The organism is Tabrizicola sp. (assembly GCF_016792905.1).
Lineage (GTDB): Bacteria > Pseudomonadota > Alphaproteobacteria > Rhodobacterales > Rhodobacteraceae > Tabrizicola.
Window position 1 is genome coordinate 54647 of the sequence record NZ_JAEULP010000017.1, and the last position, 55705, is coordinate 110351.

Consider the following 55705-nt stretch of genomic DNA (forward strand, 5'->3'; position numbering starts at 1 on the left):
GGTAGGCGGTACCCACAGGGACCAGAACCTGCCGCGTGCCGCCGCCGGGGTCTTCCAGCAACATGTGGCAATCGGTGATCGCGGTGATCACATAGTCATGCCCGTGGCGGTGCCAGCCGGTTTCCGCCCCCGGCGCGAAGTCGAACCGGGTGACGCGCACCCTTTCGTCATCGACCAGCACCGTCGCCGTGCAGGATGCGCGCATCAGCTGTGCCCCGCGCCAGTCAAGGACGTTCGGTCTGCGGCCATTGCTCCCTCCCGCTGTTGTCCGGGTCGTTGCGCGTAAGCGCATGACGGCGAATGATTTGACCTAGCATTGCGGCCCGCGCTATCCAAGGGGTCCGGCAATCTGACCAGGTTCCATGTCGCCCACCGCCCGCCCACGTTCCCGCATCCAGCAGCGCAACCGCGAGCTTATCCTTGACGCGGCGCTGAAGGTGTTCTCGCAGCAGGGCTTTCGCGGCGCGACGCTGGACGAGATCGCCGAGGGCGCGGGCCTGTCGAAGCCGAACCTCCTCTACTACTTCCCCTCGAAGGAGGAGGTGCACAAGGCGCTGCTGACCGGGCTCCTTGACACCTGGCTTGACCCCTTGCGCGCAATGAACCCCGGTGGCGAGCCCTTGGCCGAGATCATGGGATATGTCCGCCGCAAGCTGGACCTCGCGCGCGACTATCCGCGCGAAAGCCGCCTGTTCGCCAACGAGATCCTGCAAGGCGCCCCCCGGATGCGCGACGCGATCGAGGGCGACCTGCGGCACCTGGTGGCCGACAAGGCGCAGGTCCTGACCCGCTGGATGGACGAGGGCCGCATCGCGCGGGTCGATCCGGTGCACCTGATCTTCTCGATCTGGGCCCTGACCCAGCATTACGCCGATTTCGACGTGCAGGTCCGGGCCGTCCTGGGGCCGGGGCATGACCCGTTCATCGAGGCCGGGCGCTTCCTGGAAACCCTGTTCGCGCGGCTTCTGGACCCAAAACGCTAGAATCTTACACAAACTTCGGCTGAGAACCCGTTGCTTTTGCGTTAAGATATGTCCGAGCGGAGCTTGGATCAGGAGGGCGACACCATGGGCATGATCACCGGCATCCGGGCGGCTCTTCCGGTGGCGGAGGCGCCCGCAGCGGCACCGGCCGAACCACCGCAAAAGGGTGCAGTTGACGCGACCGCGCCGGTTGCGGCGCCGGTCGTCGAGCGGGCCCTGCGGGAGGCAGGGGCGAGATCGGCCACCAGTGACCCGCAGCTCATGGAGGCGCGGATGACGGCCGAAATCAGCGCCGCCGCAGCCGCCGAGGCCGCACGTCTCGCCTATATCAGGGCAAGTATCGTGGCCGGACTCAACCCCCTGCCGCTGGGCTGACGGCCCCGCGTGCCGCGCGCGAGGGGATGCGCCCCGCGCGCGGGCCTTTTCGCGAACCGGACCCTTCCCGCCTAACCCACCGGGTTCAGATCGCCCACGAAGTTCAGCAGGTCGACCATGGTGAACTCACCTGCCACGGCGCCCGGCAACTCGGGCTTCCAGTTCGCCGTCTTCCACATGAAGGACTTCTGGTCGCCATGCACGAGGCCAAGGAAAACCTCGGCCACGATCGTCGATCCGACCGGCCCGAGGCGCGTGCCGTTGTGCACCACTTCCGCCTCTTTCAGGATGTAGTACCACAACGGCGTCTTCTTGTGCATGCCGTGCGCCTTCGCGATGGCGCCATCCGCCCCCTTGGACAGATCCTGTTCGCTCAGGGGTGCGATGCTCATCGCCTTCGCCACATCCTGCCCCGAGGGCAGCCCCAGGATCACGCCCCGGCGCAGGTTGCGGAAGGCCAGCACGGCCGAACGGTCCGTCTCGCCCGGCAACAGGCTCAGCGTCGGCACCAGCTTGGGATCGAGCTTCCTTGAAAGGTTCAGTGGCACGCCGGCGATGTTGAATTCATACCACCGGCGCCAGTCGATCGCCCAGTTCGAGGGCAACTCCTTCATCGGGCCGATCGGCAGCATCGGCCCGAGCTGCGGCCCGAGCACCGGATGGCCCAGCATGTCGCCGACGATCGAGCCCGACTTGCCGGTGAAGGCGAAGAGCAGGCCCAGATTGGCGGGCGCGAACGTGCCCGGCCCGAAACCGAACAGCCGGTTGTGACTGTAAGCCTCGCGGATCATCGAATGGCCCAGCCTGTAGGCCGCCGCCGAAAACTCGGCGGGGATATAGGGGCGCGTCTTGAACCGATAGAACCGCCGCCCGTCACGCTTGATCTTCGCAATCAGACCCTTTTCCGTCAGGCGCTCGACAAAATCGAACAGCACAATCCACTGGTAATGCCAGGTCGTGATCCGCCGTGCCTCGTCGAACAGGGCGCCGCCTTCCAGGCCGGGTTTCGTGGTCTGGAGATGTTCGACGACCTTGTTGTGGAACTTCAGGAAGGCGAGGTGGGTCTGCGCCACCAGAAGGTTCTCGTCGTTCCTCTCGTCGCCAATGGAGGCGCGGCCGAAACGGGTCCGCGGCAGGTCGTTCTCGATCCGCGGAATCTTGGTGCCGTCGGGCGGCGACCTTCCCTCGGATTCGGCGGTTGTCCCGACCAGCAGCTTTGCGTTGATCTTTCCGGTCGCGGGATTGCGCTGGTAGAGGTAGGGCGCCAGGGACGGCCCCGGCCCGTACAGCGCATCGAGGTCGAGGCCCGGCGTTCGGAAATTCTGGGTGGCAAGCGGATCGGCTTCGGCCTGTTCAAGCGGCGTCAGATCAAGGGTGATGTCATGGTCGACGAACTGGCCGAGGTAGGTGAATCCCGCCGGGATGCCGGGGTTGTTGCCCGAAGGATCGCCAGGGGTTGCGTCGACCATGGCCTGCGCAAGCTCGAAAAGCGCGTCGTCACCAACGACAAGCGGATCGAGCATCGGGAACATCCGCCCGAATTTTCCGGGGTCGCCATGTCCGCTCAGGGCATTCAGGGAAGCACGGCTCATTTCGCGCGGCACGTCGCCGTGGCGCACATCCAACTTCGTGGTCATGTGACTATCCTCGTGAATGAATTCGTTCTGAAAGCAGTCGGGGCAAATGAAGAATCTAAATTTCGGGCAACCCCGACAGGCGCGCAGGGTACCACAGATCCTGCGGGTGTTTCAGGTCAGGGATTCCCCTTGCGGTCAACCTTTGCCAAAAGTCGCGTGTGAGACCAGGACCAGTGCAGGCTGTCGCCAACCGGCCGGATCCTCATGAAGCCAGGTGAGGCCGGGCTATCAGTGCCCTTGCCTCGCCAGGGCAGCAGATTTGCTTACTCCGCCGCTACGCTGGGGTTGTTCGGATGCGTGGTCCAGTTGGCATAATCGCCAACCTTGCGCCCCGTGCGTGGATCGACCGCGCCTTTCGCCATCGGCACCATCGTGATGCAGTCGTCGACCGGGCAGACATTGACGCAGAGGTTGCAGGCCACGCATTCCTCGTCCTTCACCGTGAACACCCGATCCGGCGACATGGCGATGGCCTGATGGCTGGTGTCCTCGCAGGCCGCATAGCAGCGCCCGCATTTGATGCAGTCATCCTGGTTGATATGCGCCTTGGCGACATAGTTCAGGTTCAGGTACTGCCAGTCGGTCACGTTCGGCACCGCACGGCCCACCAGATCGTTAAGGCCGATCTGCTTGTCGTCCAGGTACTGCGAGAGCCCTGAGATCATCTCGTGCACGATCTTGAAGCCGTAGGTCATCGCGGCCGTGCAGACCTGCACGTTGCCAGCACCAAGCGCCATGAACTCGGCCGCGTCGCGCCATGTCGTGATGCCGCCGATCCCGGAAATCGGCAAGCCGCGGGTATCCGCGCTGCGCGCAATCTCCGCCACCATGTTCATCGCGATCGGCTTCACTGCCGGGCCGCAATAGCCGCCATGCGTGCCCTTGCCGTCGATCATCGGCTCGGGCGAGTAGTCGTCCAGGTTGACGCTCGTGATCGAGTTGATCGTGTTGATCAACGACACCGCATCCGCCCCGCCGCGCTTGGCGGCCTCGGCAGGCTTCCTGACATCGGTGATGTTCGGCGTCAGCTTGACGATGCAGGGCATGCGGGAGTGTTTCTTCACCCAGCGCGTGACCATCTCGATGTACTCCGGCACCTGGCCCACGGCCGAGCCCATGCCGCGTTCCGCCATGCCGTGCGGACAACCGAAGTTCAGCTCCACCCCGTCGGCTTCCGTATCCTCGATCCGGGACAGGATGTCTTTCCACGAGTCCTCGTCGCAGGGCACCATCAGGCTGATCACCAGCGCCCGGTCCTTCCACTTGCGCTTGACCTCCTTGATCTCCTGCAGGTTCACCTCCAGCGGGCGGTCGGTGATCAGTTCGATGTTGTTCAGCCCCAGAAGCCGCCGGTCCGCCCCCCAGATCGCGCCGTAGCGCGGGCCGTTGACGTTGACGACCGGCGGCCCCTCGCTGCCGAGCGTCTTCCACACCACGCCGCCCCAGCCCGCCTCGAAGGCGCGCTCCACATTGTATTTCTTGTCGGTCGGCGGGGCCGAGGCCAGCCAGAAAGGGTTCGGGGATTTGATGCCGATGAAGTTCGAGGAAAGGTTAGCCATGGGAAACCTCCTTGGCGAAAGCTGAGAGAGGATGCGGTGGGCGGGGTTTCACCCCACCAAGCGTCAGAACAGCGACCAGATCCAGCCGATGAGGTCGCCGCCGACCTGGCCGAGTTTCGGCACGATGAAGGCCCAGGCCACGCAGCCCAGACCGTTCCAGAAGGCGAAGCGGGGCACGGTCATCCCGCTCATCCCGGCCATCAGGAAGACCACCGGGCGGAAGATCGTGGTGAAGTGTCCGATCAGGATCGTCACCGGCCCGTATCTGTCGAAGGCTCCTTGCGCCTTCTCGACCCATTCGGGATGGTCGCGCAGGGGGCGCATCTTCAGGACGGTCGTGCCGTAGCGCCAGCCGAGCCAGTAGCTGAAACTCGACCCGATCAGCGCGCCGATGGTCGCGCCGACCCAAAGCTGCCAGAAGGACAGCGCTCCGGTCGCCGCAAGCGCGCCCACTGCCGCGAGAACGGGAGTCGAGGGAATCAGGATGGACAGGAAGGCCGTGGTTTCGGCCGCCGCGAACAGCACCATGATCACCGGGAACCAGCCCTGGTGCGCCTCGATGAAGGCGATGATGCTTTCGGCGAACGCTTCCAAGAGGGGCCCCTTCCGGCGCCCCTTCTGGCTCGGGTGCCCGGACAAGGCAAGGGGAATGCGCCCGCATCACGCGCCCGTCAGCGCAGCGTGGATCGCCTCGGCGGCATCGCGCCCTTCGGCCACTGCCGTCACCGTCAGGTCCTCGCCGCCCGCCGCGCAGTCGCCCCCGACCCAGACCTTGCCGGAATGACCCGCAAGCTTGCCGCCCTCGACCGCCAGCCCGGCGGGCGTTCCGGACAGCGTCTGGCCGATGGCCTTGAACACCTGGTCGGCCTTCAGGGTGAAGGTCTCGGCCGACAGCTTCAGCCCGCCCGGCCCGTCCGAAGTATAGGCAAACTCCACGCCCTCGGCATGGCCATTGCCGATCACCCGGACCGGGGCGGCATTGTGGATGATCCTGACGCCGGTCTGCACCGCATGGTCCTGCTCGTAGCCCGAAGCCGACATCTTCTCCTGCCCGCGCCGGTAGACGATGGTCACCGTCTCGGCCCCCAGAAGCTTGGATTGCACCGCCGCATCGACCGCCGTCATCCCGCCGCCGATGACCACCACATCGCGGCCCACCGGCAGCTTCGACAGGTCCGCCGCCTGGCGCAGCTCGGCGATGAAATCCACTGCGTCGCGGACGCCCGCCTTGTCCTCGCCCTCAGCCCGCAGCGCGTTGACGCCCGCAAGACCCACGCCGATGAAGACTGCGTCATAATCGGCTTTCAACTGGTCCAGCGTCACATCGCGGCCCAATTCCATCCCGGTCCGGATCTCGATCCCGCCGATCTGCAACAGCCAGTCGACTTCCCTCTGCGCAAAACCGCCGGTCGCCTTGTAGCTGGCAATGCCGTATTCGTTCAGGCCCCCCGCCTTCGGGCGCCGCTCGAAGACCACGACGTCATGGCCATGCAGCGCCAGCCGGTGCGCACAGGCGAGGCCCGCCGGCCCCGCCCCGACCACCGCCACCCGCTTGCCCGTGCGGGCCGCGCGTTCGAAGGGGTGCAGCCCCTTGGCCATCGCCGTATCGGTGGCAAAGCGCTGCAACTGGCCGATCTCGACAGGCTTGCCCTCGGCCGCCTCGCGCACACAGGCCTCTTCGCAGAGCGTCTCTGTCGGGCAGACCCGCGCGCACATGCCGCCCAGGATGTTCTGGCTCCAGATCGTCGCCGCCGCCGCCTCGGGGGTGCCGGTCGCGATCTGACGGATGAAGAGCGGGATGTCGATCGAGGTCGGGCAGGCGGTGATGCAGGGCGCATCATGGCAGAAATAGCAGCGGTCCGCCGCAACCTGCGCCTCGTGCCGATCAAGTGCGGGCGTGTGGTCGGCGAAGTTCCGGGCATAGCTTGCCTCTGACAAACGCGCCGGGACAATTCCGGGGGTAAGCGGGCTGTTCGACATGGGCTGGGGGCCTCCCTGGCTTATCGTTGCAGACAGGCTGGCACAGGTCCATTTTTTTATCAAACGGTAAATTTTCCTCGGGACAACTTTTCCACCCCTTTTCAGGGCCAGAATCCCGCCCGATCTCGGCGCTAGCCGCTGAGGCCCTGCCGCCCGATCCGGCCGCCGCGGCGGCGCGGGGTGTCCGGCTGGGCCAGGGCCTGAACCAGCACGGCGGACATCGGATGGCCGGGCTCGGCCGCCGCATAGGTCGCGATCAGGACCCGCACCGCATCCGCCACTGACCGACCGACCGGGATCGACAGGGCCCAGTCCATGAAGATCGACCGGCATTCACCGGGGGTGATCCCCTCGATCCGGTAGCTTTCCCGCACAAGTCCCTTCGGGTCGGCCTCAGCCAGTTCCATCGCCCGTCTCCCCATCGGCCTTCCCCACCAGCCGCGTCACCGCGGCCCCTGCCCCTGTCACCGCCCGCGCCAGATCGGCCGCAAGCGCGCTTTCATCCGCGGCGCCGGTCTCGCGCAGGATGAAGGCACGACCGCCCTCGCCCAGGCTCTCCCAGTCCAGCGCGCGCTCGCTGAGGAGCCGCGCCGCCGCATGCAGCCGCCACATCAGCCTGTAGGCGGAGGCGAGGGTCTGCGCGTCGGAATCCGGCATTATCCGGCCTGCTCCCGCCGCGATCTGCCGTTCGACGCTGCGCGCGGGGCTGGCTGCGATCAGCGCCATGGTCTGGGCGGCAAGTTCGATGTCCATGATCCTGCCGGGGCCGTTCTTTGCGTCCCAGTCGCCCTGCGCCGGTTTTGCGGATTGTAGGCGGGCGCGCATCTCGGCCACGTCGGGCTTGACCCGTGCGCCCTGCCCTTTCGCCGCAAGCAGCGCGCGGCGGAAGGCTTCGACCTCTCCGGCCAGCGTGGCCTCACCCGCCAGCACCCGGGCGCGGGTCAGGGCAAGGTGTTCCCAGGTCCAGGCTTCGTTTTCCTGATAGGTGGTGAAGCTCGGCAGGCTGGTCGCCACCGGCCCGGCCCGGCCCGACGGGCGAAGCCGCATGTCGACCTCGTAAAGCCGCCCCTCCGGCATCTGGGCGGTCAGCGCGGTGACAAGCGCCTGGGTCAGGCGCGAGTAGTAGGGGCGCGTGGCAAGCGGGCGCGGGCCGTCGGATCCTTCGACGCCCTGATCGTCGTAGATCACGATCAGATCGAGGTCCGAGCCCGCGTTCAATCGCGCGGCTCCCATGCTGCCCATGCCGATGACCACAGCCCCGCGCCCCGGCATGGCCCCGTGCTTGCGGATGAAATCGGCGGAGACCTCGGCCCAGATCACCTGCACCACGGCTTCGGCAAGGTCGGCATATTGCTTGCCGGCCTCGAACCCGTCGATCAGCCCGCGCAGATGGTGGACGCCGATACGGAAATGCCATTCCTTCATCCAGCGCCGGGCCATGTCGAGCCGCCCCTCGTAGTCCGGCGCCGGGGCGAGGCGGGTCGCGAGTTCCGACCGCAGGGCAGCGGTGCCCGGCCAGTCGCCCCAGAAGCTGCCGCCGATCACCCCGTCCAGCACGCTGGCATTGCGCGAGAGGTAGCGGGCGAGCGCAGGGGCCGATCCTGCAATGTCGACGATCAGTTCGACCAGCGTCGGGTTGGCCTCGAAGAGCGCGAAGATCTGCACCCCTGCCGGAAGCCCCGCAAGGAAGCCATCCAGCGCCACCAGCGCCTCGTCCGGGTTGGCGGCCCTGGCGAGTTCCTTGAGGAGCCTCGGGCGAAGGCGGCGGAAGATCGACTGCGCCCGGTCGGAGCGGAGCGCGGGATAGCTTTCCCAGCCCTTGGTGATCTCGCGCGCCATGTCGGAGAGTTGCGGACCGTCCTCCACGTCGCCCGGGGCGAAGAAGCCCTCGGTCAGTCGGTCGGTGCGGGCGAGGCGATCCAGCAAGTCGCGGCGGAAATCGGCCTCGCTCTGGCCGCAGAAGGCGGCGATGCGGGCGACGCCTTCGGGGGTCGTCGGCATCGAATGGGTCTGGGCGTCGTTGACCATCTGGAGCCGGTGTTCCACCTCGCGGTGGGCGCGGTAGAGGGTGGTCAGATCCCTCGCCACCTCGGGCGGGACCCAGCCCTTGTCGGCCAGCGCCGCCAATCCGCCGACGGTGGTCCGGTCGCGCAGCGAGGGGTCGCGGCCCCCGGCGATGAGCTGGCGGGTCTGGGTGAAGAACTCGATCTCGCGGATGCCCCCGGCGCCGAGTTTCATGTTGTGGCCCTCAACCGTGATCGGCCCGTGCAGGCCCCGGTGGTCGCGGATGCGGAGCCGCATGTCGTGGGCGTCCTGGATCGCGACGAAATCCAGGTGCTTGCGCCAGACGAAGGGGGTGAGGGCCTTCAGGAACCGCTCGCCTGCCTGAAGGTCGCCGCCGCAGGGGCGGGCCTTGATATAGGCCCCGCGTTCCCAGGTGCGGCCTTCCGCCTCGTAATAGGCCTCGGCGGCGGCCATCGACAGGCAGACGGGCGTGACGGAGGCATCGGGCCGCAGGCGCAGGTCGGAGCGGAAGACATAGCCGTCGGTCGTGTCGGAGAGGATTGCGGTCATCCGGCGCGTGACCTTGATGAAGCTGGCGCGGGCCTCCTGCTCCTCGCCCGGATAGCGGGTTTCGTCGAAGAGGCAGATCAGGTCGATGTCGGAGGAGTAGTTAAGTTCGCCCGCCCCCATCTTGCCCATGGCAAGCGCGACCATGCCGCCCGCAGTGGCGGCGTCGCCCTCGGTGGTACCGGGCAGCTTGCCGCGACGGATCTCCTCGGCGACAAGGGTGGTGAGCGACAGGTGGACCGCGCGGTCGGCGAGGCGCGTCAGCGCGCCCGTCACCTGCTCCAGCGGCCAGACCCCGCCCAGGTCGCAGAGCGCGGCGAGAAGGGCTGTACGGCGCTTGGCCTCGCGCAGGGCCAGCGGCAGGGCCTCGGCGGTGGCGCCTTCGGGGGCGGCGAGGGTGGATTCCAGGGCGGTTTCCGGGGCAAGGGCGGCCTCGCGGAGCCAGTCGGCCTCGCGCAGCATGAGCCCGCGCAGGTAGGGGCTGCATCCAGCCGTGGCGGCCATCAGGTCCATGACCTCGGGTGCGAAGCCTGGCAGATCGGCGCGCAGGTCGGCGGCGGCGGCGGGGTCGAAGGCGATGGGTGTGCGGGTGATGCGGGCGGCAAGGGTCATGGTGCGACCTTGCTGCGGCAGGGCCGAAGGGTCAACCGCTTCAACGGATTGACCCGATTGGGCCGGGGTGGTTGGCTCGGCTGAGCAATTGGGAGGCGAGATGTCGAAATCATTGGCCCGAGTGGCGGCGGCGCTGCAGGCCGCGGGGATTCCCTCTGCTCCGGTGGAGGCCAAGGGGGAAATCCGGACGGCAGAAGCGGCTGCGGAGCAGGCGGGGGTCGGGGTCGACCAGATCGTCAAGTCCATCCTGTTCCAGGGCGAAAGCGGGCGGCTTTACCTGTTCCTGACCGCTGGGGGAAACCGGGTGGACCCAGGCAAGGCGGCTGCAGTGGCGGGGGAACCCCTGTCGCGGGCGGAGGTCGAGGTGGTGCGGCAGGTCACGGGTTTTGCCATCGGCGGGGTCGCGCCTTTGGGCCACCTGACACCGGCGCCGACGTTCCTTGACCCGCGGCTGATGGAGTTTGCCGAAGTCTGGGCCGCGGCCGGCACGCCCCGCCACATGTTCCGCGCCACTCCGCAGGACTTGCTTCGGACGACCGGGGCCAAGGTGGCCGACTTCACCGGATAGGCGGAATCTGGCTCAACGCCGATTGATGTAAAAAACTTTCACATCTTCCCTTGCGAGACCGCCGGACATGCTCCATCTTCCGTCATGTGAAAAGACTTCACATCAAATGGAGACCCGCCGATGTACACGACGACCGACACCGCCCGGCCTGGCGGGATCCGCAACGCCTTCCGCCGCTCGGAGGCCTGGCTTGACCAGCGCGGCAAATGGGCCTGGATCGCCGCAATGGTCCTTGGCTTCATCATCTTCTGGCCCGTGGGGCTTGCCCTTCTGGCCTACATGATCTGGGGAAAACACATGTTCGCACGTTCCTGCGGCCACCGCCGCCACCATGACCACCACCACGCCTGGGGCCGCCATGCAATGCGCGCGGGCCAGCCGACCGGCAACCGCGCCTTCGACGACTACAAGGCCGAGGCGCTGCGTCGCCTGGAGGAAGAGCAGGAGGCGTTCGAAACCTTCCTGCAACGCCTGCGGTCGTCGAAGGACAAGTCCGAGTTCGACAGCTTCATGGACGAACGTGCCCGCACCACCGCTGCACAGGACGCCGACGAAGCCGGGGCGGACACCGCGACCAAGCCCGAAACGGGCGCACGGCCGGGCGAATACTGATCCCGCCCGCCGCGAAGCCCCCAGCCCGCCCGTGTCCCCGCACGGGCGGGTTTTCATGTCAGCCGCAGACGACCCTTGGCGGAAGCGCTTTGCCTTGCTAGGCTCCTGCGCATTCCAACCCAGTTTCAAAGCAGATGCGCCACTCCCTTCCCCTGACGCCCCAGTTCTACGTGACGGCGCCGCAGCCCTGCCCCTATCTTCCGGGGCGGATGGAGCGGAAGCTGTTCACCGCGCTTCAGGGTGAGCATGCGCAGAAGCTGAACGACACGCTGTCGAAGCAGGGCTTCCGGCGCAGCCAGAACGTGCTTTACCGCCCCTCCTGCGCCGAATGCTCGGCCTGCCTGTCGGCGCGGATCCGGGTGGCGGATTTCCAGCCCTCGCGCACCCAGCGGCGCGTGCTGAAGCGCGCCACGGCGCTGAAGCGCAACGCCACAAGCCCCTGGGCCACGGAAGACCAGTTCCAGCTGTTCCGCCGCTATCTTGACGACCGCCACGCCGATGGCGGCATGGCCGACATGGACATCTTCGAATTTGCCGCGATGATCGAGGAAACCCCGATCAAGAGCCGGGTCATCGAATACACCCGCCCCGCCGATGAGGGCGAGCGCGGCCGCCAGCTGGCTGCCGTCTGCCTGACCGATGTCTTCGACGACGGGTTGTCGATGGTCTACAGCTTCTACGACCCGGCCCTGACCGACATGAGCCTTGGCACCTATGTCATCCTCGACCATGTCGCCATCGCGCGCGAGGCGGGGCTTCCTTACGTCTACCTCGGCTACTGGGTGCCGGGCAGCCGCAAGATGGGCTACAAGTCCGGTTTCTCGGCGCTGGAGATCTACAAGGGCGGCGAATGGGTGGCGATGGGCGATGCCGCAGCCCATGTCGCCGACCTGCATCCGCTGTCGGTCGACCCGATCGCCGAACAGGTCGCGCGGATCAGCCTGCCCGACACCCGCCTCTGAAATGCCCGCCAGCATCTCTGCCATCGCCCTCGTCGTGCCGGATTATGAGGCCGGGCTCGCATTCTATGTCGGCAAGCTGGGGTTCCGGCTGGTCGATGACATCGACCAGGGCCGCAAGCGCTGGGTCGTGGTCGAGCCACCCGGCGGGGGCACAAGGCTGGTGCTGGCCCGCGCCGAGGGGGCGGAGCAGAAGGCAGCCATCGGCAACCAGGCCGGGGGCCGCGTGTTCCTGTTCCTGGAGACCGACGACTTCGCCCGGGATCATGCCGCGATGCTAGCCGCCGGGGTCAGGTTCGAGGAGGCGCCCCGGCACGAGCCCTATGGCAGCGTCGCGGTCTGGCGCGACCCGTTCGGCAACCGCTGGGACCTGATCGGCCCGGCCACAGCTGCCGCGCAATCGCGCTGAAAAGCCATCGGGTTACTTGCGGTAACGGGTGCGGGACGCTATCTCAGGTCTGTCCACCACTGGCACCGCCATGACCCTGACCCCGCGCAAGAACCGCATGCCGCATCCGCGATGTCCGCTTTCGGACTGCATGGCCTTCATCGGGGGTGCATGGACGCCGAACATCCTGTGGTATCTCTCGACCGGGCCGCGCCGGTTCTCGGAGCTTCGGGGCGACATTCCGCTCGTCTCGGCCAAGGTCTTGACCCAGCGCCTGCGGGAGCTGGAGGATCACGGCCTCTTGTCGCGCCGGGTGCTGGAAAGCGCTGCCCCTTCCGTGGAATACGCACTGACCCCGTTGGGGCAGGAGTTCCTGCCGGTGATCCGGGCCATCGCGCTGGTCGGCCAGAAGCTCAAGGATCGGGCAGTCGCCTGACCTTGCGTCAGGTATTTTCACCTCTGGCGGTTGAGTTCTTGGCGAGCGGCGCCTGATCGCTTAGCCTTTCCCATGGCACGCCGAACCAAGGGCGGCCGACATGGGAGGGGTAACGGGATGCAGGCATTGCTTGCTGTCTCACGCGGGATCGACCGCGTGAACGAGATAGTCGGAAAATCGGTGATGTGGCTGATCCTGCTGGCCGTGCTGGTCAGCTCGGGCAATGCCATCGTCCGAAAACTGTTCAACTGGTCGTCAAATTCGCTGCTGGAATTGCAGTGGTATCTGTTCGGCGCGGCCTTCATGGGGGCGGCGGCCTATACGCTGCAACAGAACGAACATATCCGGATCGACGTGTTCTACGGCACGCTGAAGCGCAGCACGCAGCACTGGATCGACCTTCTGGGCCATCTGTTCTTCACCCTGCCCTTCGTCGTGCTGATGACCTGGCTGCTGGTGCCCTACACGCTGCAGGCCTACCATTCCGGCCAGATCTCCACCAACGCGGGCGGGCTGATCATCTGGCCGGCCCGGGCGATCCTGGCGCTGGGCTTCGCGCTCCTCATCGCGCAGGCCGTCTCGGAGATCATCAAGAAGATTGCCGTCATGCAGGGGCTGATCGAGGACCCCCACCCCTTCGTCTCGGCGCATGAGGCGGCGGAACTGGAAGGCGCGCAACTGGCCGATACGGTCACGAAGCTGGCCGCGGACGACCTGGCCGGGGAGAAGCGCTGATGCTGGAATTCATCGCCATCAACATGGCTCCGATCATGTTCGCGAGCCTGATCGTGTTCCTGCTGCTCGGCTATCCCGTGGCCTTCTCGCTGGCGGCGAATGGCCTGGTGTTCTTTGCCGTCGGCGTCTGGCTGGCGCCCTGGTCGGCCGGGACGATCACGCTCGACTGGTCGCTGATCGGCACCATGCCGCAACGGGTCTGGGGGACGCTGTCGAACGACACGCTTCTGGCCATACCCTTCTTCACCTTCATGGGGATCGTGCTGGAGCGATCCGGCATGGCCGAGGACCTTCTGGACACCGTGGGCCAGCTCTTTGGCCCGATCCGCGGTGGCCTTGCCTATGCGGTGATCATCGTGGGCGCGCTTCTGGCCGCCACAACGGGGGTCGTCGCGGCAAGCGTGATCGCCATGGGGCTGATCTCGCTGCCGATCATGCTGCGCTATGGCTATGACCGGCGGGTGGCGTCCGGCGTCATCGCCGCATCCGGCACGCTGGCCCAGATCATCCCGCCGTCGCTGGTGCTGATCGTGCTGGCCGACCAGCTCGGCCGGTCGGTCGGCGACATGTATGCCGGTGCCATCATCCCGGGCCTCGTCCTGACCGGGCTTTACATGGCCTATATCTTTGCCGTCTCGATCCTGCGGCCCGACTGGGTTCCGGCGCTCCCGCCCGAGGCACGAACGCTGGGCCATGGCGTGACCTCGCTTCTGGTCGCGATCCTGGTCTGCATCGGCATCGGTTACGCCGCGCATGTCCGGCTGTCCCCTACGCAGGGCGCCAATGCCGACATCCTGGGGGCGACCGTGGGCGTCCTGGTGATCTATGCCTATGCGGTTCTCGACAAGTCCCTGAAACTGAACAGCATGTCGCGGCTGGCGCAGCAGTTCATCATCGTGCTGATCCCGCCGCTTGCGCTGGTGTTCCTGGTCCTTGGCACCATCTTCCTTGGCATCGCCACCCCGACCGAAGGCGGCGCGATGGGCGCGCTTGGCGCCATGGTGCTGGCGGCGATGAAGGGGCGGCTCAACTATTCGGTGATCACTCAGGCCCTCGCCTCGACCACCCGACTGTCGGCCTTCGTCATGTTCATCCTGATCGGCGCGCGGATGTTCAGCCTGACCTTCTACGGCGTGAACGGCCATGTCTGGGTCGAACACCTGCTGGTCAGCCTGCCGGGAGGTGAGACCGGGTTCCTGATCTTCGTTTCGGTCCTGGTGTTCTTCCTGGCCTTCTTCCTCGACTTCTTCGAACTCGCGTTCATCATCGTCCCCCTGCTGGTCGCCCCGGCCGAGGCGCTGGGGATCGACCTGATCTGGTTCGGGGTGATCCTGGCGGTGAACATGCAGACCTCGTTCATGCACCCCCCCTTCGGCTTTGCGCTCTTCTACCTGCGCTCGGTGGCACCGCGCGCGCCTTACGTCGACAAGGTCACGGGCGCGCGGCTGGCGGGCGTGTCGACGGGGCAGATCTACTGGGGGGCGGTGCCCTTCGTTGTGATCCAGGTCGTGATGATCGGCATCACCATCGCCTTCCCCTCGATGGTCATGCACTACAAGGGGGCGGTGGTGGACCCGTCGACCATCGAGATCAAGGTGCCAACCCTGACACCTCTTGCCCCGAGCGGCGGAGCAACCCTGGGCGGGCCGACGCTCGGCGCGCCGAAACTGGGCGAGCCGAACCTTGGCGGGGCGCCTGATCCGGCACCGGCCGAGGGCGGCACGGCCCCTGCCCTGCCGAAACTGGGCGCGCCGGTGGTGAACCCCTGACGACACAGCCGAAACGCAAAAGGCCCCGGAGCGATCCGGGGCCTTTCCTTTTCCCGCGACGCGATCAGAGTTTGCCGGCCTGCTGCTGGCTCATCATGAAGACGTCGTAGTTGTATTCGGCGATCTGGGCATTCAGGTAGGCATCGCGGCGGAAGGCGTCCTGGCTGTCCTTGATCTTCTTGAAGGTCGCGTTGGTGGCCGAAACCTCGTCATAGGTCGCCTTGGCCGCGTCGAAGGCCGCCGAAAGCACGTCCTGCGGCAGGGGCCGCAGCTGGGCGCCATTGGCCACCAGCGATTTCAGCGCCGTCGGGTTCTTCCAGTCGTAGTTCGACAGCATGTCGGTGTTCGCCACCACGCAGGCCGCCTTCAGGATCGACTGGTAGGCCGGGGTCAGCTCGCCCCACTTGGCCAGGTTGATCATCGTGGCGATCGCCGGGCCGCCTTCCCACCAGCCGGGATAGTAGTAGTAGGGAGCGACCTTGTAGAAGCCGAGCTTCTCGTCGTCATAGGGGCCGACCCATTCGGCAGCGTCGATGGTGCCCTTCTCCAGCGACGGATAGATGTCGCCGCCCGCGATCTGCTGCGGCACGACGCCCAGCTTCTCGATCACCTTGCCGGCGAAGCCCCCGATCCGCATCTTCAATCCCTGAAGATCGGCGAGGCTGTTGATTTCCTTGCGATACCAGCCCGCCATCTGCACGCCGGTGTTGCCCGCCGGGAAGGCGATCAGGTTTTGCGTCGCGTAGAACTCGTTCATCATGTCGATGCCGCCACCGTGGTAGAACCAGGCGTTCATCATCCGGGCGTTCAGCCCGAAAGGCACAGCCGCGCCAAGCGCAAAGGTCGGGTCCTTGCCCCAGAAGTAGTAGGGCACGGTATGGCAGGCCTCGACCGTGCCGTTCGAGACCGCATCCGCAGCCTCCAGCCCCGGCACCAGTTCACCCGCCGGGAAGACCTGCAGCGTGAACTTGCCGTCGGTGGCTTCCGAGACGTACTTCGACATCGTGTCGGCGGCGCCAAAGATCGTGTCCAGCGACTTCGGGAAGGACGACGTGACCCGCCAGGTCACCGTCGGGGCCTCTTGCGCGATAGCCGGGGCGGCCAGGGCCGTTGCCCCCGCGGCCAGTCCCCCGACCGAAGCCTTGGTCAGAAATGAGCGTCGATCCATGCAGTTCTCCTCCGCTGTTTCCCGCCCCAGGACCGCACTGGCCCTCGGCCGGCTTTAATCGTGGGCAAAGCCTAAAGAGCCTTCTCCGCCTTGAGAACCCAAAACTGACGAAGCTGAGGAAAACCGTAGCCTTCCCTTGGGTCAACCATGCGCGGGCTTGGCCAGGACGCCCGGCTGGCGCTATCCTTTGTGCTGCACATGCCTGCCGCGTCGGCACTGCCTGTTTCCTGGGCGGGCCGATACAACCGCAAACAGAATCGGCCCATCCATGTTCAGCTACGTCTCGCTTGGCACCCGCGACATTGCCCGCGCCACCCTGTTCTATGACGCCGTGCTGGCTCCGCTCGGCCACGCCCGGATTGCCGATTACGACCCCGACGGCACCAGCGCCGCATGGGGCACCGACGATCCCGGCCCGCATCTCTGGGTCACGCAGCCGTTCGACGGCAATCCCGCCAGCGCGGGCAACGGCACGATGGTGTCGTTCCTGGCCGCAACCCGTGCGGCGGTCGACGCTTTCCACGCAGCGGCGCTGGCCCATGGCGGCACTGACGAAGGCGCGCCGGGCCTGCGCCCGCAATACGGGCCGTCCTTCTATGCCGGATATGTCCGCGACCCCGATGGCAACAAGCTGAACGCGGTCTGCTACAGCGAGGAAGACGCGGGTTGAGGCGATGGAGACATGGTTGCAAAAGTTGCGCATCGCGGCATCGTGCCGCAACAAAAGTTCAAAAATCACGCCGCACTGCGACATTTTCGTATTGCAAATCCGGTTGACGCCCGGCATATCCCCCCATACTGTTCCGACCGAACGTCAAGGGATGGGCCAATGGCCAGAATTCTTGTCATCGTAGGAAGGAAGCGCATGGGCCGGTAACGGTTGACCATAGTGGTTCCCATGCGCCCCCGAAGGAAACCTCGGGGGCTTTTTGTTGCGCTAAGGAGACGGACATGACGAAGCAGATGACCGGAGCAAGGATGGTGATCCAGGCCCTGAAGGACCAGGGCGTCGAGGTCGTCTTCGGCTATCCCGGCGGCGCGGTGCTTCCGATCTATGACGAGATCTTCCAGCAGAACGACATCCGCCATGTCCTCGTCCGCCACGAACAGGGCGCGGTCCACATGGCCGAGGGCTATGCCCGTTCCACCGGCAAGCCCGGCGTGGCGCTGGTGACATCGGGTCCGGGAGCCACCAATGCCGTGACCGGCCTGACCGACGCGCTGATGGATTCGATCCCGATCGTTGTGCTGACCGGCCAGGTCCCGACCTTCATGATCGGCACCGACGGCTTCCAGGAGGCCGACACGGTGGGCATCACCCGGCCCTGCACCAAGATGAACTGGCTGGTGAAGGACACCGCCAAGCTTGCCGAGACCATCCACCAGGCCTTCCACGTCGCCACCCACGGCCGCCCCGGCCCGGTGCTGGTCGACATCCCGAAGGACGTGCAGTTCGCCACCGCCGACTATGTCCCGGCGGAAAAGGCCCGCGTCACCCATTACCAGCCGCGCACCGAGGGCGATCCGGATCGCATCGCGCAACTGGTCGAGCTGATGGAACATGCCGAACGCCCGATCTTCTACACCGGCGGAGGGGTGGTGAACTCCGGCCCCCGCGCCAGCCAGCTCTTGCGCGAACTGGTGGCCGAGACGAATTTCCCGATCACTTCCACCCTGATGGGACTGGGGTCCTATCCGGCCTCGGGCAAGAACTGGGTCGGGATGCTGGGGATGCACGGGCTGTACGAGGCCAACCTCGCCATGCACGGCTGCGACCTGATGATCAACATCGGCGCGCGCTTCGACGACCGGATCACCGGGCGGGTGAAGGATTTCTCGCCGAAGTCGAAGAAGGCGCATGTCGACATCGACCCCTCCTCGATCAACAAGGTTATCCATGTCGACGTGCCGATCGTCGGCGACGTGACGAAGGTCCTGGAGGAAGTCCTGCGCCAGTGGCGCGCGCGCGGGTCGAAGACCGACCAGCGCGGGCTGGCCAGCTGGTGGAAGCAGATCGACGATTGGCGGGCCGTGAAGTGCCTGACCTACAAGCCCTCGACCACCACGATCAAGCCGCAGTATGCGCTGGAGCGGCTGGAGGCCCTGACCAAGGGGCGCGACCGCTACATCACCACCGAAGTGGGCCAGCACCAGATGTGGGCGGCGCAGTTCCTGGGCTTCGAGGACCCGAACCGCTGGATGACCTCCGGTGGCCTCGGCACCATGGGCTACGGCCTGCCCGCCAGCATCGGCGTGCAGGTCGCCCACCCCGAGGCGCTGGTGATCAACGTCGCCGGTGAGGCGTCCTGGCTGATGAACATGCAGGAAATGGGCACCGCGATGCAGTTCCGGGCACCTGTGAAGCAGTTCATCCTGAACAACGAACGCCTCGGCATGGTGCGCCAGTGGCAGGAGCTGTTGCACGGCGAGCGCTATTCCTCGTCCTGGTCGGAAAGCCTGCCGGATTTCGTGAAGCTGGCCGAGGCTTTCGGCTGCAAGGGCATCCAGTGCAGCGACCCGAAACACCTGGACGACGCCATCTTGGAGATGCTGGACTACGACGGCCCGGTGATCTTCGACTGCCGGGTGGAAAAGCACGAGAACTGCTTCCCGATGATCCCCTCCGGCAAGCCGCACAACGAGATGCTCTTGTCGGCGGATGCCGAGGCCTTCCGGTCCGGCGCGGTGCTTGTCTGAACCCTTGCGGCGGGGGTTTTGCTCCCCCGCACCCCGCAGGATATTTGTGCAAAGATGAAAGACAGAACATGTCCGCACTGAACATCAAGAAGGGCTCGACCAGCCATTCCGCCTATGACCTCCGCTCGGCCCTCTCCGAGGTCGAGGAATCCCACACCCTCGCGGTGATCGTGGAAAACGAGCCCGGGGTCCTCGCCCGGGTCATCGGCCTCTTCTCCGGGCGCGGCTACAACATCGACAGCCTGACCGTCGCGGAGGTCGACCACACCGGCCACCGGAGCCGCATCACCATCGTCACCCGCGGCACCCCCGCGGTGATCGACCAGATCGAGGCGCAGCTTTCCCGCATGGTCCCGGTCCATGCCGTGCAGGACCTGACGGCCGAGGGCCCCTCGGTCCAGCGCGAACTGGCGCTGGTGAAGGTCGCGGGCCGCGGCGACCACCGGATCGAGGCCCTGCGCCTGGCGGAAATCTTCCGGGCGAACGTGGTCGACTCGACGCTGGAAAGCTTCGTCTTCGAGATGACCGGCACACCGGAAAAGATCGACGCCTTCGCCGAGCTGATGCGCCCGCTGGGCTTGGTGGAAATCGCCCGCACCGGCGTCGCGGGACTGAAGCGCGGGGCCTAGTTCCGCGCCGGATACAGGTAGTCGCGCGTCATCGGCACGGTGCCGCGCGCCTTGGCGAGTTGCAGCTGGTGAATCACCATATGCGCCTCGGAGAAGCTCAGCTCGGCCGATTGCAGGTAGTAGCGCCACATCCGGACGAAACGGTCGTCCTGCAACTGGCGCACCCGGCCGATGTTGCGGTCGAAACGCTTCAGCCATTCCTGCAGGGTGCGCTCGTAGTGGCCGCGCCAGACCTCCAGGTCCGAGAGGATCATCCCAGTCTTCTCCACCACCCGCATCGCCTCGGAAATCGAGGGGCAATAGGCGCCGGGAAAGATGTACTTGTTGAACCAGGGCGAGATCGTGTCGGGGGGCGACCAGCGCCCGATATAGTGGATCAGCGCGACGCCATCCTGCGGCATCAGGTCGGCGACCTTGCGGAAATAGGCCCCGAGATGCGGCAGGCCGACATGTTCCATCATGCCGACCGACACCACCCGGTCATAGCTTTCGCTGACGGCCCGGTAGTCCTGCAAGCGGAACTCCACCTGCCCGTCCAACCCCGCCTCCCAGGCCCGCCGCCGGGCCTCCGCGATCTGCACCTCGGAAAGCGTGATCCCGGTGACATGCACGCCGTGGTCGCGCGCGAGGGTCAGCGCCAGCGTGCCGAAGCCGCAGCCGATGTCGAGCACGCGCATCCCGGGCTTCAGCAGAAGCTTCGTCGCGATATGCGCCATCTTCGCCGCCTGCGCCTCTTCCAGGGTCATGTCCGGACGGCGAAAGTAGGCGCAGGTGTACTGCTTCGTCTCGCCGAGGAAGAGGTCGTACAGCTCGGGCGAGATGTCGTAGTGATGCGCCACGTTGCGCCGCGCGACCCCGATGTGGTTCCAGATCGCCCAGGACTTCGCCCGTTTCCACAGGGCGGCCAGTTGCGGCAGCGGCGGGGGCAGCCTGCGGCCCTTGCCGTTCCGAAGCGCGAAAGTGATGAAGCTGCGGATGTCGTCATCGCGCAGGGTCAGCCGCCCGTCCAAATAGGCCTCGCCCATGGCCAGGTCGGGCCGCATCAGGAATTTGCGCGGCAGGTCGGGGTCGTGCAGCGTGACGCCCACATCCGGCGCGCCTCCGGGCCCGAAATGCTGCACCGTGCCATCGGCCAGCGTCAGTTCCAGTGCACCGGTGCGCACGCCCCGGCGCAGCACAAAGGCAAGAATATCGTTCCAGCTCATTCGTTCCCCCCACCGCCGGACGGCGACCCGGAGACTGCAACTCGGCTGGCGGCGAACGGTTCCTAGAAACCCTGAAATCTGGGAGCCCGCTTCTCCAGAAAGGCCGCCACACCCTCGCCGAAATCCGCGCTGGCGCCACATGCGCCCTGCAGCCGGGCCTCGATGGCGAGTTGCGCCTCCAGCGGCTGTTCAAAGGCCCCGCGCATCGCCTGCTTCAGCGCGGCATAGGCCCCGGTCGGGCCCGCCGCGAGCTTTGTCGCCCGCGCCGACACGACCGAGGCGAACCGGTCGTCCGGCACGGCTTCCCAGATCATACCCCAGCTTTCGGCCTGCCGGGCAGTCACGGGTTCCGCCAGCAGCGCCGCCCCCATCGCCCGCTGCAACCCAACCCGGCGCGGCAGGAAGCTGGTGCCGCCCGCATCCGGGATCAGGCCGATCCGGGTGAAGGCCTGGATGAAGACCGCGCTTTCCGCCGCGATCACCAGATCGCAGGCCAGCGCGAGGTTCGCCCCTGCCCCTGCCGCGACCCCGTTGACCGCCGCGATCACCGGCACCGGCGCTTCAGTGATGGCACGGATCATCGGGACGTATTCGCCGTTCAGCACCGCCTCGAAACCTGCCTCGTCCAGCCCGCCCGCGTCCGACAAGTCCTGCCCGGAACAGAAGCCGCGCCCGGCCCCGGTCAGCACGATCACCCGGGCGGAATGCCCGGCGACGAGGGCGGCGGTCAGATTCCGCCGCAAGTCGCGGTTGAGGGCGTTCATCACCTCCGGTCGGTTCAGCGTGATCCGGTGGATGCCGCCCTCGATGTCGACTTTGACCAGATCACCCATCCGCCACCCTCCCTGCGTTCCGGGCCACCGTAGCGGGAGGAGGGTCCGGCCCAAAGGCGAACGCAGCGTCACGGTCTAGACGGGCTCGCAGGGTGGGTGCCAACCCACCGCTCCGTCACTCCTTCAGGATGTCGCTTACCCGGGCCTCTTCCTCGGCCGTCAGTACCACCTCGGGCGCCGCACGACGCCGCCCTGCCGCCACCGCAACCGCGATCCCGGCAAGGAGAAGCGCCGGACCAGCCAGCCAGAGGACCAGGTTCACCCCCGTGGCGGGCGGGTTGAACAGCACCCCCTCGCCATAGCGGGCAACGATGTAGTCGACGACGGCGGCATCGCTATCGCCCGCCACCAGCCGCTCGCGGATGATGATCCGCAGGTCGCGCGCGATGGGGGCGTTCGAATCGTCGATGGTTTCGCCCTGGCAGACCGGGCAGCGGATGTCATGGCTGATCGTGCGCGCGCGCGCCTCCAGCACCGGGTCTGCCAGCATCTCGTCCGGCTGCACCGCCCAGGCCGGGGCCACGGCAAGGAACAGGGCAACGATGTAGGGTGCCTGCTTGCATGCATTGGCCTTCCGAAACGCCTTCATTCCGCAGGCACTCCCGCTGGCACCCGCCGCGCGCCCGCCGCCACCCGGTAGCGCCGGTCCGAAAGGCTCAGGCCGCCGCCGAAGGCCATCAGCAGCGCCCCGCCCCAAAGCCAGTTGGCGAAGGGCTCGATATAGCTGCGCACCGCCCAGCCCCCGCTCTTCTGCTTGTCGCCCAGCACCAGATACAGGTCGCGGGTGAAGCCGAAGTCGATGGCGGCCTCGGTCGTCGGCATTCCCGCCACCGGGTAGTTCCGCTTCTCCGGGTTCAGGACGGCCACCAGCGCCCCGCCCTTGGTCACCGTCATCGTGCCCATCAGCGAGGTGTAGTTCGGCCCCTGAACCTCCTCAACCTTGTCGAGCCGCACCTCATAGGCGCCAAGGGGGAAACTGTCCCCCTCCTGCACAACGCGGATGTCCTCGACCTTCCAGGAATGCATTGCCGCCACCGCGAAAAGCGTGACGCCAAGCCCCAGATGCGCCGTGGCCTTGCCCCAGTCGGCCCGCGGCAACCGGGTCAGCCGAGACAGCCGGGCGCTTATCCCTTCGCGTCCCGTCCGCGCCCAAAGGTCGGCCAGCGCCCCGAACACCACCCAGGCGCCAAGCGAAAGGCCGATTGGCCCCAGCGCCGAAGTCCCGGTCTGCATCGCGAAGGCCAGAAGCCCAAGCGCAACCGCCAGCACCAGGACCGGCACCAGCCCGCGCAGGGACCGCCCGATCGACCCCCGCTTCCAGGCCAGCATCGCGCCCACCGGCAGGATCAGCGCCAGCGCCACCATGAAGGGGGTGAAGGCCGCGTTGAAGAAAGGCTCGCCCACGCTTAGATCGCGCCCGAGGAGCATCTGCCCGACAAGGGGCCAGATCGTCCCGATGAACACCACCAGCGCCGCGACCGACAGAAGGATGTTGTTCGCCACCAACGCGGTTTCGCGGCTGACCATGCTGAACACGCCCCGCGCCTCCATCACCCCGGCGCGCAGTGCGAACAGCACCAGCGCGCCGCCGATGAAGAGGCCCAGGATCATCAGGATGAACACCCCCCGCTCGGGGTCGTTGGCGAAGGCGTGGACGGAGGTGATCACCCCCGAGCGCACGATGAAGGTCCCGATCAGGCTGAACCCGAAGGCCATGATCGCCAGAAGGATCGTCCAGGCCTTCAGGCTTTCCCGCTTTTCCACCACGATCGAGGAATGGAGAAGCGCCGCTGCCAGGAGCCAGGGCATGAAGCTGGCATTCTCCACCGGATCCCAGAACCAGAACCCGCCCCAGCCCAGTTCGTAATAGGCCCACCAGGACCCCAAAGCGATGCCAATGGTCAGGAAGATCCAGGCCGCCAACGTCCAGGGCCTGACCCAGCGTCCCCAGGCCGCATCTACCCGCCCCTCGATCAGCGCGGCGACGGCAAAGCTGAACGCCATGCTCAGCCCGACATAGCCGAGATAGAGGAATGGTGGATGAAACGCCAAACCGGGGTCCTGCAGCAGCGGGTTCAGGTCTTCCCCGTCCAGGGGTGGCATCGCCAGCCGCCAGAACGGGTTCGAGGTGAGGAGGAGGAAGGCCATGAACGCCACCCCGATCAGCCCCTGCACCGCCAGCACCCGCGCCTTCAGCCGCACCGGCAGCCCGCCGCCGAACGCCGCCACGGCCGCGCCGTAAATGGCCAGGATCAGCACCCAGAGAAGCAGCGAGCCCTCATGGTTCCCCCAGACGCCGCTGATCTTGTACAGCATCGGCTTCAGCGTGTGCGAGTTCGACACCACCACCGCCAGCGAGAAGTCCGAGACCACGAAGGCCCAGGTCAGCGCGGCAAAGGCCCCGCCGATCAGCAGAAGCTGCAACCCCGCCGCCGGCCCCGCCAGCGCCATCAGTCGCCGGTCGCCGGTATGCGCGCCCCACATCGGCAGCGTGGCCTGCACCAGCGCCACCATCAGCGCCAGGATCAGCGCGAAATGCCCAAGCTCGACGATCATCAGCCTCTCCTGTCGTTCGCCCCATGATAGGCCTCCCGGCCATCAGGCGAAAGCCCTGCGCCCTTCCGCCACGCCCGGTGGCAGAATGCATGCCAGAACCCGCCAAACCCGCCGATTTGCCGGTTGCCAGCAGCTGCGCTGCCCCGTTACACCCGGATGGAAGGCCCTGACGGCACCCTCAATCCGGGAAGAACCATGATCGCCGAGTTCACATCTGCGTATGTCGGGCACATCGACGGCGGTGCGTCATGACGAAGCAGGCGCTCAATGCGCTGCATGCCCGCATGGTCTTCGGTCGGCGCATCCGCGTCCTGTCCGAACATATCGCCTCGCAGCTTTCTGGCGGCAGCGTGCTGGACGTCGGCTGCGGCGACGGCACGCTGGCGCAGGCCGTGATGCGCCTGAAGCCGGAAACGCAGTTCCAGGGGATCGACGTCTTCCTGCGTCCGAGCGTCGCGATTCCCGCTCAGGTCTATGACGGCCGGACCATTCCCTTCCCCGACGCTTCCTTTGACTGGGTCACGATCTGCGACGTGCTGCACCACACCGACGATCCCGCCCTGGTTCTAGCCGAATGCGCGCGCGTCGCCCGCCGGGGCGTGGTGATCAAGGATCACCTGCGCGAAGGTCCGCTGGCAGGCCCCACGCTGCGCCTGATGGATTGGGTCGGCAACCGCGGCCACGACGTCCGGCTGCCCTACAACTACCTCTCGCGCAGGGAGTGGACTGCCATCTTCGCCCGTCTCGGTCTTGCGCCATTGCGATGGGAGCAGTCCCTTGGCATTTATCCGGCCCCCTTCGGGCTGGTCTTCGACCGCTCCCTTCATTTCGTTGCCACCGTGGCGAAGGCTTCCACCGGGCAAGTGTCCCGGCCTTCGCTCCAGACCGTTTCCGCGGCCTGAGTCGGGAAAGGACAGATCCATGCCCAAGACCATCCTGATCGGCGCCCCCATCGACTGCGGGCAGAAGCGCGCGGGCTGCCTGATGGGGCCCGCTGCCTATCGCGTGGCCGGGATTGCCCATGAAGTCTCGGCCGAAGGCCACGGGGTCGAGGATTGGGGCGATCTGACCCTGCCCGAACTGCGCGACGTCACCTGCCCCAATCCGGTCGTGCACGATCTACCCGAAACCGTCGGCTGGGCGGAAATCCTCATGGACCGCGTCGACGACGCCCTCAGCGAAGGCGGTTTCCCGATCATCATGGGCGGCGACCATTCGCTGGCCCTGGGCTCTGCCGCCGGGGCCGCCGCCTTCGCCGCCCGCCAGGGCCGCCCGCTGTTCCTCCTCTGGCTCGACGCGCATTCCGATTTCCACACGCCGCTCACCACGACCAGCGGCAACCTGCACGGCACGCCACTGGCCTATATCGCGGGCCGCGACGGGTTCGACGCCTTCCCGCCCTTCCCGCTGGCGGTCCCAGCGCACCGGATCTGCATGTTCGGCATCCGCTCGGTCGACCCGGCCGAACAGGCCGCGATGCAGGAACGCGACATTGCCGTCAACGACATGCGGGTGATCGACGAACGCGGGCTCGTCGCCCCCTTGCGCGAATTCCTCGACCGGGTCCGCGCCGAATCCGGGATGCTGCACGTCAGCCTCGACGTCGATTTCCTCGACCCCTCGATCGCCCCCGCCGTCGGCACCACCGTTCCCGGCGGCGCCACCTTCCGCGAGGCGCATCTGGTGATGGAGCTTCTCCACGAATCCGGCCTCGTCACCTCGCTCGACCTCGTCGAGCTCAACCCCTTCCTCGACGACCGCGGCATGACCGCCCGGCTGATGGTCGATCTGGTCGGCAGCCTGATGGGCAAGAAGGTCTTCGACCGCCCGACGCGGAGCAAGTGATGGCACTCAACCTCGTTCCCTTCGTTTCCGTCGACAAGATGATGAAGCTTGTCCTCCAGCTTGGCATCGAGCGCGTGATGCGCGACCTCGTCGCCGAGATCGAGGCCGACTTCCGCCGCTGGCCGCTGTTCGACAAGACCCCCCGCATCGCCTCGCATTCCGATGTCGGGGTGATCGAACTGATGCCCACCTCGGACGGCGAGACCTACGGGTTCAAATATGTGAACGGCCACCCCTCAAACATGAAGAAAGGCCTGCAAACCGTTACAGCCTTTGGACTTCTGGCCGATGTATCTACAGGCTATCCGGTGCTTCTGTCCGAGATGACCATCCTCACCGCGCTGCGCACCGCCGCGACCAGCGCGATGGCCGCGAAATGGCTGGGCCCCAAGACCGACACCATGGCGCTGATCGGCAACGGCGCCCAGGCGGAATTCCAGGCGCTGGCCTTCCGCGAGGTCTGCGGCATCCGCGAAGTCCGGCTCTATGACCTCGACCCCGCCGCCACCGCCAAATGCGCCAAAAACCTTGCTGGCCGCGATCTGCGTGTCACCTCCTGCCGCACGGCGGAAGAGGCGATCCAGGGCGCAGGCGTCATCACCACGGTCACGGCCGACAAGCAGTACGCGACGATCCTGACCGACAACATGGTTGGCAGCGGCGTTCACCTGAATGCGGTCGGGGGCGATTGCCCGGGCAAGACCGAACTTCACCGCGACATCCTGCTGCGCTCGTCGATCTTCGTCGAGTACCCGGCGCAAACCCGGATCGAGGGCGAAATCCAGCAGCTTCCCCCCGACCACCCGGTCGTGGAGCTGTGGCGGGTGATCGCGGGCGAAGCGCCGGGCCGCACCTCGGCGACCGAGATCACGCTCTTCGACAGCGTCGGCTTCGCCATCGAGGATTTCTCCGCGCTGCGCTACATCCGCGGCAAGCTGGCGGAAACCGGGCTTTACGACGATCTCGACATGATCGCCGACCCCGACGATCCGCGCGACCTGTTCGGGATGATCCTGCGCGCGGCCGGGGCCTGAGACGCTCGCCTGAGACGCTCGGGCGGATCCGCAGTCAGATAGGCAGCCGCCAACAGTCAATCAACGGAGAGCTGGGACAGCCCCACATATGGCTGGTCCGCAGGAGATGGCTTCAAGCATCTTGCGATGTATATACGCAACGTAGATTCATTGTAGCTACATGCCGCACAACCTGAACAAGCATCGCGAGATTGTTTCCAACCGAGGCGCCTTGTATATTTTCTGCCCTGGCAACGGGTGCCAGTCATCGTCCGAATTGTTTCTGACCTGACCGATCAGTGAATCCGGAACTCCCCCACCACGTTCCGCCATTCCCCCGGTGCGATCAGCTTGCGGTGGGTGAAGCGCACCGAATGCAGCGGGCCGTCGATCTTTTCCTGCCAGAACTCGATGAACTTGAAGAGCTGAGGATAGTCCGGCGCCAGGTCGTATTCCTGCCAGATGAAGCTGTTCAGGACATGGCGATAGTCGGGCATCCGGTAGTACAGTTCCGCCGTCGTCAGACCATAGCCCTTCAGCATCAGTTCCGTCTCGCGACCGACCATTGATACCTCCTGTCCGGTGGCACATGCGGGAATCATGACAAGGGCAGTTTAAAAATCAATAAAAGCAGAATGTTGGCGCGCAGATGGCGCCTCTGCCTTGGCATTTCGGCCACGCCATTGCACCCCATAGCTTGGATGGTGTATCGTCCCGGCAGCTAAATCTTGATCCCGCACGGAAGGCGCCTGCCCCTATGGCCGACATCCCGGAAGACACTGATAAAAAAGAAGAAAGCCCGGAGCGTCCCAGCTGGCACGGCCCCCAGGTCGACATTTCGGCCGAGATGAAGACCGCCTATCTCGACTATGCGATGAGCGTGATCGTCTCCCGCGCGATCCCGGACCTGCGCGACGGGTTGAAACCTGTCCACCGCCGCATCCTGTTTGCGATGCACGAAAGCGGCAATACGCATGACAAGAGCTACCGCAAATCGGCCCGTCCGGTCGGCGACACGATGGGGAAATACCACCCCCATGGCGACAGCGCGATCTATGACGCGCTGGTGCGGATGGCGCAGCCGTTCTCCATGTCTTTGAAATTGCTGGACGGCCAGGGGAACTTTGGCTCGATGGACGGCGATAACGCCGCCGCCATGCGCTATACCGAAGTCCGCATGGACAAGCCCGCCGCTTTCCTTCTGTCGGACATCGACAAGGAGACGGTCGACTTCCAGGACAACTACGACGGCAAGGACAAGGAACCCACCGTCCTTCCGGCCCGCTTCCCGAACATGCTGGTCAACGGCGCAGGCGGCATCGCGGTCGGCATGGCCACCAACATCCCGCCGCACAACCTGGGCGAGGTGATCGACGGCACGCTCGCCATGATCGAGAACCCCGACATCAGCATGGAAGCGCTGATGGAGATCATCCCGGCCCCCGACTTCCCCACGGGTGGCCAGATCCTCGGCCGCTCCGGCGCACGCAAGGCCTACCTCGAAGGGCGCGGCTCGGTCATCATCCGCTCCAAGACCCATATCGAGGAAGTCCGCAAGGACCGCTGGGCCATCGTCATCGACGAGGTGCCCTACCAGGTCAACAAGGCCACGATGATCGAGAAGATCGCCGAACTGGTGCGCGAAAAGCGGGTCGAGGGCATTGCCGGGATCGCCGATGAGTCCGACCGGATCGGCGTCCGCGTGGTGATCGAGTTGAAGCGTGACGCGACGCCCGACGTGGTGCTGAACCAGCTTTTCCGCTTCTCCACGATGCAGGTCAGCTTCGGCTGCAACATGCTGGCCTTGAACGGCGGGCGTCCAGAACAGCTGACGCTTCGTGATTTCCTCAGCCATTTCATTACCTTCCGCGAGGAAGTTGTTGCCCGCCGCACCGCCTTCGAACTCCGCAAGGCCCGCGAGCGCAGCCACATCCTCTGTGGTCTGGCCGTCGCCGTGTCCAACGTGGACGAGGTGGTCCGCACGATCCGCGCCTCTGCCGACGCCGCCGAGGCGCGCGACAAGCTGATGACCCGGCGCTGGCCCGCCCAGGACATCGCCGCGTATATACGCCTGATCGACGATCCGTCGCACACGATTAACTCGGACGGGACCTATAACCTGTCCGAGGTCCAGGCCCGCGCGATCCTCGACCTCCGCCTGCAACGCCTGACTGCGATGGGCGTCAAGGAAGTCACCGACGAGCTGGAAGAATTGGCAGGCAAGATCAAGGACTTCCTCGACATTCTTGGCAGCCGCGACCGCATCATGGCGATCATCTCCGACGAACTCCGCGAAGTGCGCGCCCTCTTCGCCGTCCCCCGCCGCACCGAGATCGCCGACTGGTCCGGCGACATGGAGGACGAGGACCTGATCGAGCGCGAGGACATGGTCGTGACCATCACCTCCGGCGGCTACATCAAGCGCACGCCCCTTGCCGAATTCCGCAGCCAGAACCGCGGCGGCAAGGGTCTGGCGTCGATGCAGACCAAGGATGACGACGTCGTCACCACGCTTTTCGTCGCCAACACCCATACGCCGCTTCTCTTCTTCACCACCGACGGCATGGTCTACAAGCTGAAGACCTGGCGCCTGCCGCTGGCGGGCCGCACCGCCAAGGGCAAGGCGCTGGTCAACATCCTGCCGATCGAGACCGGCATTTCCATCGCCGCGCTGATGCCGGTCGACGTGGCCGAGGACGACTGGGGCAACCTCCAGATCGTCTTCGCCACCTCGGACGGCGATGTCCGGCAGAACGACCTTTCCGACTTCACCAACGTCATGCGCAACGGCAAGATCGCGATGAAGCTGCCCGAAGGCATCACGCTGGTGAACGCCGCCATTGCCGACGACCAGGACGACGTGATGCTGGTGACGGAAGCCGGCCGCGCCATCCGCTTCTCCACCACCGAGATCCGCGTCTTCAAGTCCCGCGGCTCCACCGGCGTGCGCGGCATCCGGCTCGCAGCAGGCGACCATGTCGTCAGCATGTCGATCATCCGCCATTTCGAGGCCACGCCCGAGGAGCGCGAAGCCTACCTGAAACAGCGCCGCCTGATGGCCGGGATCACCGAGGAGGAGACCGACGACGAGGAAGAAACCATCGCCGCGGGACAGCTTTCCCCAGACCGCTATGCCGAAATGTCGGCGGCGGAGGACCTGATCCTGACCGTCACCAAGGGCGGCTCGGGCAAGCTTTCCTCCAGCCACGACTACCCCGTGCGGGGCCGAGGCGGCATGGGCGTCAAGGCGATCTCGCCGGGTCCGCGCGGCGGCCGCATCATCGCCTCCTTCCCGGTCGACCTCTCCGACCAGATCATGCTCGCCACCTCCACCGGCCAGTCGATCCGCACCCCGGTCGAACAAGTGAGCTTCCGCTCACGTAGCGCGGGCGGGGTCCGGGTCTTCGCCATCGGCGCGGACGAAGAGGTGGTCTCGGTAGCCCGTGTGGCCGATCAGGGCGACGACACCGGCAATGACTCCGCTTGAGACCCGGCTCGCAGCCCTGGCGGCTGCGGGCGAAACCATCGCTTACGGCGATCTGGCGCGTGAGCTTGGCCTGCGGATCGCCGATCTCACCGCGCAACTCGAAACCCTGATGGAGAAGGATGCGGCTGCCGGAAAACCCTTCCGCGCCGCTCTCCTCCGCCAGCGCCTCTCATCCGACCGCCTCCCCGCGCCGGGCTTCTTCCAGAAGGCCGCCGCTCTTGGCCGCGCCACCGACGACCCGGCCGCATTCACTGCCTCGGAACGGCAGGCCAATTTTCTGTCCCCAAATATCCCGGGGTGAGCGCGCAAGCGCGAGGGCAGCGCCCCTGCTTGCAACGCCCGCCCCGCAAAGCTACATCCGCCCCATGACAGACCCCCTTCACATCATCGGCGGCGGCATGGCAGGCTCCGAGGCCGCCTGGGCCGCCGCGAACCTTGGCGTCCCGGTGGTGCTGCACGAGATGCGACCGAGCGTCAAAACCTTCGCCCATCGCACCGGCGACTTTGCCGAGATGGTCTGCTCCAACTCGTTCCGCTCGGATGACGACGAGCGTAATGCCGTTGGCCTTCTGCACTGGGAAATGCGCGCGGCGGGCGGCCTGGTGATGGAAATGGCCGAGCGTCACCGACTGCCTGCAGGTGGAGCATTGGCGGTGGACCGTGATCCCTTTGCCGCTGCCGTGACTGCCAAGCTGAAATCCCATCCGCTGATTTCCACGTCTTATGAGGAAGTTACCGACCTTCCCTCATCCGGAAACTGGATCATCGCCACCGGCCCGCTGACCAGCCCTTCGCTGGCGGAAAGCATCCGTGCCGCCACTGGTGCCGAGGCGCTGGCCTTCTTCGACGCCATCGCGCCGATTGTATATACGGAAAGTATAGACATGTCGATCGCCTGGCTGCAAAGCCGCTATGACAAGGGCGAGACCGAGGACGAACAGAAGGCCTATATCAACTGCCCGATGACGAAGCCCCAGTACGAGGCCTTCATCGACGCCCTTCTCGCCGCCGAGAAGACCGAGTTCCACGAAGGCGAGACTGCCGGTTACTTCGACGGCTGCCTGCCCATCGAGGTCATGGCCGAGCGCGGGCGCGAGACGCTGCGTCACGGACCGATGAAGCCGGTCGGGCTGACCAATGCGCACAAGCCCGATGAAAAGGCCTATGCCGTGGTGCAGCTCCGCCGCGACAACAAGCTTGGGACGCTGCACAATATCGTCGGCTTCCAGACCAAGATGAAATATGGCGCACAAGCCTCTGTTTTCAAACTGATTCCCGGGCTAGAAAACGCCAGCTTTGCGCGCCTTGGCGGCATCCACCGCAACACGTTCATCAACTCGCCCACGCTTCTCGACGCGCAGATGAGGTTGAAGTCGCATCCGTATATACGCTTCGCCGGGCAGATCACCGGGGTCGAGGGCTATGTCGAATCCGCCGCGATGGGCCTTCTGGCGGGACGAATGGCCGCGCACGAGCTTCTCGGGCGCGATCTTGCCCCGCCGCCCCCGGAAACCGCGATGGGCGCGCTTGTCACCCACATCACCGGCGGGGCCGAGGCGAAGACCTTCCAGCCGATGAATGTCAACTTCGGCCTCTTCCCCCCGATCGACGCCAAGGGCGGGCGCCGGGGCCGCAAGGACCGCTACAAGGCCTATACCGACCGCGCCAAAGAGGCCTTCACGGCATGGCTGGTAGGCTAAGCGGCCGCCAGGGCAGACCCCGCCCCGGGCTTGACCCGGGGCCTCCCCGTCCACGCGCCCGCCCGTCAGCGATGGAGGTACCGGGTCAAGCCCGGGACGGGGCCGCATGTTTGTAACCCGCTTCGCCCCCTCGCCGACCGGCCCGCTCCACCTGGGCCACGCCTATTCCGCGATCCTCGCGCATGACATGGCACGGGCCGCCGGAGGCCGATTTCTCCTGCGGATGGAGGATACCGACCTTGAACGCTGCCGCGCGGACCATGACGCTCAAATCCAGGATGACCTGGCCTGGCTGGGCCTGACCTGGGACGGGCCGATCCACCGCCAGTCAGAGCACATAGACAGCTACAATGCCCGACTTGAAGCCCTTGATGGGAAAGGCCTTCTCTACCCCTGCTCCTGCTCCCGTTCCGACATCCGCGCGGCCCTTGCGGCGCCGCAGGAAGGGGTTGCCTTCAATCTCTACCCCGGCACCTGTCGTCACCGGAGCATGGCCAGTCGCCAACCCGGCGACGCCTTGCGCCTGAACCTCGCCGCCGCGCTGGACAGGCTTGCAACGGCGGACCTGGGCTTCACCGAAACCGGCCCGGCTCATGCCGGGCACCACCGGGTCGACCAACCGCGCGCGCTGGACCAGATCGGTGATGTGGTCCTCTGCCGCAAGGGCGAGGAGATCGTGGCCTATTTCCTGGCCTCGACCTTCGACGATGCCGACCAGGGCATCACCCATGTGATCCGGGGCGAAGACCTCCACGACTTCACATCCGTGCAGGTGATCCTTCAGCATCTCTTCGGCCTCCCCACGCCCATCTACCACCACCACCGCCTGATCCGCGATGAGTTGGGCAAGCGGCTGGCCAAGCGGGATGACGCGCGTGCGCTGGCGAAATACCGTGCCGAGGGTGCAACACCTGCCGAAGTCCGCCGGATGGTCGGATTACCAAACCCTTAACACCCGCGAACAAGCTATTGAAATCTCTCGACTCGTCAACCCTGTCCACTGTGGACAGGCGCCATGATCTCTACCTCTTCACCCCCCCTGACCGCCGTATAGAAACAGGACCGCCGGTTGGTATGACAGGCCGGACCCACCTGCTCGACCAGCGCGAGCAGGCAATCCCGGTCGCAATCCAGCCGCAACTCGACCAGCTTCTGATGATGCCCCGAGGTCTCTCCCTTGACCCAGAACGCCCCGCGCGAGCGCGACCAGTAGGTGACGTTCCCGGTCTCCAGCGTCCGCGCCACCGAGGCCGCGTTCATCCAGGCGACCATCAGCACCTCGCCCGAGGCATGATCCTGCGCCACGCAGGGGATCAGCCCCGCCGCATCATACTTCAGTGTCGCCGGATCGAAGGGCATGGGCTTCTCCTTGGCAGGCAGGCTTGCCGGGATTACATACGGGGTCAGCTAAGGGATTTCCATGAGCGAAGGCGACTCTTCCAAGTGAGCGACAGCGAACTCATCAAACTCTACTCCACCCGCATCCTTGCGCTGGCCGCCGACATTTCCCATCTTGGTCGGCTTCCGGCGCCGCAAGGCACGGCACGCCGCCGCTCTCCCCTCTGCGGGTCGACGGTGACAGCGGATGTGGTGGTCAAGGACGGTCGCATCGCCGGGTTTGCCCAGGACGTGAAGGCCTGCGCTCTGGGCCAGGCTTCGGCGGCAGTCCTCGGGCAGGTGGTGATCGGACGGACCCTGCCCGAGTTGCAAGCCGCGCGCGAGGACCTGCGGGCGATGCTGAAGGACGGCGGCCCGGTCCCGGCTGCCCCGTTCGACGGCTACGAAGTCCTGCTCCCGGCCCGCGACTACAAGAACCGCCATGCCTCGATCCTGCTGGCGCTGGAGGCCGCCTGCGAGGCGATGGAGGCCGCGCAAGCCGCCGCATGAAAAAACCGCCGCGCATCCGGGGGGATGGCGGCGGCAGTGGCGCGTCTGGAAATGGCGGACGGTGGGCCAGGCAAGGCGGACCGTCACCCTCGGGGGACAGAGCGCGGGGCAGAAACTCAGGCCATGCCGGGCAACGACAGCACGGCAAACAGAATCACGAACAGCGCGGCGAGCCCGACCAGATCTTCTACGGCACCCTTGGGCGTACGGGTCAGCAGGGTCTTCATGGCGTCTTTCATCGCGTCCTCCATGATTTGTTGCCGAATTGTTCTCATAAACGGTTAACGCTGTAAAGAACTTTTTAAGAACATTCGCGAACAAAGCGCGACAGCGCAGATTCGACCCTCAACCGACGCTCATCAGCCGCAAGGCCCGGTCCTGATCCATCAGCCATAGAAGTGCCCGCGCCGCCTGCCCGCGCGGGCCGGTCAACTCCGGGTCGTCATGCATCAGCTTGCGCGCATCAGACTGCGCCAGCGCCATCAGCGACGCCTGCCGTTCGAGGTCCGCCACACGAAACTTCGGCAGGCCGGATTGCGCCGTGCCGATCAGGTCGCCCGCCCCGCGCATCGCCAGGTCTTCCTCGGCGATGCGGAACCCGTCCTCGGTGTCGCGGATCGTGGTCAGGCGGCGGGCGCCGGTCTCGTTCAAGGGAGGCTGGTACAGCAAGAGACAGGTCGAGGCCGCCTCGCCCCGCCCGACCCGGCCCCGGAGCTGGTGCAGCTGCGCCAGGCCGAAGCTTTCTGCCTGCTCGATCACCATGATCGAGGCATTGGGCACGTTGACTCCCACCTCGATCACTGTGGTCGCCACCAGGACCGAAGTCTCCCCCGCGACGAACCGCGCCATCGCGGCGTCCTTCTCGGCCGACGGCATCTGGCCGTGCACGAGACCCACCTTGTCGCCAAGCGCAGCCCGCAGGGAGCGGAACCGCTCTTCGGCGCTGGCATAGTCGACCACCTCGGATTCCTCGACCAGCGGGCAGACCCAATAGGCCTGCCGCCCCTCGGCCACCGCATTGCGCAGATGGTCCACCACCTCGTCCAGCCGCTCGGCAGAGATCATCGCCGTACGGATTGGCTTCCGGCCTGCCGGTTTCTCGTCCAGCACCGAGACATCCATGTCGCCATGCGTCGCCAGCGCCAGCGAGCGGGGAATCGGCGTCGCGGTCATCACCAGCACGTCGACCGCCGCGCCCTTGGCACCCAGTTCCATCCGCTGCGCCACGCCGAAACGGTGCTGCTCGTCCACCACCGCAAGCCGCAGGTCGTTGAATTCGACGTCTTTCTGGAAGACCGCATGGGTGCCGACCAGGATCGGGATCCGCCCCATCGCCAGATCCTCCAGCTTCATCGCCCGCTCCGCCCCGCGGTCGCGGCCAGTGAGGAGTTCCAGCCGCACCCCCGCCGCACGGGCCAAAGGTGCCAGGCCTTCGAAATGCTGGCGGGCGAGGATTTCGGTCGGCGCCATCATAACGCCCTGCCCCCCAGCCTCGACCGCGATGAGCAGCGCCTGGAAAGCGACCAGCGTCTTTCCAGCCCCCACGTCGCCCTGCAGCAGCCGGTTCATCCGCAGGGGTTGCGCCATGTCGGCCTCGATCTCGGCCACCGCCCTGATCTGCGCGCCGGTCGGCGCATATGGCAGGCTTTCCAGGACCTTGGCGCGCAAAGCTCGCGTTCCCCTGGTCTCCACGCCCTTCGCGCGCCGCAGGCGCGAACGCGCGATGGAGAGCGTCAGCTGATGCGCGAAGAGCTCGTCATAAGCCAGCCGCTGCCGCGCGGGATGGGTGAAGGCGAGGCCCGCCGCAGTCTCGGGGCCATGCGCGGCCTTGAGCGCGGCTGACCAGTCCGGCCAGCCCTCCCGCACCTTCAGGCCGGCGTCGATCCACTCTGCCAGAATCGGCAGCCGGGTCAGCGCACCCGCCACCGCCTTGCCGACCACCCGCTGTGTCAGGCCTGCCACCAGCGGATAGACCGGCTCATAGGCCGGAATTTCGCTCGCCTCCTCCACACGCAGGACATGGTCGGGATGCACCATCTGTGCGATGCCGTCGAAGAGTTCGACCTTGCCCGAAACGAGGCGCCGCTGCCCGGTCGGAAGCAAGCGTTGCAGGGCCTCGGCGCGGGCATGGAAATAGACCAGCAGAAATTCGACCTTGCTGTCGCGGACATGCACCCGGTAGGGTCGACCCTTGGCGCGGGGGGGCACATGCTGGCCGACCTCGACCTCGACCGTCAGTGTCGCGGGCGGCACGACGTCGCGCACCGAGGCCCGCAGCGCCCGGTCCACTCCGGAATGCGGCAGGAGGTAGAGAAGGTCCTTCGGGCGCGTGACGCCCAGGCCTTCGAACGCCTTCGCCGCCTTCGGCCCGACGCCCGGCAGGGTTTCAAGGCCCGCGAACAGCGGAAACAGGGCCTCGGGCCGGCTCATCCGCCGATCAGCTCCAGCCAGCCGTCCTCGTCGATCATCCGGACACCCAGCCGTTCGGCGTCCTTGGCCTTCGATCCCGCGCCGGGACCTGCCACCACCAGATCGGTCTTGGCGCTGACGCTGCCCGCCACCTTGGCCCCCAGCGCCTCGGCCCGCGCCTTGGCCTCGGCCCGGGTCATCTTCTCGAGCGTGCCGGTGAAGACCACGGTCAGGCCCGCGACCGGGCTGTCCACCAGCCCCCGTGCCTGGACGGGCAGGATCGTCAGCTCTGCGGCCAGCGCGTCAATGGCGGCACGTTCGGCGGGGTTCTGGAATGCCTCGACGAGACTTTGGGCCATCACATCGCCCACACCATTGATCGCGGTCAACTCCTCCCATTCCGCGCTGCCGGGACTGGCATGGGTGATCGCCGCCTCGAAGGCCTCCCAAAGGGAATAATGCCGGGCGAGCAGCCCTGCCGCGACTTCGCCGACATGGCGGATGCCGAAGGAAAAGATCAGCCGGTCAAGCGGAATGGTCCGCTTCGCCTCGATCGCGGCGAACAGCTTGGTGGCGGAAACCTCACCGAAGCCGTCGCGATTCCTAAGCTTCTGCAAAGGGTTGGCGGCGTCTCTTGCAGAAAGGGTGAAGATGTCGGCGGGGGTTTTCACCGGCAGGGTGGCGTCGTTGAAGAACATCTCCACCTGCTTGGCGCCCAGCCCCTCGATGTCGAAGGCCGAGCGGCTGACGAAGTGCTTCAGCCGCTCCACCGCCTGCGCCGGGCAGATCAGGCCGCCGGCGCAGCGACGGACAGAATCGCCCTCCTCGCGATGGGCCGGGCTGCCACATTCCGGACAGATGTTTGGGAAAACATAGGGTTGCGCGCCATCCCTGCGGCGGGAAAGATCCACATCGGCGACCTTCGGGATCACGTCCCCGGCGCGGTAGACCTGCACCCAGTCGCCGACGCGGATGTCCTTGCCGCCGCGGATCACCTCGCCCTTGCTGTCACGGCCTGCGATGTAATCCTCGTTGTGCAAGGTCGCGTTCGACACAACGACGCCCCCAACCGTCACCGGCCGCAGCCGCGCGACGGGCGAGAGCGCCCCGGTGCGGCCGACCTGGATGTCGATCCCCAGCAGCTCGGTCCAGGCCAGCTGGGCCGGGAACTTGTGCGCGATGGCCCAGCGGGGCGTGGAGGAGCGGAAGCCGAGTCGGGCCTGGAGCGCAAGGTCGTTGACCTTGTAGACGACGCCGTCGATGTCATAACCCAGCGTCGCGCGCTGCGCCTCGATCAGGCGGTAGTGGGACAGCATCGCCTCGGGCCCGTCGCAGAGGACGGTCAGGGGGTTTGTCTGGAACCCCAGGGCCCTGAGCCGCTGGATGGCATCGAACTGGGTCGCGGCAAGCGGGGCCGAAAGCTCGCCCCAGGAATAGGCGAAGAAGCGCAAGGGGCGGCTTGCCGTGATGCGGGCATCCAGCTGGCGCAGCGACCCGGCAGCGGCGTTGCGGGGGTTGGAAAAGGTCTTGTCGCCGCTTGCTTCCTGCCGTTCGTTCAGGCGCGCGAAATCGGCGTGGCTCATGTAGACCTCGCCGCGGACCTCCAGCACTTGCGGCGCGTCGCCGGTCAGCTTCCGGGGGATGTCGGCGATGGTACGGGCGTTTTCGGTGACATTCTCGCCCACTTCCCCATCACCCCGGGTCGCGGCCTGCACCAGCATTCCGTCCTCGTAGCGCAAGCTGAGCGACAACCCGTCGATCTTGGGCTCGGCGGTGTAGTCGATGGCTCCGGCGTGGCCCAGGAACTTGCGCACCCGTTCGTCGAACTCCGTCACCTCTTCGGCCGCGAAGGCGTTTTCCAGCGACAGCATCCTGACCCGGTGCGCGACCTTGCCGAAACCCTCGGCTACCGCTGCCCCAACCTGGTCGCTCGGCGAATCCCCCCGCTTGAGGTCCGGGAACCGCGCCTCGATGGCGGCATTCCGCCGCTTCAGCGCGTCATATTCCGCGTCCGAAATCTCGGGTGCGTCGAGCGTGTGATAGGCGGTGTTCGCAGCCGTCAGAGCGGCGGCCAGCCGGGCGAGTTCCGCCCGCGCCTCGGCCTCTGTCAGTGTCTCGACCGCCGTTTCGGCCATGCCCGCCCCCCACCGTTCCGGGAAAGGTTAGGCGGCGGGGGCGCGAAGGTAAAGATCAGGCGCTGGCCGCAAGCCGGGCCTGCGTGGCGGCGGGATCGCGCAGCACATAGCCCCGGCCCCAGACGGTTTCGATGTAATTGTCGCCGCCCGTCGCCTCGGCCAATTTCTTGCGCAGCTTGCAGATGAAGACATCAATGATCTTCAATTCCGGTTCGTCCATCCCGCCATAAAGATGGTTGAGGAACATCTCCTTGGTCAGGGTCGTCCCCTTGCGCAAGGAAAGCAGTTCCAGCATCTGGTATTCCTTGCCGGTGAGATGCACTGACTTGCCCTCGACATCCACCGTCTTCGCGTCCAGGTTCACCGAGACCCGCCCGGTCTTGATCATCGACTGGCTATGCCCCTTGGACCGGCGGATGATCGCGTGGATGCGCGCCACAAGTTCCTCGCGGTGGAAGGGCTTGGTCAGGTAGTCGTCGGCGCCGAAACCGAAGCCTTTCAGCTTGTTTTCCGTGTCATCCGCGCCCGAGAGGATCAGGATCGGGGTTTCGACCCGGGCCTGGCGCACCTGGCGCAACACCTCGTGCCCGCTCATGTCCGGCAGGTTCAGGTCAAGGAGGATCAGGTCGTAATCGTAAAGCTTCGCCAGGTCGATCCCGTCCTCGCCCATGTCGGTGCAGTAGACGTTCAGGTTGGCATGGGTCAGCATCAGTTCGATGCTGCGCGAGGTCGTGGGATCGTCCTCAACAAGCAGAATGCGCATTCGTTAAATCTCCGCTCCGATGGTTCATCGTTAACAACTTTGAGGATCAATGGTTAACGTAGGGTTACTATGCCATAGGGAGATTGCTATACTATCTAAAGTTGTCTGTATTTCTGGATGGCTGTGACTTTCAGGCCATTCTCGCCATGCTTCGTCACGGCCGCGCGCCAGAGCGCGAACTCTTCCTCCGACAGCGCGTAACGCTCCAGCGCCTCCTTCTCGGGGATGAGTCCGTAGACCACCGCCTTGACGACCACCGCCTTGCGGCTCGCAACCCAGCGGCGGGTGTCGGCAGGCGGCAGGTCCGCCCTGGTGAGAATGCTGCCGTCCGGCAAGGTGATCTGCCGGGGGCCATCGACACGCTTCAGAAACATTGCCCTACCCTCATTGCTTTCACGGCAGAATGATCGAACAGGCTTAATCAATCCTGAAACTGGGGATTGAGAGTAGACAGCATTTTCATGTATTCCCCATCATTCCCGTAACCCGGACAATCCCGCGAAGGACTAGCCCGATGCCGCGCGACCTGGCCCTCAACTCCCTCGGCTTCGCCAAGCCCCCGTCCGAGACGCGGGTCGTTGTCGCCATGTCCGGAGGTGTCGACAGCTCGGTTGTGGCCGCCATGCTGGCCGAGGAAGGCTATGATGTCGTCGGCGTCACGCTGCAACTCTATGACCACGGCGCAGCGCTGTCCAAGAAGGGGGCCTGTTGCGCGGGCCGCGACATCCATGACGCCCGTCGAGTGGCCGAGACGATGGGCTTCCCGCATTACGTTCTCGACTACGAGAATACCTTCCGCGAGGCGGTGATCGAGGAATTCGCCGACGCATACCTGGCGGGCGCAACCCCGGTGCCCTGCATCCGCTGCAACGAACGGGTGAAGTTCAAGGACCTTCTGGCGACCGCCAAGGATCTGGAGGCCGACTGCATGGCCACGGGGCACTACATCCAGCGCAAGCTTGGCGGCCACGGACCAGAGCTGCACCAAGCCGCCGACCCCGCGCGCGACCAGTCGTATTTCCTGTTCTCGACCACGCCCGAGCAACTGTCCTACCTGCGCTTCCCGCTGGGGCATCTGGCCTCGAAGGCCGAAACCCGGGCGCTCGCGGCGAAGTACGGCCTGCCGGTGGCGGACAAGCCCGACAGCCAGGACATCTGCTTTGTCCCGAACGGCAACTACGCAGCGGTGATCGAGAAGCTGCGCCCCGGAGCCGCCGATCCGGGCGAGATCGTCGACCTCGACGGCAACGTGCTCGGGCAGCATGGGGGCGTGATCCACTACACCATCGGCCAGCGCAAGGGACTGGGCATCGGCGGGCTTGGTGAACCGCTGTATGTCGTGAAGCTCGACCCGGCGACTCGGCGGGTCATCGTCGGGCCAAAAGCCGCGCTCTCCACCCGGATCATCCCGGTGCGCGAGATCAACTGGCTGGGCGACGCCCCCTTTGACTCGCGTCCCGAGTGGCACCTGAAGGTCAAGGTCCGCTCCACCCGGCCCCCGCGCGAGGCGATCCTGCGCCCGACTGGCCCGACCACGGCGGAGGTGGAGCTTCTGGCCCCCGAGGACGGGGTGAGTGCGGGCCAAGCCTGCGTCTTCTACGCCCCGGAAGGCAGCCGCATCCATGGCGGCGGCTGGATCTGGAAAGGATAGACCTTTGAAATCCCTTGCTTTCGCCGCGCTCCTTGCACTGCCCCTTCCCGCCTTTGCCGAAACCCGCGAGGAGCGCGTGGCCGCCGCTTCGGAATATGTCGACCTTGCGTTGCAGGGCTTTGACATGCCGAAGATGATCGAGACAATGTACCAGCCGATCCTGCAACAGGTCGCGGCGGGCGGTCAGGCGCTGAGCGAGGATCAGGTCGCAAAAATCCGCCAGCTCTATCTCGATACCTTCACCGAGCCGCTGACCAAGCTGATGCATGACCAGTCCGGGATCATGGCCGACATGATGACCCTGGCCGAAATCACCGCGCTGCGCGATTTCTACGCCACGCCAGAAGGCCGCTCGGTGATGGCGAAACTGCCGCAGCTGACGGCGGCGCAGCAGCCGGGAATGGTGGCGCTGATCAACGACAAGATGACCGGGCTGATGCCGCAGGTCCTGGCCATCGTCAACGGCGAGGCGCCGCCCGCAGCGCCGCCAGCACCGACCGCGCAGCCCTGAGGCCGGGGGGCTCGCCGCCCCGCCCGAGCCGCTCCATCGTCAGCGCCATCGCCGCCCGTTGCGCCGAGGGGTCGGCCAGCACCGCCTCCAGCGCCGGGGCGATCAGGTCGGCCCGGCAGTCGGGGCCGATGAACTCCGGCACCACGCGGGTTTCGCTGACCAGATTGACCAGCGTCACCGTGTCGACCAGCGCCGCCCGCCGCATCAGCCACAGCGTCAGCGGGTGCATGTCATAGGCGATGACCATCGGGCGGCCATTCGCCGCCAGTTCCAGCGATACGGTGCCAGAGGCCGCCAGCGCCACATCCGCTGCCGCAAAGGCCCCGCGCTTTAGGGCCGCATCCTCGATGATCTCCGGCTTCACCGCCCATCCCGCCGTCAGCTCGCGCACCAGCCCCGCCACGCCCCGCACGGTGGGCAAAGCCACCTGCAGGCCCGGGTGCGTGGCCTTCAGCCGCCCCACCACCGCGCCGAAAACCGGGGCGAGCCGCGTGACCTCTCCCCGCCGCGACCCCGGCAGGGCCAGCAGAAGCGGCCCTTTGCCCGCGAAAGCCGCCTTCTCCTCCGCCGTTGCCACAGGCTCCGCCACCACTGGATGCCCGACGAAATCGCAGGTCATGCCTGCCGCCGTCATGTAAGGCGGCTCGAAGGGCAAGAGCGCCAGCACATGGTCGATCACCTTCGCCATCTTCGCCGCGCGACCGGGGCGCCAGGCCCAGACCGAAGGCGCGACATAGTGGATGGTGCGAAACTCCGGCCGTGCCGCCTTGACCAGCGTCGCGACGCGCAGGCAGAAATCGGGCGAGTCGATCGTCACCAGCGCCTCGGCCCCGCTTGCCAGCACCGCGTCCGCCGTCTGCCTGATCCGCCGCTTAAGGGCAAAGTACTTAGGCAGCACCTCGGCGATGCCCATCACCGACAGCTCCTCCATCGGGAACAGGCTTTCCATCCCCTCGGCCTGCATCAGCGGCCCGCCGATCCCGGCGAACTCCACCGGGGCGAGCGCCCTCAACCCCGCCATCAAAGCCGCTCCAAGCCGGTCGCCGGAAGGTTCGCCCGCGATGAGGAAAAGTTTCAGCAGCTGACTGTCATCCCTCATCCCCTGGCCCAGAGGAACAGTCCCAGCTCGCTCGCCAGACGCTGCATCCGGTCCAGGTCGAGGCAGATCACCGATCCAGCCTCGAACGCCACACCGCCCAAACCCGCCGCAGCCGCGGCGCGAAGGGTTTCCGGGCCAATCGTCGGCAGGTCGATGCGGCGGTCCTGCCCCGGCTTCGTCGCCTTGTAGATCAGGCCCCGCCCCCGCGCGGGGTCCGGCCGAAGCGCGCCGATCCCGGCCACCTGCGCCAGAAGCGCATCGGTGCCGGGCAGAGCCTCGACCCCGAGGCACAGGCCCTGCGCCACCACCGCGCCCTGCCCCACGTCCACCGCGCCAAGCGCTGCGACGATCGCCGCCGCCCGCGTTGCATCGGCTTCGTCTCGGGGTGTCACGGCCCCCGCCAATACGCCAACCCCTGGCAGAAGCGCGGGCGCGACCTGTTCCACGCCGACGACGCTGAAGCCGAACTCCTCGAACAGCTCGATCACCACCCGCAGCGTCGCGTCGTCGCCCTGCGCCATCGCCGCCATCAGGCGTGGCAGCAGGTTCGCCGTCGCCTCGTCCAGCAGTGCGGGGTCCAGCCGGGGCCGCGAAACCGCACCGGCAAAGATCACCTGCCCGACCCCGTCCCGCTCCAGCGCGCGCAGGAAGGGGACGAGCCGTTCGACCCGGAAGCGCAGGTCAACCGTCAGCCCTTCGGGCGCAAGACCATCCAGCGCGGCCACAAGCGGCGGCTCGTCCATCCCGGCCGCCAGCGCAGCAGGCAACAGGCCCTCCCCGGCGATGATCGCCGTCCTCACCGTCCGCCCTTCGGGGTCAGGAAGCTGCGGTCGGATTTCGACAGGATGAAATCGGCAATCTCGCGCACCAGCGGGCTGTCGCTTTCCTCGGCGAGCTTCCGCGCGCGATCCTGGAAACTGCCGTCCTCCTGCGCCAGCGTCTGATATGCCGCCCGCAGCGCGGTGATCCCGGCCCGGTCCACCCCCCGGCGCTTCAGTCCCACCAGGTTCAGCCCGTCGAGTTCCCCCCTTGGCGCCTGAACCAGGCCGTAGGGAATGACGTCGTTCGTCACCATCGTGACCGCCCCGATGATCGCGCCCTGCCCGATCCGCACCCATTGGTGCACGCCGGACAGCCCGCCGACGATCACGTCGTCGCCCAAGCTGCAATGGCCGGCAATGGCGACGTTGTTCACCAGGATCACCCGGTCGCCGATCTGCGCGTCATGGCCGACATGGGCGCCGGTCATGATCAGGCAGTCATCACCCACCCGCGTCACCCCGCCGCCACCTTCCGTCCCGGTGTTCAGCGTCGCGCCCTCGCGGATACGGCAACGCGCGCCGACGACCAGCCGGGTGCGCTCGCCCTGATACTTCAGATCCTGAGGCACCTCGCCGACCGTGGCAAAGGGCCAGACGGTGCAGTCATCGCCAAGCTCGGTCCAGCCGGTGATCACGGCATGGGACTTGACCGTTACCCGTGCCCCCAGCACCACCTCCGGGCCGATCACAGCAAAAGGCCCGATGTAGCATTCCTCGCCGACAACCGCCCCTTCCTCGACATGGGCCGAAGGGTGGACGACCGCCGTGCCGTGAACCGCCATCTGTCAGCCCTTCGCCACGTCGAACATCGCCATGAAGGTCGCCTCGCAGGCCAGCTCGCCCTCGACCATGGCGCGGCCCTCGAACTTCCACACCCGCCCGCCGCCGCGCAGAGCCTTGACGTGCAGCTCCAGCACATCGCCCGGCACCACCTTGCGGCGGAACTTCACCCCGTCGACGCCCATGAAGAAGACCTTGGCATTCTTGTCGACCAGATCCATCGACAATCCGACCAGCACGCCCGAGGTCTGCGCCATCGCCTCGATGATCATGACGCCGGGAAAGATAGGCATCCCAGGGAAATGACCCTGGAATTGCGGTTCGTTCAGGGTGATGCACTTGATGCCGACACAAGCTTCGTTGACGACGATGTCGCGGACCCTGTCGATGAGCAGGAACGGATAGCGGTGCGGAATGATCCGCTGGATCAGATCCAGATCGGCGGTTGTCACTGCGGTCGCATCCATCTCTACCCCCTTCGCCTTCCCGGCCTTTGGGTCTAGCTAGCAAGTCGCGCCGCAGGAGACAAGTTCACCCGGGGCCGTCCGGCGGCTCACGGGTCAGCGGCCGATTCCTTGGCAAGGGCGGCATTGACAAGCTGGATCGCCTCGTCCGTCACGTCGATGGCCGAGAGCGAGACGATCGTAAGGTTCTTGTCTAGGATTGCCGTCGCCTTCTTCTGGCCCAGAAGCTCGCCCAGGACCGGCACCGCGGCCTTGAGAAATGCCTTGCGGTCGTCGTCCCTTGCATCGGTCAGCTTGCGCGCCTTGGCGTCCTGCTCGGTCCGGATCCGTTCGACCTTTTCATCGAAAGCCTCGGCCTTTGCCGAGAATTCCTTTGCCGGCAAGGTCTTGCGTTCTTCGGTCAGCGCCTGCTCCTCGGCGACAAGCTCGGCCTCGATCCGCTTGTTCTCCTGTTCCAGCGCCGCAGTCGCCACACGCTCGCGCTCGACGGCTGCCTTACCGAAATCGGATTCCAGGAAGAAACGGTCTTGATCCAGCGTCAGGAGCGGCGCAGGTACCTCCTGCGCCGAAACTTGACCCGCCAGCAACAGAGCAGCCGCGACAATCCGAAGCCCGACCCCGGGGCGCCCAGGTCTGCGCCACCGTGCCATGATCAGAACTTGGTCGAGATCGTCAGGTCGAAGGTCTGTTCCTTGTCGTAGTCTTCCTTCTTCACCGCATGGCTGAAGTTGAAGCGCAAGGGTCCGATCGGCGTGGTCCAGAACACCGATACACCCACGGTCGCCCGCGGGATGAAACTGTCGTCCACCGCGCCGCCGTTGGTGTTGTCCAGGCTCCAGACCGAGCCGACGTCAAGGAAAGCGCCGCCGGTGATGCCGTATTCCTCGGGCAGGCCCACCGGGAATTCGGCCTCGAACCGCGCGACTGCGAACATGTTGCCGCCCAGTGCATCATCGTCTGTCGCCGTCAGGTCACGCGGGCCGATCCCGTTGGGCTCGAAGCCGCGGATCTTGCTGTTGCCGAAGAAGCGGTCGGTGACGCGCGTCACGTTGCCGCCAAGCGAGGTGATCGCCCCGCCCTCGAACACGGCGCGGAGGGTCACTTCCTCGTTCATGACCTTGGTTTCGGCCATCGCGAGGGCCGTGGTCTTCACATATTCCGAATCGCCGCCAAACCCGGCGACGTCCTGGCCAAAGCGCAGCAGCACCCCGCCTTTCGGGTTCAGGCCGGTGATGCGGTTGTCGTATTCGTAGCTGTAGCCGAGTGAGAAGGTCGTCTCCGCGCCCCGCGCCTCTTCCGCCGTCAGGATCGGCGAGTCGCCCGTGTAGTTGTAGAGCTTGTCCTCGGCCACGCTTAACCGCAGGTCCAGCGTGGATTCCTCGCCGACCGGGAAGCCGATGCCGGTGCTGAAGCCGATGTTGCGCGTGTCATAGACCGAATAGTCCGATTCCGACGTCCGGTAATACGCCCCGATGTTGAAGCGCAGGTCCCGTCCCAGCAGCGCAGGTTCGGTGAAGCTGAAGCTTGAGCTTTGGTTGGAAGAGGCCGTGGAAACGCTGAGCGCCAGTTTCTGACCACGTCCCAGGAAATTCGATTCCGAGAAGCCAACGTTGAAGCCGACGCCGCTGGCCACCGAATAGGACATGCCGAAGCTGAGCGAGCCGGTCGGCTGTTCCTCGACATCGACATTCACCACGACCTGGTCGGACTCCGACCCTTGTTCGGCATTCACCTGCGCATCGGAGAAGAAGCCAAGCGCGCGGATGCGCTCGGCGGCCTGGCGGATTTCGCGCGGGTTGAAGGGGTCGCCTTCCACCGTGCGGAACTGCCGCCGGATCACCTGGTCCAGCGTCGTCGTGTTGCCCTCGATGTCGATCCGCTCGACAAAGATCCGCTCGCCCCGCACGATCGCGAATTCCACGTCGACCACCTGGCCACGGGCGTTCCGCGTAATCCGGGGTTCGACCCGGATGAAGTTCAGCCCCTTCTTCAGGGCCAGGGTTTCCATCCGGGTGACGTTGTTGTCGATCAGGAGCGGGCTATAGGTCTGGCCCGCGCGGATCTTCTGCACGCCCTCGAACTCGGCCGCGTCGAGCCCTTCGACTTCCGAGACGGTCGTGACCTTGCCGATGTTGTAGGAAAGGCCCTCGCGTACGGTGAAGGTGACGAAGGTCGCATCCCGTTCGCGGCTCAACTCGGCGCTGGCGTCCAGCACCTGGAAGTCGATGAAGCCGCGAGACAGGTAGAAGTCGGTCAGAACCTTCTTGTCCAGTTCCAGCCGCTCTGCGACATAGGTGTCGCGCTGGATCAGGTTGCGCAACAAGCCTGCCTGCTTCGTCTCCAGCACCTGGCGCAGGCGACGGTCCGTGAAGGCCTTGTTGCCGACAAACGAAATCCGCTCGTTCTCGACCACCTTGCCTTCGCTGATCTCGAACACGAGGTCCACGCGATTTCCCGAGCGGCGGATGATCTTCGGGGTGACGCTTGCGGCCAGCCGGCCGGCCGTCCGATAGGCTTCGGCAATCGCCGCGGCATCTGCTTCCGCCATGCTCGGCGAATAGATCCGGCGCGGCTGCGATTTGATCAGCGCGGACAGTTTCTCGTCCTTCAGCCGCTTGTTGCCCTCGATGCTGATGACGTTCACGATGGGGTATTCCACCACCTTGATCACCAGCGTCGAGCCCTGCGGTACCAGTTCCACCGTCTCGAACAGATTCGAGTTCAGGATGCGCTGGTAGGCGTCGTTCAGCTGGGCGGCGGAAACCTCCTGGCCCCGGCTGATTCCGGCATAGTTCAGGATGGTCGCGGCATCGACCCGGTCATTACCCTGAATCTCGACGTTCGAAAACGAAAAGGACTGCGCATAGGCCGGGGTGAGGAAGGGAGCCGAAGCTGTTGCGGCACCGATGAAAACCGCCGTGGCAAGCAGACGCGCCCGAGACGTGGCCCGAAACGACCATCCCCTGGCCGCGCTTTGGGTCATCCGCATGTTGCATCCTCGCCGTATTTATCTGTTTCCGGATAGCTACCCACAAAGCCAAGCTTTGTCAAAAGCCTGCGGTCCCTGTGGATAACTTTGCAAGATGTTGTGGCACCATGGCAAAGCCGGAGGGGTCAGGTATTTCCGACCCTGCCCCGGCCAATGGACGCTACTGGCACATCAGATCGCGGCTGAGGCCGAAGATCATGATCGACAGGACCAGCGTCAGCCCGACCGTCATCAACACGCGCAGCGCCCCTTCCGACGGCTGGCGCCGCGTCATCGCCTCGTAGGCGAAGAACACCAGATGACCACCGTCCAGCACCGGAATCGGGAACAGGTTCAGGATGCCGATGCCCAGGGACAGGATCGCCAGCATGCCCACGAAGCTCTCCGCCCCGTTCCGCGCCGCATCACCCGCCACCTCGGCCATGCCAATGGCGCCCGACAGGTTGCAGCTTGAAATCGCGCCCTGGATCATATGCCAGAGGCCCGAGAATGTGGTCGTCGTCATCGTCCACATACCCGTCAGCGCATTGGTTGCCGCCTCGCCAGGGCCGACCGACCGGGTTGCCGGTTCGAAGAACATGCCGGAGTAGAGGCCCAGAAGGTAGCGATCAGTGAAGCCGCCCTCGCCGTCATCGACAGTCCGGATGCGCGGGGTCAGCGTCTGTTCAAAGGTCTTGCCGTCGCGCCAGACCGTCAGCGTGACCGGCTCGCCCTTGCTGGCCGTCACGATTTCCGGCAGTTCATCGAAATAGCGGACGTCCTTGCCCCCGGCCTTCAGGATGACATCGCCTTCCTGCAGACCAGCGTCCATCGCGGCCGAGCGGAGTTGGACATCGCCGATCACCGGGGCCAGCGGGTGCGGACCGTTGACCACCATCTCCTCGCTGCCGCGCTGCACGGTATAGGCCACCAGGGCCTTGCCCTTCAGCCCGTCCGTCACCGCGGCGAAACGCTCCCAATCCGGTGTCGGCTGACCTTCGACGGCACGGATCACGTCACCCTCCTGCAAGGACGGCCCCTCGAACGGAAAGGCCCGCATTGCGCCGACCGTGGGTTCCTCGCGCGGCACGCCGATGGCCAGCGCCAGCCCGGACAGAAGCACGAAGGTCAGGATGAAGTTGAAAAACGGCCCCGCCACCACCGTCGCGGCCCGCGCCCAAAGCGGCGCCCCCGCCATCGTGTGCCGCCGCTCGGCCGCCGACAAGCCCGAGACATCGGCCTTCCGGACCGACGACCCATCGGCATCGCCGAGGAACTTCACATAGCCCCCGAAGGGAATCGCCGCGACCTGCCAGCGGGTGCCGCGCTTGTCGGTGCGGCTGAACAGCACCGGGCCGAAGCCGATAGAGAAGACCTCGGAATGGATCCCCGACCAGCGCCCGACGATGTAGTGGCCGTATTCGTGCACGAAGACGATCACCGAAAGGGCGATGACGAAGAACGCCACTGTCCAGACCGTCCCGCCCAGGGCCGCAACTATCGTTTCCATCAGCCTGCTCCTGCCCTGCCGCGCGCGACTATGTCCGCCCGTTCCGCTGCCCGTACCCGTGCCAGATGGTCCACCGACTGCACATCCTCAAGGGCCATGACCGTCGATCCGTTCCCGATCGCGTCATCCAGCGCTTCAAGCGTGGCCTCGACGACGCTGGCCATGTCCATGAAACCGATCTGCCCGGCAAGGAACCGGTCCAGCGCCACTTCCTTCGCCGCGTTGAACGCCGCCCCCGCCAGCCCCCGCCGCGCCATCACCTCACGCGCCAGCCGCAGCGCCGGATAGCGTGCCTCGTCGGGCGCGCGGAAGGTCAGCGTCGCCACCTGCGCGAGGTCCAGCCGCGCCACCGGAAGGTGCGACCGATCCGGCCAGTTCAGCGCATAGCCGATGGAATGGCGCATGTCTGGCGCCCCCAGATGCGCCATGATCGCCCCGTCGCGGTAGCCCACCATGGAATGGATCAGGCTCTCGGGATGGATGATCACCTCGATCTGCTCCGGAGCGACCCCGAAGAATTCCCGGGTCTCGATGACCTCCAGCGCCTTGTTGAACATGCTGGCCGAATCGATGGTGATCCGCTGCCCCATCGCCCAGTTCGGATGTGCCAGCGCGTCCGTGACCGTGGCCCGCGCCAGCGCTTCCAGCGGCCAGTCGCGCAGGGCGCCGCCGCTTGCGGTCAGGATGATCCGCTCGACCGCGGCGATGTCCTCGCCGACCAGCGCCTGGAAGATCGCCGAATGCTCACTATCCACCGGCAGGATGCGCGCGCCATGCGCGGCCGCCTCGGCCATGAGCAAAGGCCCCGCCGTGACCAGCGATTCCTTGTTCGCCAGCGCCAGCACCGACCCATGCCGCAGCGCCCGGATCCCCGGCACCAGCCCCGCGGCCCCGACGATGGCGCTCATCACCCAGTCGGCAGGCCGATCCGCGGCTTCCGCAATCGCCTCCGGCCCCGCCGCGGCCTCTACGCCCGACCCGGCCAGCCGCTCGCGCAGTTCCGCCAGGCCCGAGGGCTCGGCACAGACCGCCACCTCCGCCCGCAACTCGCGCGCCATCTCGGCAAGCCGTGCGATGTTCCGGCCCCCGGTCAGCGCCTTCACCCGGAAGGCCCTGGCCCCGCCTGCCCGCCGGATCAGATCCACCGTCTGCTCGCCGACAGACCCGGTCGCGCCGAAGATCGACAGGCTGCGCAATGCTCAGCCCCCGAAAAGCCCGGGGATCGGCGCCACCAGCCCCAGCACCATCACCGCGACCACAGCCCCGATCAGCGCATCGAAACGGTCCAGCACCCCGCCATGGCCGGGAATGAGGCTGGAGGCATCCTTCACCCCCGCCCGCCGCTTGACCCAGCTTTCCAGGATGTCTCCCATCTGCCCGGCAAAGGCCACCAGCGCGGACAGCGGCACCAGAAGCCAGCTCGACCCCGACAGTGCAAAGCCAAGCCCCACCAGCGCCGCACCGATCCAGCCCGCCACCGTACCCGACCAGGTCTTCTTCGGACTGATGCGTTCCCAGAACTTCGGCCCGCCCAGCATCCGGCCAGCAAAATAGCCCAGCACGTCCGAGGCGACGACCACCGCCACCAGCCACAGGATCGCCGTCGTCCCCCCCGCGTTGCGCAGACCTACAAGCCCGAACCCGGCCAGCATGATCGCGACCGAATAAATCGCAGCCAGTCGTTGGTCACGCCGCGACGTTGTCGCCAAAACAATCGCCGGTGCCAGAAGCAGAACCAGCGCCGCCTTGCCCGGAAGGATCAAGGCCAGCAGCAGCGCAGCCGCCGCTATCCCTGCCAGAACCATTGGCGACACCTGTTGCCAGGGCGCAGTCATCCCGGCCAGTTCCCAGATCATCACCCCGGTCAGCACCACCACCAGCGCCGCGAATGCCGTGCCGCCCAGCCAGATCTCCACTGCGCCGACGCCGACCATCACGATGGCCGACAGCAGGCGCGTGCGAAGGTCCGACCATTTGCCTGACGGGGCAGGCGCGGGCTCCATCACCGGGACACCCCGCCGAAGCGCCGCTCGCGGTTGGAGAAGCGCTGCACGATGGCCGCCAGCTCCTCCGGCCCGAAATCCGGCCAGAGCGTTTCGGTAAACTCGTATTCCGCATAGGCCGCCTGCCAGGGCAGGAAATTGCTGGTCCGCGTCTCGCCGCTGGTGCGGATCACCAGATCCGGGTCCGGCAAGCCGCCCGTATCCAGCCGCTCGGCGAAGGCCGCCTCGGTCACATGGCGCGGGTCCAGTATCCCCTGCGCCGCCGCCTCGGCTATCTTGCGCACCGCGCGCACGATCTCGTCCCGCCCGCCATAGTTGATCGCTACCGTCAGGTTCAGCCGGTCAAGCCCCGCCGTCCGCGCCTCTATCCCGGCCATCATGCGTTGCAGCTTGGGGTCAAGGCGGCTGCGGTCGCCGATGAAGCGCATCCGCACCCCGGCCTTGGCCAGCCGGTCGGCTTCGCGCTCGATGTAGCGAGCGAAGATCGCCATCAGGCCCAGCACTTCCTCAGTCGACCGTTTCCAGTTCTCGGTCGAGAAGGCGTAAAGCGTCAGCCAGCGGATGCCGAGGTCCGGCGCCGCGCGCACGATCTCTCGCACCCGTTCCGCGCCCTTGCGATGCCCGACAAGGCGCGCCCAGCCCCGGTTTGTGGCCCAGCGGCCGTTGCCATCCATGATGATCGCCAGGTGGTTCACCGGCCGCGCCGCGACACCCACCTGCAAGTCCTTAGACAATACCCGTTCTCCTGCCGCCGATCAGACGTGCATGATCTCTGCCTGCTTGGCCTCCAGCGCCCGGTCGACCGCGGCAATCGCCTTGTCGGTCAACTCCTGCACCTCGTCGGACCAGAACTTCTGGTCATCCTCGCCCATGCCCTGCGCCTTTGCCTTCTTGATCTGGTCCATGCCGTCACGCCGCACATTGCGAATCGCAACCTTGGCGCTTTCGGCATAATGCGCGGCAACTTTGGTCAATTCGCGGCGGCGTTCCTCGTTGAGTTCCGGGATCGGCAGGCGGATCAGCGGGCCATCCGTCACCGGGTTGATGCCGATGCCGCTTTCGCGGATCGCCTTTTCCACCTTGCCGATCATCGCCTTGTCCCAGACGTTGATCACCACCATGCGCGGTTCGGGCACGTTCACGGTGCCGAGCTGGTTGATCGGGGTCATCTGGCCATAGGCGTCCACATGGATCGGTTCCACCAGCGCCGCCGAGGCCCGCCCCGTCCGCAGGCTGGCGAATTCCGTCTTCAGGGCATTCATCGCTCCGTCCATCCGGCGCTGGATGGCATCGGTGTCGATCTCGATCTCTTCATGTGCCATGGGACATGTCCTTCACTGCCTGCGGGGTTTCCCGCGATTTCGCGCTCTATAGCAGAGCGTCGCCGCCCCGGTATAGGCCAAAGCTCCTGACCTTCGCAGTGCGGAGACCGGGGCGTGTTGCGCAGCTGGCCGCATGGCCGTGCGTATGGCCGACTCCCATATGGTTTCCATATCGGTGCCGGACAGAGGGGCCGACCTCAGCCCTGAACCCTGGTATAGGTCCCCTGCCCGGCCAGAATCCCCCGGAACCCGCCGGGCTCGTCCAGCGAAAAGACGATGATCGGCAGGTCGTTGTCGCGGGCAAGCGCGATGGCCGTCGCATCCATCACGCCCAGATGCTTCTCCAGCACCTCGTCATAGCTCACATGGTCGTAACGCTTTGCGTCGGCATGCTTTTTCGGGTCCTTGTCATAGACCCCGTCCACCTTCGTCCCCTTGAAGATCGCCTCGCAGGCCATCTCGTTTGCCCGAAGGGTCGCCGCCGTGTCGGTGGTGAAATAGGGGTTCCCGGTTCCGGCGGCGAAGATGCAGACCCGCTTCTTCTCCAGATGCCGCACCGCGCGGCGGCGGATATAGGGCTCGCAGACCTGATCCATCGGGATCGCACTGATAACACGGGTGAAAACGCCAATCGCCTCCAGCGCCGACTGCATGGCAAGGGCGTTCATCACCGTCGCCAGCATCCCCATATAATCCGCCGTCGTCCGCTCCATCCCCTGGGCGCTGCCCTGCAAGCCCCTGAAAATATTGCCGCCGCCGATCACCATGCAGATTTCCACCCCCATGTCGCGGACCGACTTCACCTCTTCGGCGATGCGGTTCACCGTCGGCGGATGCAGGCCGTAGCCTTGGTCGCCCATCAGCGCCTCGCCCGAGATTTTCAGCATCACGCGGCTGTACTTGGTGGCCGTTTCGGACATGGCACCCCCCTGCATATCGTTTTGTGTTTGGACTGCGCCGCAAAATGTCGCAAAACGGCGGCAGGTTCAACGGGGGATCGGCGCTGAGGATCGACGGTATTTCGCGCGAGGCGCCGGTGCTGATCGCCGGGCCGACCGCCAGCGGGAAATCGGCGCTGGCGATGGAGCTTGCAGCGCGCGACGGACGGCTGATCGTCAATGCCGATGCCCTGCAAGTCTATGAAAACTGGCGCATCCTGACCGCCCGCCCCTCAGCCGCCGACGAACGGGCCCTGCCCCATGCGCTCTATGGTCATATTGGTCGCGAGCAAGCCTATTCCGTCGGCCACTGGCTACGCGAGGTGGCACCGCTTCTTGACACCCGCGTGGTGATCGTCGGCGGAACCGGATTGAATTTCAATGCCTTGACCCAGGGCCTGGCCGAAGTGCCGGATACGCCGCCCGCTATTCGCCGCGAAGCCGACGCCCGCCGTGCCGCAGAGGGGCATGAGGGCCTGCTGGCCGAACTCGACCCCGCCACCGCTGCAAGGATCGACCGCCAGAACCCGGTCCGCATCCAGCGCGCCTGGGAAGTGCTGCGCGCCACCGGGCGAGGCCTCTCTGTTTGGCAGGACGACACGCCGCAGCCCCTCTTGCCGCTGGTGCGGGCCGATGCCCTTGTCCTGGTGCCCGAGGTCGACTGGGTCAACGCCCGCATCGACCGCCGTTTCAAGGAAATGCTAACCCATGGCGCGCTAGAGGAAGCGCGGGCGAACCTTGACGGCTGGGACCCGAAGCGCCCTTCGTCGAAAGCCATCGGCGGGCCGGAACTGATTGCGCATATTCGGGGCGAACTGACCCTGGCCGAGGCCACCGAAGCCGCCACGCTGGCCAGTCGCCAATATGCCAAACGGCAGCGGACCTGGTTCAGATCGAACATGAAGGCTTGGGTGAAACTTTCCTTGCCATGAGGGGGGTTGCAGCGGGAAGCTTAAGCGGATTGGTGCTTATCCACAGGGTTATACCCATAAAAATGGAACATTTGTGGGTAACTTGCCCGGCAATGGATGAAATTCGCTTGGGTTGCCCCGCGTGCCCTGCTTTACTTCGCCTGTCAGCGCCTCTGCCACAGGATCTGCCCCCAAATGATAAAGCCCGCACCCGTTTCCCAGCTGCGTCTTGTCGCCATTCCCCGCCTCGCCGCTGGCGGCCGCTGGCGGGTCGAGGCGATGCGCTCGCTCTCCGAACCCTGCCTCCTCTGGTTCACCAAGGGCCAGGGCCGCATCACGATCTCGGGGGTGACGCGCGGCTACACGGCACATAATGCGGTCTTCATCCCCGCAGGCGTCATGCACGGGTTCGAGGCGGGATCGCAGGTCTTTGGCACGGCCGTCTTCTTTGGTCGCGATCCGAAGGTCGCGCTGCCGAAGGTTCCGCTGCACCTGCGCATCCGCGAGGTCCATGCCCAGCAGGAGGTCAACGTCCTTCTCGATTCGATTCTGCGCGAGATGGAAAGCGACACCCCCGCCCATGACCGCGCGACCGAGGCCTATGTCGGGCTTCTGGGCGTCTGGCTGGAACGGCAGGCGCGCAAGGCCGACCCGCTGGAAAGCCCGCGGCAGGATGCGACGCGACGCCTGGTCTCCCGATACACCGCGCTCCTGGAGCGGAACTTCCGCACCGGCATGAATGTCGCCGATTTCGCCGCCGCCCTTGGCGTCACCCCCACTCACCTCACGCGCTGCTGCAACACTGCCTGCGGCCGCCCGGCAAGCGCCCTCCTTCAGGACCGCCGCATCTTCGAGGCCCGCAAGCTTCTGGCCGAGACCCGCATCCCCGTCGGCAAGATCGCCGAACAGCTGGGCTTCAACTCGCCCGCCTATTTCACCCGCGCCTTCCAGCACCTGACCGGCAAGTCACCCTCGGCCTTCCGTCGCGCCGGATAACAAAGCTTTGTCCGGTCGGTAAATATTTTCGACACCAGCATGTCGCTTTTGGACGTCAAGCGTCGAAACCAGCCGTTGACGCAACGTCGAAAAAAGTGCGCAATATGTCGTGGGGAAGCGCTGTTCGCGCAGGCTGTCGGGTGTCCTGGCCAAGGCCAGACGGTTCCAGCGGCATGGGGGTCGGTGCTGCCGGATAACCAATGAAAAAACCTGACAGGGA

At 66.0% G+C, this 55705-nt stretch carries 55 protein-coding genes (1 of these 55 only partly in view); 24 read left to right on the forward strand and 31 right to left on the reverse strand.

Annotated features, from left to right (window positions below; all coding sequences use genetic code 11):
* Nucleotides 1-205: the 5' portion of a cupin domain-containing protein gene (locus tag JNL31_RS02700; RefSeq protein WP_294969588.1), read on the reverse strand. 98 nt of this gene lie to the left of the window's left edge; only the first 205 of its 303 coding nucleotides appear in the window; the start codon lies at nt 203-205; its stop codon lies off the left edge, out of view.
* Between the two features lie 157 nt (nt 206-362).
* On the opposite strand from JNL31_RS02700, the gene JNL31_RS02705 reads away from it, so the two are divergent.
* Together JNL31_RS02705 and JNL31_RS02710 are read left to right on the forward strand one after the other, a co-directional pair.
* Nucleotides 363-983: a TetR family transcriptional regulator C-terminal domain-containing protein gene (locus JNL31_RS02705; RefSeq protein WP_294969589.1), complete on the forward strand. Its 621-nt coding sequence runs from the start codon at nt 363-365 to the stop codon at nt 981-983.
* A gap of 48 nt (nt 984-1031) precedes the next feature.
* Nucleotides 1032-1358, forward strand: a complete 327-nt coding sequence (locus JNL31_RS02710; protein WP_294969591.1) for a hypothetical protein — start codon at nt 1032-1034, stop codon at nt 1356-1358.
* Between the two features lie 71 nt (nt 1359-1429).
* Here the strand turns inward: JNL31_RS02710 and JNL31_RS02715 are convergent, their stop codons facing one another.
* The 6 genes from JNL31_RS02715 to JNL31_RS02740 form a co-directional block, all read right to left on the reverse strand.
* Nucleotides 1430-2995: a heme peroxidase family protein gene (locus tag JNL31_RS02715; protein WP_294969593.1), complete on the reverse strand. Its 1566-nt coding sequence runs from the start codon at nt 2993-2995 to the stop codon at nt 1430-1432.
* Nucleotides 2996-3258: 263 nt separating this feature from the next.
* On the reverse strand, nt 3259-4554 hold the full coding sequence (gene preA / locus JNL31_RS02720; protein WP_294969595.1) for an NAD-dependent dihydropyrimidine dehydrogenase subunit PreA: 1296 nt from the start codon (nt 4552-4554) through the stop codon (nt 3259-3261).
* Nucleotides 4555-4617: 63 nt separating this feature from the next.
* Nucleotides 4618-5148 (reverse strand): DedA family protein, encoded by a 531-nt coding sequence (locus JNL31_RS02725; protein ID WP_294969598.1) that lies wholly within the window; start codon nt 5146-5148, stop codon nt 4618-4620.
* 66 nt (nt 5149-5214) lie between these two features.
* A complete protein-coding gene (locus JNL31_RS02730; RefSeq protein WP_294969601.1) occupies nt 5215-6534 on the reverse strand; it encodes an NAD(P)-dependent oxidoreductase in 1320 nt (439 codons plus the stop codon).
* A gap of 131 nt (nt 6535-6665) precedes the next feature.
* Nucleotides 6666-6941, reverse strand: coding sequence for a hypothetical protein (locus tag JNL31_RS02735; protein WP_294969605.1), 276 nt, complete (start codon nt 6939-6941; stop codon nt 6666-6668).
* Entirely contained in the window at nt 6928-9717 is a 2790-nt protein-coding gene (locus tag JNL31_RS02740) for a glutamine-synthetase adenylyltransferase (protein ID WP_294969608.1), read from the reverse strand. The genes JNL31_RS02735 and JNL31_RS02740 overlap by 14 nt, the downstream gene beginning before the upstream one ends.
* A 100-nt stretch (nt 9718-9817) precedes the next feature.
* Here JNL31_RS02740 and JNL31_RS02745 point away from each other — a divergent pair, with 100 nt between their 5' ends.
* The 7 genes from JNL31_RS02745 to JNL31_RS02775 all read left to right on the forward strand — a co-directional run bounded on the left by JNL31_RS02745 (nt 9818) and on the right by JNL31_RS02775 (nt 15184).
* Nucleotides 9818-10285 carry a YbaK/EbsC family protein gene (locus JNL31_RS02745; protein WP_294969611.1) on the forward strand — a complete coding sequence of 156 codons (468 nt, stop codon included), beginning with the start codon at nt 9818-9820 and terminating at the stop codon, nt 10283-10285.
* A gap of 120 nt (nt 10286-10405) precedes the next feature.
* On the forward strand, nt 10406-10897 hold the full coding sequence (locus JNL31_RS02750; RefSeq protein WP_294969613.1) for a DUF2852 domain-containing protein: 492 nt from the start codon (nt 10406-10408) through the stop codon (nt 10895-10897).
* 134 nt (nt 10898-11031) lie between these two features.
* Nucleotides 11032-11859, forward strand: coding sequence for an arginyltransferase (locus JNL31_RS02755; RefSeq protein ID WP_294969616.1), 828 nt, complete (start codon nt 11032-11034; stop codon nt 11857-11859).
* A 1-nt stretch (nt 11860) separates the two neighbouring features.
* Nucleotides 11861-12265: a VOC family protein gene (locus tag JNL31_RS02760; RefSeq protein ID WP_294969619.1), complete on the forward strand. Its 405-nt coding sequence runs from the start codon at nt 11861-11863 to the stop codon at nt 12263-12265.
* Between the two features lie 70 nt (nt 12266-12335).
* Nucleotides 12336-12680, forward strand: a complete 345-nt coding sequence (locus tag JNL31_RS02765; RefSeq protein ID WP_294969622.1) for a helix-turn-helix domain-containing protein — start codon at nt 12336-12338, stop codon at nt 12678-12680.
* 117 nt (nt 12681-12797) lie between these two features.
* A complete protein-coding gene (locus JNL31_RS02770; RefSeq protein ID WP_294969625.1) occupies nt 12798-13415 on the forward strand; it encodes a TRAP transporter small permease subunit in 618 nt (205 codons plus the stop codon).
* Nucleotides 13415-15184, forward strand: a complete 1770-nt coding sequence (locus JNL31_RS02775) for a TRAP transporter large permease subunit (RefSeq protein WP_294969628.1) — start codon at nt 13415-13417, stop codon at nt 15182-15184. The genes JNL31_RS02770 and JNL31_RS02775 overlap by 1 nt, the downstream gene beginning before the upstream one ends.
* Before the next feature lie 64 nt (nt 15185-15248).
* On the opposite strand, the gene JNL31_RS02780 is transcribed toward JNL31_RS02775, so the two are convergent.
* On the reverse strand, nt 15249-16352 hold the full coding sequence (locus tag JNL31_RS02780) for a TRAP transporter substrate-binding protein (protein ID WP_294969631.1): 1104 nt from the start codon (nt 16350-16352) through the stop codon (nt 15249-15251).
* 268 nt (nt 16353-16620) lie between these two features.
* Between JNL31_RS02780 and JNL31_RS02785 the strand changes: the two genes are divergently transcribed.
* From JNL31_RS02785 to ilvN, 3 genes are all read left to right on the forward strand, one after another.
* The gene (locus JNL31_RS02785) at nt 16621-17022 is read left to right on the forward strand and encodes a VOC family protein (protein WP_294969634.1); all 402 of its coding nucleotides are present in this window, start codon (nt 16621-16623) and stop codon (nt 17020-17022) included.
* A 281-nt stretch (nt 17023-17303) separates the two neighbouring features.
* Nucleotides 17304-19049: an acetolactate synthase 3 large subunit gene (locus tag JNL31_RS02790; RefSeq protein WP_294969637.1), complete on the forward strand. Its 1746-nt coding sequence runs from the start codon at nt 17304-17306 to the stop codon at nt 19047-19049.
* A gap of 68 nt (nt 19050-19117) precedes the next feature.
* Nucleotides 19118-19678: an acetolactate synthase small subunit gene (ilvN, locus tag JNL31_RS02795; protein ID WP_294969640.1), complete on the forward strand. Its 561-nt coding sequence runs from the start codon at nt 19118-19120 to the stop codon at nt 19676-19678.
* On the opposite strand, the gene JNL31_RS02800 is transcribed toward ilvN, so the two are convergent.
* From JNL31_RS02800 to JNL31_RS02815, 4 genes are all read right to left on the reverse strand, one after another.
* A complete protein-coding gene (locus JNL31_RS02800) occupies nt 19675-20883 on the reverse strand; it encodes a cyclopropane-fatty-acyl-phospholipid synthase family protein (RefSeq protein WP_294969643.1) in 1209 nt (402 codons plus the stop codon). The genes ilvN and JNL31_RS02800 overlap by 4 nt on opposite strands.
* Nucleotides 20884-20945: 62 nt before the next feature.
* Nucleotides 20946-21716 (reverse strand): enoyl-CoA hydratase-related protein, encoded by a 771-nt coding sequence (locus JNL31_RS02805; RefSeq protein ID WP_294969672.1) that lies wholly within the window; start codon nt 21714-21716, stop codon nt 20946-20948.
* 115 nt (nt 21717-21831) lie between these two features.
* On the reverse strand, nt 21832-22305 hold the full coding sequence (locus JNL31_RS02810) for a cytochrome c-type biogenesis protein (RefSeq protein WP_294969674.1): 474 nt from the start codon (nt 22303-22305) through the stop codon (nt 21832-21834).
* The gene (locus tag JNL31_RS02815; protein ID WP_294969677.1) at nt 22302-24272 is read right to left on the reverse strand and encodes a heme lyase CcmF/NrfE family subunit; all 1971 of its coding nucleotides are present in this window, start codon (nt 24270-24272) and stop codon (nt 22302-22304) included. The genes JNL31_RS02810 and JNL31_RS02815 overlap by 4 nt, the downstream gene beginning before the upstream one ends.
* A gap of 248 nt (nt 24273-24520) precedes the next feature.
* On the opposite strand from JNL31_RS02815, the gene JNL31_RS02820 reads away from it, so the two are divergent.
* The 3 genes from JNL31_RS02820 to JNL31_RS02830 are packed head-to-tail and all read left to right on the forward strand — an operon-like array spanning nt 24521 to nt 27151.
* Entirely contained in the window at nt 24521-25174 is a 654-nt protein-coding gene (locus tag JNL31_RS02820) for a class I SAM-dependent methyltransferase (RefSeq protein WP_294969680.1), read from the forward strand.
* Nucleotides 25175-25193: 19 nt separating this feature from the next.
* Nucleotides 25194-26117, forward strand: coding sequence for an arginase (gene rocF, locus JNL31_RS02825; RefSeq protein ID WP_294969683.1), 924 nt, complete (start codon nt 25194-25196; stop codon nt 26115-26117).
* Entirely contained in the window at nt 26117-27151 is a 1035-nt protein-coding gene (locus tag JNL31_RS02830) for an ornithine cyclodeaminase (protein WP_294969686.1), read from the forward strand. The genes rocF and JNL31_RS02830 overlap by 1 nt, the downstream gene beginning before the upstream one ends.
* Before the next feature lie 275 nt (nt 27152-27426).
* Here the strand turns inward: JNL31_RS02830 and JNL31_RS02835 are convergent, their stop codons facing one another.
* The gene (locus JNL31_RS02835; protein WP_294969689.1) at nt 27427-27696 is read right to left on the reverse strand and encodes an usg protein; all 270 of its coding nucleotides are present in this window, start codon (nt 27694-27696) and stop codon (nt 27427-27429) included.
* A gap of 191 nt (nt 27697-27887) precedes the next feature.
* On the opposite strand from JNL31_RS02835, the gene gyrA reads away from it, so the two are divergent.
* The 4 genes from gyrA to gluQRS all read left to right on the forward strand — a co-directional run bounded on the left by gyrA (nt 27888) and on the right by gluQRS (nt 33269).
* Nucleotides 27888-30617: a DNA gyrase subunit A gene (gene gyrA / locus JNL31_RS02840; protein WP_294969691.1), complete on the forward strand. Its 2730-nt coding sequence runs from the start codon at nt 27888-27890 to the stop codon at nt 30615-30617.
* Complete coding sequence (locus JNL31_RS02845; protein WP_294969693.1) at nt 30604-30918, forward strand: hypothetical protein; 315 nt, start codon at nt 30604-30606, stop codon at nt 30916-30918. The genes gyrA and JNL31_RS02845 overlap by 14 nt, the downstream gene beginning before the upstream one ends.
* Nucleotides 30919-30982: 64 nt before the next feature.
* Nucleotides 30983-32317: a methylenetetrahydrofolate--tRNA-(uracil(54)-C(5))-methyltransferase (FADH(2)-oxidizing) TrmFO gene (trmFO, locus tag JNL31_RS02850; RefSeq protein WP_294969696.1), complete on the forward strand. Its 1335-nt coding sequence runs from the start codon at nt 30983-30985 to the stop codon at nt 32315-32317.
* Between the two features lie 106 nt (nt 32318-32423).
* Entirely contained in the window at nt 32424-33269 is an 846-nt protein-coding gene (gene gluQRS / locus JNL31_RS02855; RefSeq protein ID WP_294969699.1) for a tRNA glutamyl-Q(34) synthetase GluQRS, read from the forward strand.
* 35 nt (nt 33270-33304) lie between these two features.
* Here the strand turns inward: gluQRS and hisI are convergent, their stop codons facing one another.
* The gene (hisI, locus tag JNL31_RS02860; RefSeq protein ID WP_294969701.1) at nt 33305-33676 is read right to left on the reverse strand and encodes a phosphoribosyl-AMP cyclohydrolase; all 372 of its coding nucleotides are present in this window, start codon (nt 33674-33676) and stop codon (nt 33305-33307) included.
* 84 nt (nt 33677-33760) lie between these two features.
* Between hisI and JNL31_RS02865 the strand changes: the two genes are divergently transcribed.
* Entirely contained in the window at nt 33761-34204 is a 444-nt protein-coding gene (locus JNL31_RS02865) for an iron-sulfur cluster assembly scaffold protein (RefSeq protein ID WP_294969703.1), read from the forward strand.
* A 116-nt stretch (nt 34205-34320) separates the two neighbouring features.
* Here the strand turns inward: JNL31_RS02865 and JNL31_RS02870 are convergent, their stop codons facing one another.
* From JNL31_RS02870 to JNL31_RS02890, 5 genes are all read right to left on the reverse strand, one after another.
* Nucleotides 34321-34443, reverse strand: a complete 123-nt coding sequence (locus JNL31_RS02870) for a hypothetical protein (RefSeq protein ID WP_294969704.1) — start codon at nt 34441-34443, stop codon at nt 34321-34323.
* A 106-nt stretch (nt 34444-34549) separates the two neighbouring features.
* Complete coding sequence (gene recG / locus JNL31_RS02875) at nt 34550-36634, reverse strand: ATP-dependent DNA helicase RecG (protein ID WP_294969707.1); 2085 nt, start codon at nt 36632-36634, stop codon at nt 34550-34552.
* Entirely contained in the window at nt 36631-38748 is a 2118-nt protein-coding gene (ligA, locus tag JNL31_RS02880) for an NAD-dependent DNA ligase LigA (RefSeq protein ID WP_294969710.1), read from the reverse strand. The genes recG and ligA overlap by 4 nt, the downstream gene beginning before the upstream one ends.
* A gap of 55 nt (nt 38749-38803) precedes the next feature.
* Nucleotides 38804-39511 carry a response regulator transcription factor CtrA gene (ctrA, locus tag JNL31_RS02885; protein ID WP_294969713.1) on the reverse strand — a complete coding sequence of 236 codons (708 nt, stop codon included), beginning with the start codon at nt 39509-39511 and terminating at the stop codon, nt 38804-38806.
* A gap of 95 nt (nt 39512-39606) precedes the next feature.
* Nucleotides 39607-39885 (reverse strand): DUF1153 domain-containing protein, encoded by a 279-nt coding sequence (locus tag JNL31_RS02890; RefSeq protein ID WP_294969715.1) that lies wholly within the window; start codon nt 39883-39885, stop codon nt 39607-39609.
* A 140-nt stretch (nt 39886-40025) separates the two neighbouring features.
* Here JNL31_RS02890 and mnmA point away from each other — a divergent pair, with 140 nt between their 5' ends.
* Nucleotides 40026-41162, forward strand: coding sequence for a tRNA 2-thiouridine(34) synthase MnmA (gene mnmA / locus JNL31_RS02895; protein WP_294969716.1), 1137 nt, complete (start codon nt 40026-40028; stop codon nt 41160-41162).
* 4 nt (nt 41163-41166) lie between these two features.
* Nucleotides 41167-41673 (forward strand): DUF2059 domain-containing protein, encoded by a 507-nt coding sequence (locus tag JNL31_RS02900; RefSeq protein ID WP_294969719.1) that lies wholly within the window; start codon nt 41167-41169, stop codon nt 41671-41673.
* On the opposite strand, the gene lpxB is transcribed toward JNL31_RS02900, so the two are convergent.
* The 12 genes from lpxB to pyrH all read right to left on the reverse strand — a co-directional run bounded on the left by lpxB (nt 41621) and on the right by pyrH (nt 53560).
* The gene (gene lpxB / locus JNL31_RS02905) at nt 41621-42751 is read right to left on the reverse strand and encodes a lipid-A-disaccharide synthase (protein WP_294969796.1); all 1131 of its coding nucleotides are present in this window, start codon (nt 42749-42751) and stop codon (nt 41621-41623) included. The two genes, JNL31_RS02900 and lpxB, sit on opposite strands and share 53 nt — an antisense overlap.
* A gap of 17 nt (nt 42752-42768) precedes the next feature.
* Nucleotides 42769-43572 (reverse strand): UDP-2,3-diacylglucosamine diphosphatase LpxI, encoded by an 804-nt coding sequence (lpxI, locus tag JNL31_RS02910; RefSeq protein ID WP_294969720.1) that lies wholly within the window; start codon nt 43570-43572, stop codon nt 42769-42771.
* Nucleotides 43569-44375, reverse strand: a complete 807-nt coding sequence (lpxA, locus tag JNL31_RS02915) for an acyl-ACP--UDP-N-acetylglucosamine O-acyltransferase (RefSeq protein ID WP_294969723.1) — start codon at nt 44373-44375, stop codon at nt 43569-43571. The genes lpxI and lpxA overlap by 4 nt, the downstream gene beginning before the upstream one ends.
* Nucleotides 44376-44378: 3 nt before the next feature.
* A complete protein-coding gene (fabZ, locus tag JNL31_RS02920; protein ID WP_294969727.1) occupies nt 44379-44840 on the reverse strand; it encodes a 3-hydroxyacyl-ACP dehydratase FabZ in 462 nt (153 codons plus the stop codon).
* Between the two features lie 86 nt (nt 44841-44926).
* Nucleotides 44927-45424 (reverse strand): OmpH family outer membrane protein, encoded by a 498-nt coding sequence (locus tag JNL31_RS02925; protein ID WP_294969729.1) that lies wholly within the window; start codon nt 45422-45424, stop codon nt 44927-44929.
* A 65-nt stretch (nt 45425-45489) separates the two neighbouring features.
* Entirely contained in the window at nt 45490-47820 is a 2331-nt protein-coding gene (gene bamA / locus JNL31_RS02930; protein ID WP_294969798.1) for an outer membrane protein assembly factor BamA, read from the reverse strand.
* Between the two features lie 166 nt (nt 47821-47986).
* Nucleotides 47987-49315 carry an RIP metalloprotease RseP gene (rseP, locus tag JNL31_RS02935; RefSeq protein WP_294969731.1) on the reverse strand — a complete coding sequence of 443 codons (1329 nt, stop codon included), beginning with the start codon at nt 49313-49315 and terminating at the stop codon, nt 47987-47989.
* The gene (gene dxr / locus JNL31_RS02940; RefSeq protein WP_294969733.1) at nt 49315-50511 is read right to left on the reverse strand and encodes a 1-deoxy-D-xylulose-5-phosphate reductoisomerase; all 1197 of its coding nucleotides are present in this window, start codon (nt 50509-50511) and stop codon (nt 49315-49317) included. The genes rseP and dxr overlap by 1 nt, the downstream gene beginning before the upstream one ends.
* Nucleotides 50512-50514: 3 nt before the next feature.
* On the reverse strand, nt 50515-51318 hold the full coding sequence (locus tag JNL31_RS02945; RefSeq protein WP_294969735.1) for a phosphatidate cytidylyltransferase: 804 nt from the start codon (nt 51316-51318) through the stop codon (nt 50515-50517).
* Nucleotides 51318-52052, reverse strand: coding sequence for a polyprenyl diphosphate synthase (uppS, locus tag JNL31_RS02950; RefSeq protein ID WP_294969738.1), 735 nt, complete (start codon nt 52050-52052; stop codon nt 51318-51320). The genes JNL31_RS02945 and uppS overlap by 1 nt, the downstream gene beginning before the upstream one ends.
* Before the next feature lie 21 nt (nt 52053-52073).
* Complete coding sequence (frr, locus tag JNL31_RS02955; protein ID WP_294969739.1) at nt 52074-52640, reverse strand: ribosome recycling factor; 567 nt, start codon at nt 52638-52640, stop codon at nt 52074-52076.
* 197 nt (nt 52641-52837) lie between these two features.
* A complete protein-coding gene (pyrH, locus tag JNL31_RS02960; RefSeq protein WP_294969741.1) occupies nt 52838-53560 on the reverse strand; it encodes a UMP kinase in 723 nt (240 codons plus the stop codon).
* A 44-nt stretch (nt 53561-53604) separates the two neighbouring features.
* On the opposite strand from pyrH, the gene miaA reads away from it, so the two are divergent.
* Nucleotides 53605-54510, forward strand: a complete 906-nt coding sequence (gene miaA, locus JNL31_RS02965) for a tRNA (adenosine(37)-N6)-dimethylallyltransferase MiaA (RefSeq protein ID WP_294969743.1) — start codon at nt 53605-53607, stop codon at nt 54508-54510.
* A gap of 174 nt (nt 54511-54684) precedes the next feature.
* Nucleotides 54685-55485 carry an AraC family transcriptional regulator gene (locus JNL31_RS02970; RefSeq protein ID WP_294969746.1) on the forward strand — a complete coding sequence of 267 codons (801 nt, stop codon included), beginning with the start codon at nt 54685-54687 and terminating at the stop codon, nt 55483-55485.
* Nucleotides 55486-55705 lie beyond the last annotated feature (220 nt).

Excerpts from the sequence above, each read along its gene's own strand:
- JNL31_RS02780 (WP_294969631.1), bottom strand. The coding sequence starts at position 16,352 with ATGGATCGACGCTCATTTCTGACCAAGGCTTCGGTCGGGGGACTGGCC.
- hisI (WP_294969701.1), bottom strand. The coding sequence starts at position 33,676 with ATGCCCTTCGATCCGGCGACACTGAAGTATGATGCGGCGGGGCTGATC.
- JNL31_RS02835 (WP_294969689.1), bottom strand. The coding sequence starts at position 27,696 with ATGGTCGGTCGCGAGACGGAACTGATGCTGAAGGGCTATGGTCTGACG.
- bamA (WP_294969798.1), bottom strand. The coding sequence starts at position 47,820 with ATGACCCAAAGCGCGGCCAGGGGATGGTCGTTTCGGGCCACGTCTCGG.
- pyrH (WP_294969741.1), bottom strand. The coding sequence starts at position 53,560 with ATGTCCGAAACGGCCACCAAGTACAGCCGCGTGATGCTGAAAATCTCG.
- ilvN (WP_294969640.1), top strand. The coding sequence starts at position 19,118 with ATGTCCGCACTGAACATCAAGAAGGGCTCGACCAGCCATTCCGCCTAT.
- lpxA (WP_294969723.1), bottom strand. The coding sequence starts at position 44,375 with ATGGCGGTTCACGGCACGGCGGTCGTCCACCCTTCGGCCCATGTCGAG.
- ctrA (WP_294969713.1), bottom strand. The coding sequence starts at position 39,511 with ATGCGCATTCTGCTTGTTGAGGACGATCCCACGACCTCGCGCAGCATC.
- rocF (WP_294969683.1), top strand. The coding sequence starts at position 25,194 with ATGCCCAAGACCATCCTGATCGGCGCCCCCATCGACTGCGGGCAGAAG.
- ligA (WP_294969710.1), bottom strand. The coding sequence starts at position 38,748 with ATGGCCGAAACGGCGGTCGAGACACTGACAGAGGCCGAGGCGCGGGCG.
- JNL31_RS02730 (WP_294969601.1), bottom strand. The coding sequence starts at position 6,534 with ATGTCGAACAGCCCGCTTACCCCCGGAATTGTCCCGGCGCGTTTGTCA.
- JNL31_RS02945 (WP_294969735.1), bottom strand. The coding sequence starts at position 51,318 with ATGGAGCCCGCGCCTGCCCCGTCAGGCAAATGGTCGGACCTTCGCACG.
- gluQRS (WP_294969699.1), top strand. The coding sequence starts at position 32,424 with ATGTTTGTAACCCGCTTCGCCCCCTCGCCGACCGGCCCGCTCCACCTG.
- JNL31_RS02710 (WP_294969591.1), top strand. The coding sequence starts at position 1,032 with ATGTCCGAGCGGAGCTTGGATCAGGAGGGCGACACCATGGGCATGATC.
- rseP (WP_294969731.1), bottom strand. The coding sequence starts at position 49,315 with ATGGAAACGATAGTTGCGGCCCTGGGCGGGACGGTCTGGACAGTGGCG.
- JNL31_RS02740 (WP_294969608.1), bottom strand. The coding sequence starts at position 9,717 with ATGACCCTTGCCGCCCGCATCACCCGCACACCCATCGCCTTCGACCCC.
- JNL31_RS02890 (WP_294969715.1), bottom strand. The coding sequence starts at position 39,885 with ATGTTTCTGAAGCGTGTCGATGGCCCCCGGCAGATCACCTTGCCGGAC.
- JNL31_RS02810 (WP_294969674.1), bottom strand. The coding sequence starts at position 22,305 with ATGAAGGCGTTTCGGAAGGCCAATGCATGCAAGCAGGCACCCTACATC.
- JNL31_RS02765 (WP_294969622.1), top strand. The coding sequence starts at position 12,336 with ATGACCCTGACCCCGCGCAAGAACCGCATGCCGCATCCGCGATGTCCG.
- JNL31_RS02830 (WP_294969686.1), top strand. The coding sequence starts at position 26,117 with ATGGCACTCAACCTCGTTCCCTTCGTTTCCGTCGACAAGATGATGAAG.
- JNL31_RS02970 (WP_294969746.1), top strand. The coding sequence starts at position 54,685 with ATGATAAAGCCCGCACCCGTTTCCCAGCTGCGTCTTGTCGCCATTCCC.
- JNL31_RS02775 (WP_294969628.1), top strand. The coding sequence starts at position 13,415 with ATGCTGGAATTCATCGCCATCAACATGGCTCCGATCATGTTCGCGAGC.
- JNL31_RS02715 (WP_294969593.1), bottom strand. The coding sequence starts at position 2,995 with ATGACCACGAAGTTGGATGTGCGCCACGGCGACGTGCCGCGCGAAATG.
- JNL31_RS02770 (WP_294969625.1), top strand. The coding sequence starts at position 12,798 with ATGCAGGCATTGCTTGCTGTCTCACGCGGGATCGACCGCGTGAACGAG.
- frr (WP_294969739.1), bottom strand. The coding sequence starts at position 52,640 with ATGGCACATGAAGAGATCGAGATCGACACCGATGCCATCCAGCGCCGG.
- recG (WP_294969707.1), bottom strand. The coding sequence starts at position 36,634 with ATGAGCCGGCCCGAGGCCCTGTTTCCGCTGTTCGCGGGCCTTGAAACC.
- JNL31_RS02805 (WP_294969672.1), bottom strand. The coding sequence starts at position 21,716 with ATGGGTGATCTGGTCAAAGTCGACATCGAGGGCGGCATCCACCGGATC.
- trmFO (WP_294969696.1), top strand. The coding sequence starts at position 30,983 with ATGACAGACCCCCTTCACATCATCGGCGGCGGCATGGCAGGCTCCGAG.
- JNL31_RS02760 (WP_294969619.1), top strand. The coding sequence starts at position 11,861 with ATGCCCGCCAGCATCTCTGCCATCGCCCTCGTCGTGCCGGATTATGAG.
- JNL31_RS02870 (WP_294969704.1), bottom strand. The coding sequence starts at position 34,443 with ATGAAAGACGCCATGAAGACCCTGCTGACCCGTACGCCCAAGGGTGCC.
- JNL31_RS02750 (WP_294969613.1), top strand. The coding sequence starts at position 10,406 with ATGTACACGACGACCGACACCGCCCGGCCTGGCGGGATCCGCAACGCC.
- JNL31_RS02815 (WP_294969677.1), bottom strand. The coding sequence starts at position 24,272 with ATGATCGTCGAGCTTGGGCATTTCGCGCTGATCCTGGCGCTGATGGTG.
- JNL31_RS02755 (WP_294969616.1), top strand. The coding sequence starts at position 11,032 with ATGCGCCACTCCCTTCCCCTGACGCCCCAGTTCTACGTGACGGCGCCG.
- JNL31_RS02845 (WP_294969693.1), top strand. The coding sequence starts at position 30,604 with ATGACTCCGCTTGAGACCCGGCTCGCAGCCCTGGCGGCTGCGGGCGAA.
- JNL31_RS02820 (WP_294969680.1), top strand. The coding sequence starts at position 24,521 with ATGACGAAGCAGGCGCTCAATGCGCTGCATGCCCGCATGGTCTTCGGT.
- JNL31_RS02790 (WP_294969637.1), top strand. The coding sequence starts at position 17,304 with ATGACGAAGCAGATGACCGGAGCAAGGATGGTGATCCAGGCCCTGAAG.
- JNL31_RS02735 (WP_294969605.1), bottom strand. The coding sequence starts at position 6,941 with ATGGAACTGGCTGAGGCCGACCCGAAGGGACTTGTGCGGGAAAGCTAC.
- JNL31_RS02745 (WP_294969611.1), top strand. The coding sequence starts at position 9,818 with ATGTCGAAATCATTGGCCCGAGTGGCGGCGGCGCTGCAGGCCGCGGGG.
- gyrA (WP_294969691.1), top strand. The coding sequence starts at position 27,888 with ATGGCCGACATCCCGGAAGACACTGATAAAAAAGAAGAAAGCCCGGAG.
- JNL31_RS02785 (WP_294969634.1), top strand. The coding sequence starts at position 16,621 with ATGTTCAGCTACGTCTCGCTTGGCACCCGCGACATTGCCCGCGCCACC.
- fabZ (WP_294969727.1), bottom strand. The coding sequence starts at position 44,840 with ATGGATGCGACCGCAGTGACAACCGCCGATCTGGATCTGATCCAGCGG.
- JNL31_RS02800 (WP_294969643.1), bottom strand. The coding sequence starts at position 20,883 with ATGAGCTGGAACGATATTCTTGCCTTTGTGCTGCGCCGGGGCGTGCGC.
- miaA (WP_294969743.1), top strand. The coding sequence starts at position 53,605 with ATGTCGCAAAACGGCGGCAGGTTCAACGGGGGATCGGCGCTGAGGATC.
- preA (WP_294969595.1), bottom strand. The coding sequence starts at position 4,554 with ATGGCTAACCTTTCCTCGAACTTCATCGGCATCAAATCCCCGAACCCT.
- mnmA (WP_294969716.1), top strand. The coding sequence starts at position 40,026 with ATGCCGCGCGACCTGGCCCTCAACTCCCTCGGCTTCGCCAAGCCCCCG.
- JNL31_RS02705 (WP_294969589.1), top strand. The coding sequence starts at position 363 with ATGTCGCCCACCGCCCGCCCACGTTCCCGCATCCAGCAGCGCAACCGC.